The following is a 57671-nucleotide window of genomic DNA, read 5'->3' as shown; positions in this document are numbered from 1 at the left end:
ACCATATTCCTCGCTAGAAGCTTTTCTTGGCAGTGTGGAATCAGGAACTTCGGTACTATATTTCCCTCGCCATCACAGCTCAGCCTTTAGGATAAGCGGATTTGCCTACTTATCCAGCCTAACTGCTTGGACGCACATATCCAACAGTGCGCTTACCCTATCCTCCTGCGTCCCTCCATCGCTCAAACGGAATGAGGTGGTACAGGAATATCAACCTGTTATCCATCGCCTACGCCTTTCGGCCTCGGCTTAGGTCCCGACTAACCCTGAGCGGACGAGCCTTCCTCAGGAAACCTTAGGCATTCGGTGGAAGGGATTCTCACCCTTCTTTCGCTACTCATACCGGCATTCTCACTTCTAAGCGCTCCACCAGTCCTTACGGTCTAGCTTCAACGCCCTTAGAACGCTCTCCTACCACTGTTCGTAAGAACAGTCCGCAGCTTCGGTGATACGTTTAGCCCCGGTACATTTTCGGCGCAGAGTCACTCGACCAGTGAGCTATTACGCACTCTTTAAATGGTGGCTGCTTCTAAGCCAACATCCTGGTTGTCTAAGCAACTCCACATCCTTTTCCACTTAACGTATACTTTGGGACCTTAGCTGGCGGTCTGGGCTGTTTCCCTCTTGACTACGGATCTTATCACTCGCAGTCTGACTCCTGAGAAACAAGTCTTTGGCATTCGGAGTTTGACTGAATTCGGTAATCCGATGAGGACCCCTAGTCCAATCAGTGCTCTACCTCCAAGACTCTTTACTCAAGGCTAGCCCTAAAGCTATTTCGGAGAGAACCAGCTATCTCCAGGTTCGATTGGAATTTCTCCGCTACCCACACCTCATCCCCGCACTTTTCAACGTGCGTGGGTTCGGGCCTCCATTCAGTGTTACCTGAACTTCACCCTGGACATGGGTAGATCACCTGGTTTCGGGTCTACGACCACGTACTATGACGCCCTATTCAGACTCGCTTTCGCTACGGCTCCGTCTCATCAACTTAACCTTGCACGTAATCGTAACTCGCCGGTTCATTCTACAAAAGGCACGCTATCACCCATTAACGGGCTCTAACTACTTGTAGGCACACGGTTTCAGGATCTTTTCACTCCCCTTCCGGGGTGCTTTTCACCTTTCCCTCACGGTACTGGTTCACTATCGGTCACTAGGGAGTATTTAGCCTTGGGAGATGGTCCTCCCAGCTTCCGACGGGATTTCTCGTGTCCCGCCGTACTCAGGATCCACTCAAGAGAGAACGAGGTTTCAACTACAGGGTTTTTACCTTCTATGACAGACCTTTCCAGGTCGCTTCGTTTACCCCGTTCTTTTGTAACTCCGTATAGAGTGTCCTACAACCCCAAGAGGCAAGCCTCTTGGTTTGGGCTAATTCCGTTTCGCTCGCCGCTACTCAGGAAATCGCGTTTGCTTTCTCTTCCTCCGGGTACTTAGATGTTTCAGTTCCCCGGGTCTGCCTTCCATACCCTATGTATTCAGGTAAGGATACTACTCCATTACGAGTAGTGGGTTTCCCCATTCGGAAATCTCTGGATCAAAGCTTACTTACAGCTCCCCAAAGCATATCGGTGTTAGTCCCGTCCTTCATCGGCTCCTAGTGCCAAGGCATCCACCGTGCGCCCTTAATAACTTAACCATGTGCTAATTAAATTAGCGGTTTTCGATAACAGCGAATTGTTATCATTAGAAAATTACTAAGATGAACGATACTTGTGAATGTATCTTGATTACTTATATTATCTAGTTTTCAAAGAACATGGCTACTGACTTCAATCACATCGTGATTAGCTTCGTAGCTTACCTTCATGCTACTCTTGCTGCTTAAGGAATCCATCATCGTGGATTTCACTTGCAGACGCAAGCGCAATATTAATAGAGAGAATGATCTCTCAAAACTAAACAAAACAATGAGCGTGATTTTCCTTAGAAAGGAGGTGATCCAGCCGCACCTTCCGATACGGCTACCTTGTTACGACTTCACCCCAATCATCTGTCCCACCTTAGGCGGCTGGCTCCAAAAGGTTACCCCACCGACTTCGGGTGTTACAAACTCTCGTGGTGTGACGGGCGGTGTGTACAAGGCCCGGGAACGTATTCACCGCGGCATGCTGATCCGCGATTACTAGCGATTCCGGCTTCATGTAGGCGAGTTGCAGCCTACAATCCGAACTGAGAACGGTTTTATGGGATTGGCTCGACCTCGCGGTTTTGCTGCCCTTTGTACCGTCCATTGTAGCACGTGTGTAGCCCAGGTCATAAGGGGCATGATGATTTGACGTCATCCCCACCTTCCTCCGGTTTGTCACCGGCAGTCTCCTTAGAGTGCCCAACTAAATGCTGGCAACTAAGAACAAGGGTTGCGCTCGTTGCGGGACTTAACCCAACATCTCACGACACGAGCTGACGACAACCATGCACCACCTGTCACTCTGTCCCCCGAAGGGGAACGCTCTATCTCTAGAGGTGGCAGAGGATGTCAAGACCTGGTAAGGTTCTTCGCGTTGCTTCGAATTAAACCACATGCTCCACCGCTTGTGCGGGCCCCCGTCAATTCCTTTGAGTTTCAGTCTTGCGACCGTACTCCCCAGGCGGAGTGCTTAATGCGTTAGCTGCAGCACTAAAGGGCGGAAACCCTCTAACACTTAGCACTCATCGTTTACGGCGTGGACTACCAGGGTATCTAATCCTGTTTGCTCCCCACGCTTTCGCGCCTCAGCGTCAGTTACAGACCAGAGAGTCGCCTTCGCCACTGGTGTTCCTCCACATCTCTACGCATTTCACCGCTACACGTGGAATTCCACTCTCCTCTTCTGCACTCAAGTCTCCCAGTTTCCAATGACCCTCCACGGTTGAGCCGTGGGCTTTCACATCAGACTTAAGAAACCGCCTGCGCGCGCTTTACGCCCAATAATTCCGGACAACGCTTGCCACCTACGTATTACCGCGGCTGCTGGCACGTAGTTAGCCGTGGCTTTCTGGTTAGGTACCGTCAAGGTGCGAGCAGTTACTCTCGCACTTGTTCTTCCCTAACAACAGAGCTTTACGACCCGAAGGCCTTCATCGCTCACGCGGCGTTGCTCCATCAGACTTTCGTCCATTGTGGAAGATTCCCTACTGCTGCCTCCCGTAGGAGTCTGGGCCGTGTCTCAGTCCCAGTGTGGCCGATCACCCTCTCAGGTCGGCTACGCATCGTTGCCTTGGTGAGCCGTTACCTCACCAACTAGCTAATGCGCCGCGGGCCCATCTGTAAGTGATAGCCGAAACCATCTTTCAATATAGTACCAGGAGGTACTATATATTATCCGGTATTAGCTCCGGTTTCCCGAAGTTATCCCAGTCTTACAGGCAGGTTGCCCACGTGTTACTCACCCGTCCGCCGCTAACTTCTTTAAAGCAAGCTCTAAAGAAGTTCGCTCGACTTGCATGTATTAGGCACGCCGCCAGCGTTCGTCCTGAGCCAGGATCAAACTCTCCGTAGAGTATTTGATTGCTCAAAATGTTTGCTGACTTATCGTCAATTTATTGTTTTGTCGATTTTAAAAACCGACTTGCACGCTATTGTTTTGTTTAGTTTTCAAAGAACATTTTAACGCGTCGCTCAAAAGCAACTATACTAATATATCATTTCCCATCTCGGAAGTCAACAACTTTTTTTATAAAAGTCATTCACTAGTTTTAACATAGAAACGATAGATTCTTATCTTACCCTATTAAACCTTACGGTTCAAGTGTTAAAATCTGGTAACGTATTGGGATAAAAAAGGAATAGATCCAAAAATCTATTCCCTGCCTGGCGACGTCCTACTCTCACAGGGGGACAGCCCCCAACTACCATCGGCGCTGAAGAGCTTAACTTCCGTGTTCGGTATGGGAACGGGTGTGACCTCTTCGCCTTCATCACCAGACATATTTAGTTGAAAGAATTGTTCTTTCAAAACTAGATAATATATTTTCATCAAGATCATTCATATCGTTCATTTAAATTGGTTAAGTCCTCGATCGATTAGTATTCGTCAGCTACACGTGTCGCCACGCTTCCACCTCGAACCTATCAACCTGATCATCTTTCAGGGATCTTACTAGCTTGCGCTAAAGGAAATCTCATCTTGAGGGGGGCTTCATGCTTAGATGCTTTCAGCACTTATCCCGTCCGCACGTAGCTACCCAGCTATGCCTTTGGCAAGACAACTGGTACACCAGCGGTGCGTCCATCCCGGTCCTCTCGTACTAAGGACAGCTCCTCTCAAATTTCCTACGCCCACGACGGATAGGGACCGAACTGTCTCACGACGTTCTGAACCCAGCTCGCGTACCGCTTTAATGGGCGAACAGCCCAACCCTTGGGACCGACTACAGCCCCAGGATGCGATGAGCCGACATCGAGGTGCCAAACCTCCCCGTCGATGTGGACTCTTGGGGGAGATAAGCCTGTTATCCCCGGGGTAGCTTTTATCCGTTGAGCGATGGCCCTTCCATGCGGAACCACCGGATCACTAAGCCCGACTTTCGTCCCTGCTCGACTTGTAGGTCTCGCAGTCAAGCTCCCTTGTGCCTTTACACTCTACGAATGATTTCCAACCATTCTGAGGGAACCTTTGGGCGCCTCCGTTACTCTTTAGGAGGCGACCGCCCCAGTCAAACTGCCCACCTGACACTGTCTCCCGAGCCGATAAGGCTCGCGGGTTAGAATTTCAATACAGCCAGGGTAGTATCCCACCGACGCCTCCACCGAAGCTAGCGCTCCGGCTTCTCAGGCTCCTACCTATCCTGTACAAGCTGTACCAAAATTCAATATCAGGCTACAGTAAAGCTCCACGGGGTCTTTCCGTCCTGTCGCGGGTAACCTGCATCTTCACAGGTACTATAATTTCACCGAGTCTCTGGTTGAGACAGTGCCCAGATCGTTACGCCTTTCGTGCGGGTCGGAACTTACCCGACAAGGAATTTCGCTACCTTAGGACCGTTATAGTTACGGCCGCCGTTTACTGGGGCTTCGGTTCAAAGCTTCGCGCCGAGGCGCTAACCTTTCCCCTTAACCTTCCAGCACCGGGCAGGCGTCAGCCCCTATACTTCGCCTTACGGCTTCGCAGAGACCTGTGTTTTTGCTAAACAGTCGCCTGGGCCTATTCACTGCGGCTCTCTCGGGCTTTAACACCCTAACAGAGCACCCCTTCTCCCGAAGTTACGGGGTCATTTTGCCGAGTTCCTTAACCAGAGTTCTCTCGCTCACCTTAGGATTCTCTCCTCGCCTACCTGTGTCGGTTTGCGGTACGGGCACCATATTCCTCGCTAGAAGCTTTTCTTGGCAGTGTGGAATCAGGAACTTCGGTACTATATTTCCCTCGCCATCACAGCTCAGCCTTTAGGATAAGCGGATTTGCCTACTTATCCAGCCTAACTGCTTGGACGCACATATCCAACAGTGCGCTTACCCTATCCTCCTGCGTCCCTCCATCGCTCAAACGGAATGAGGTGGTACAGGAATATCAACCTGTTATCCATCGCCTACGCCTTTCGGCCTCGGCTTAGGTCCCGACTAACCCTGAGCGGACGAGCCTTCCTCAGGAAACCTTAGGCATTCGGTGGAAGGGATTCTCACCCTTCTTTCGCTACTCATACCGGCATTCTCACTTCTAAGCGCTCCACCAGTCCTTACGGTCTAGCTTCAACGCCCTTAGAACGCTCTCCTACCACTGTTCGTAAGAACAGTCCGCAGCTTCGGTGATACGTTTAGCCCCGGTACATTTTCGGCGCAGAGTCACTCGACCAGTGAGCTATTACGCACTCTTTAAATGGTGGCTGCTTCTAAGCCAACATCCTGGTTGTCTAAGCAACTCCACATCCTTTTCCACTTAACGTATACTTTGGGACCTTAGCTGGCGGTCTGGGCTGTTTCCCTCTTGACTACGGATCTTATCACTCGCAGTCTGACTCCTGAGAAACAAGTCTTTGGCATTCGGAGTTTGACTGAATTCGGTAATCCGATGAGGACCCCTAGTCCAATCAGTGCTCTACCTCCAAGACTCTTTACTCAAGGCTAGCCCTAAAGCTATTTCGGAGAGAACCAGCTATCTCCAGGTTCGATTGGAATTTCTCCGCTACCCACACCTCATCCCCGCACTTTTCAACGTGCGTGGGTTCGGGCCTCCATTCAGTGTTACCTGAACTTCACCCTGGACATGGGTAGATCACCTGGTTTCGGGTCTACGACCACGTACTATGACGCCCTATTCAGACTCGCTTTCGCTACGGCTCCGTCTCATCAACTTAACCTTGCACGTAATCGTAACTCGCCGGTTCATTCTACAAAAGGCACGCTATCACCCATTAACGGGCTCTAACTACTTGTAGGCACACGGTTTCAGGATCTTTTCACTCCCCTTCCGGGGTGCTTTTCACCTTTCCCTCACGGTACTGGTTCACTATCGGTCACTAGGGAGTATTTAGCCTTGGGAGATGGTCCTCCCAGCTTCCGACGGGATTTCTCGTGTCCCGCCGTACTCAGGATCCACTCAAGAGAGAACGAGGTTTCAACTACAGGGTTTTTACCTTCTATGACAGACCTTTCCAGGTCGCTTCGTTTACCCCGTTCTTTTGTAACTCCGTATAGAGTGTCCTACAACCCCAAGAGGCAAGCCTCTTGGTTTGGGCTAATTCCGTTTCGCTCGCCGCTACTCAGGAAATCGCGTTTGCTTTCTCTTCCTCCGGGTACTTAGATGTTTCAGTTCCCCGGGTCTGCCTTCCATACCCTATGTATTCAGGTAAGGATACTACTCCATTACGAGCAGTGGGTTTCCCCATTCGGAAATCTCTGGATCAAAGCTTACTTACAGCTCCCCAAAGCATATCGGTGTTAGTCCCGTCCTTCATCGGCTCCTAGTGCCAAGGCATCCACCGTGCGCCCTTAATAACTTAACCATGTGCTAATTAAATTAGCGGTTTTCGATAACAGCGAATTGTTATCATTAGAAAATTACTAAGATGAACGATACTTGTGAATGTATCTTGATTACTTATATTATCTAGTTTTCAAAGAACATGGCTACTGACTTCAATCACATCGTGATTAGCTTCGTAGCTTAACCTTCATGCTACTCTTGCTGCTTAAGGAATCCATCATCGTGGATTTCACTTGCAGACGCAAGCGCAATATTAATAGAGAGAATGATCTCTCAAAACTAAACAAAACAATGAGCGTGATTTTCCTTAGAAAGGAGGTGATCCAGCCGCACCTTCCGATACGGCTACCTTGTTACGACTTCACCCCAATCATCTGTCCCACCTTAGGCGGCTGGCTCCAAAAGGTTACCCCACCGACTTCGGGTGTTACAAACTCTCGTGGTGTGACGGGCGGTGTGTACAAGGCCCGGGAACGTATTCACCGCGGCATGCTGATCCGCGATTACTAGCGATTCCGGCTTCATGTAGGCGAGTTGCAGCCTACAATCCGAACTGAGAACGGTTTTATGGGATTGGCTCGACCTCGCGGTTTTGCTGCCCTTTGTACCGTCCATTGTAGCACGTGTGTAGCCCAGGTCATAAGGGGCATGATGATTTGACGTCATCCCCACCTTCCTCCGGTTTGTCACCGGCAGTCTCCTTAGAGTGCCCAACTGAATGCTGGCAACTAAGAACAAGGGTTGCGCTCGTTGCGGGACTTAACCCAACATCTCACGACACGAGCTGACGACAACCATGCACCACCTGTCACTCTGTCCCCCGAAGGGGAACGCTCTATCTCTAGAGGTGGCAGAGGATGTCAAGACCTGGTAAGGTTCTTCGCGTTGCTTCGAATTAAACCACATGCTCCACCGCTTGTGCGGGCCCCCGTCAATTCCTTTGAGTTTCAGTCTTGCGACCGTACTCCCCAGGCGGAGTGCTTAATGCGTTAGCTGCAGCACTAAAGGGCGGAAACCCTCTAACACTTAGCACTCATCGTTTACGGCGTGGACTACCAGGGTATCTAATCCTGTTTGCTCCCCACGCTTTCGCGCCTCAGCGTCAGTTACAGACCAGAGAGTCGCCTTCGCCACTGGTGTTCCTCCACATCTCTACGCATTTCACCGCTACACGTGGAATTCCACTCTCCTCTTCTGCACTCAAGTCTCCCAGTTTCCAATGACCCTCCACGGTTGAGCCGTGGGCTTTCACATCAGACTTAAGAAACCGCCTGCGCGCGCTTTACGCCCAATAATTCCGGACAACGCTTGCCACCTACGTATTACCGCGGCTGCTGGCACGTAGTTAGCCGTGGCTTTCTGGTTAGGTACCGTCAAGGTGCGAGCAGTTACTCTCGCACTTGTTCTTCCCTAACAACAGAGCTTTACGACCCGAAGGCCTTCATCGCTCACGCGGCGTTGCTCCATCAGACTTTCGTCCATTGTGGAAGATTCCCTACTGCTGCCTCCCGTAGGAGTCTGGGCCGTGTCTCAGTCCCAGTGTGGCCGATCACCCTCTCAGGTCGGCTACGCATCGTTGCCTTGGTGAGCCGTTACCTCACCAACTAGCTAATGCGCCGCGGGCCCATCTGTAAGTGATAGCCGAAACCATCTTTCAATATAGTACCAGGAGGTACTATATATTATCCGGTATTAGCTCCGGTTTCCCGAAGTTATCCCAGTCTTACAGGCAGGTTGCCCACGTGTTACTCACCCGTCCGCCGCTAACTTCTTTAAAGCAAGCTCTAAAGAAGTTCGCTCGACTTGCATGTATTAGGCACGCCGCCAGCGTTCGTCCTGAGCCAGGATCAAACTCTCCGTAGAGTATTTGATTGCTCAAAATGTTTGCTGACTTATCGTCAATTTATTGTTTTGTCGATTTTTAAAAACCGACTTGCACGCTATTGTTTTGTTTAGTTTTCAAAGAACATTTTAACGTGTCGCTCAAGAGCGACTTTATTATCTTACCAAATCAAAACTTCTAAGTCAATAACTTTTTCAAAATAATTTTCTCGAAGTAGTCATTGTCATTTGGTAGATTACTATCTTACAACGTTACCTTATTAATTTCAACTGGTAAATTTGTAGGTAATTTTTAATTGCTTAAGCACTGATTAGCACTTCAATCAGGCGGATACTTATCATAACACGGCATACAAATAACGTCAATTACTTTTTTAATATAATTTTACGGCGTTCGATTCCCTCTTCAATATAATAAGGAATCTACTAAAAATCCAACTAGGGCCCGTTGTTAAACCCCACATACAATCCCTAATAAATAAAAAAGCGGGACTCTACTAGAGAATCCCACCACTGTATTTATTATTATAGAAAGAACTCGAATTTATTCTGCCAAGAAAACAAAGTATAGAATAAAGATAATAAATAAACCATACATTATTGGATGTATTTCTTTCCCTCTTCCTTTAACAAGCATTGTAATAGGATAGAAAACGAATCCGATCGCAATACCTGTAGCAATACTATAAGTTAACGGCATCATAATAATTGTTAAAAAAGCTGGTACAGCTATTTCGAATTTACCCCAGTCAATCTTACCTAAAGCAGAAACCATTAATACCCCAACGATAATTAGCGCAGGCGCCGTAACTGGAGCTGTAACTACAGAAAGTAACGGCGAGAAGAATAACGCTAGCAGGAATAGTCCCGCAGTGACAACCGAAGCAAAACCAGTTCTTCCACCAGCTGCAACACCCGAAGTGGACTCTACATAAGAAGTAGTTGTTGATGTACCTAAAATAGATCCTACTACAGTAGCTGCCGAGTCAGATAATAAAGCTTTGTTTGCGCGTGGTAATTTTCCGTCTTTCAAAAAGCCTGCTTGGTTCGCAACCCCTACTAAAGTACCCGCTGTATCAAAAAAGTCAACAAACAAGAAAGTTAAAATAACTACTAACATTTGAACGGTGAATATTCCACCTAAGTTACTAATAGCCGCACCGAATGTTGTTTCCATACTCGGAATTGAACCTACAACTGCCTCTGGACGATCAATTAAACCGACGAACATTCCGACGATGGCTGTAATAACCATCCCGATGAAAATACCACCTTTAAGACCTCTTACCATTAAAATTACTGTAATTACTAGACCAAATACCGCGAGTAATACATTACCATCTCTTAAATTACCTAAACCAATTACCGTACCAGGATCCGCAACAATTAAACCTGCATTTTGTAACCCTATGAACGTAATAAATAGTCCGATACCCGCTCCAACAGCATATTTTAATTCTGCAGGAATTGCATTAATTATCTTCTCTCGAATTCCTACAGCTGTAATTGCAATAAAGATTAAACCGGATACTAACACACCCGCTAACGCTGTTTCCCACGGGATTCCCATTCCTATAACTACCGAGAAAGCAAAAAATGCATTTAATCCCATACCCGGTGCTAGTGCAATTGGATATTTTGCATAAAGCCCCATAATAAGCGTACCGATAGCAGCCGCAAGAGCTGTAGCTGTGAATACAGCACCGTAATCCATTCCTGCCTCTGTTAGGAACATCGGATTAACAACTAGAATATAAGCCATTGCTAAAAAGGTAGTTATACCAGCTACTGACTCTGTTTTATAATTTGTACCGAATTTCTCAAATTCGAAGTAACGTTTTAACATAGAATTATTCCTCCTCGTTTTTAAAAATAAAAAAAGCACTCCGGTTACCAGGAGCGCTTAACTTTGCGAGAATATAGAAAAATATAAACTCTCTTCTTATAATTAAGAAACGAGGCAATTTATATTTAACCATATCTCGTAGTCAAGCTATTAACGGTAGCCTGGTAGAAACTTTCGGGCCATATCCCCGAGATTATACGACATATGAAAAACTATTAATTAGTACATACTTATATTACTCCCAGATAAAATTTATGTCAATAAAAAATACGAACATTTTAATTAAAAATGTTCGTATTGTTCGTTTATAGTTATTATTCCCATTCAATTGTTGCTGGTGGCTTACTCGTAATATCGTATACTACACGATTGATGTGGTTTACTTCGTTAACTATTCTTGTCGAGATAGTTTCCAACACATCCCAAGGGATACGAGCCCAATCAGAAGTCATGCCGTCAATAGATGTTACTGCACGAAGACCAATTGTATAATCATACGTACGTTGGTCACCCATTACTCCTACACTACGGATGTCAGGTAATACCGTAAAGTATTGCCAAATATCACGATCCAGACCAGCTTTTATAATTTCTTCGCGTAAAATATAATCAGATTCGCGAACAATTTCTAACTTATCTTCCGTAATCTCACCCAATACACGAATACCAAGACCTGGACCTGGGAACGGTTGACGCCATACAATTTCATCAGGGATACCTAATTCTGTTCCTAAAGCACGTACTTCATCTTTAAATAATGTATTTAATGGTTCTATTAATTCAAATTGCATATCTTCTGGCAAGCCACCAACGTTATGATGAGACTTGATTGTTTGTGCTGTCGCTGTACCACTTTCAATTATATCTGTATAAAGAGTACCTTGAGCTAAGTAATCAATTCCTTCTAACTTAGCCGCTTCATCATCAAATACGTAAATGAACTCATTACCGATAATTTTACGTTTCTGCTCTGGATCTGATACACCTTTTAATTTATCCATAAAGCGATCCTTTGCATCGACCTTAATGACATTCATATTGAAACCTTCACTAAATGTCTTCATTACGCCTTCAGCTTCATTTTTACGTAATAGACCGTGGTCAACAAAGATACAAGTTAATTGGTCACCGATTGCTCTATGAATTAATACCGCTACTACAGAGGAATCCACGCCACCACTTAGTGCACAAAGAACTTTCTTATCCCCTACTTGTTGGCGAATTTTCTCCATCTCGATTTCAATAAAGTTTTCCATCGACCAACTGTCAGAGCATCCACAAACTTCAAATACAAAATTATTTAACAATTCGTTACCGTGTACAGAATGACGTACTTCTGGATGGAATTGCACTCCGTATAATTTGCGAGCTTCATCACTCATTCCTGCAATAGGGCAAGTTGGTGTTGTAACATCCGTCACAAAACCTGCTGGTGTTTCTACTACTAAGTCACCATGACTCATCCATACAACTTGCTCTTCAGGAAGATTTTCATATAAAGAGGACTTATTAGTTACCGTTACTTTTGCTTTACCGTATTCACGATGATTAGCTTTGTCTACTTTTCCACCGAAGTGTTTTGTCATTAACTGCATTCCATAACATATACCTAACACAGGAATACCTAAATCAAAAATCTTCTCATCACAACTTAAAGCCCCTTCACCATATACACTGTTAGGGCCACCAGAGAATATAATCCCTTTCGGATTCATTTTTTGAATCTCTTCAGCTGTAATTGTATGTGGATGCAACTCACTATAAACACCGAATTCACGGATACGACGAGTAATTAGCTGATTATATTGACTACCAAAATCAAGCACAACAATCATTTCTTGAACGCCTTCCATCCTATTCACCTCTTCTGCTAGATAAAAGAATACGCAGCCTATATACAGTTAGCCTCACCATTTGTTTAGAAAAGATGCTTACAATTGATATAAAAATTCCACAAACACTCATTATTGTAAACATTTTTTCTTAAAACAATAAAAAAAGACTAGATTTCTGCAAAATAAAAAGAAGGCAGAATTCTAGTCTAATAGTAAGACACTGCCTTCATAGTCAGATTGTTAACGGCAATCCGGTAGAGACTCTCGAACCATATTATCGAGGATATATGAAGTCATATACGTATTCGTATTAATTTGTCCTTATTCTATCAGTCTGTTTACATATGGTCAAGATGATGCTTTTTTAATTAAATTTTCCCACAATTCTTTTGAATGCTCCCATTCTTCACTTGAAGAGTCACCTCGATAGATAACACGTTCATAACGTTCTGTTAGTGTTTGCATCGCATCTGTGTATAAGTAGTTATCTACAAACTTGGCGTATTCACGTAAAGTTTGACCATCTTTTCGAGCAACTCCATTTTTATTTAAAATCTGCAACAAGACTTTATAAGCTTTCATGAATGCTTTATCGTCTTTGCTTCTTTTATATAAGAAAATAAAATAATATGGCAACCATTTATTCCTAGTGAAAAATAATAACCCTGCATAAAATGCTATTCCTACAAAAATGAAAAGTAGTGTTTTCCACGAAAGATTAATACCGAATTGGAAGGCAGTCCCTCCACTTCCGTTGTCAGTTTGTTCAGAGCCACCCTCTTCAAACATATCTTCAGCATTACGTGGATTTTCTTGTTCTGGTGTCTCATTATTTTCAGGTATAAGATCTTCACCATTTTCTGATTCTTCATTTTGCAGTGTACTTTCATAAACAAAGTTATAAGGATTATCAAAACCACTTGTCGGTTCAAACGTCACCCAACCAACTTCCGGAAAGTAGACTTCTACCCAAGAATGGGCGTTATTATTCGAAACTTCATACATTCTAGTTCCATCGTTTGTCAGCTCTAGCAAATCTCCATGTGTATAACCTTTCACCCAACGAGCCGGAATACCGACAGACCTTAACATAACGACCATCGATGTGGAAAAGTTATCACAATATCCTAACTGTGTTTCAAATAAAAATTGATCAACATAATCTTGATTACCAGTCGGTACAGCAACATTAGTAGTTTCATATTCAAAACCATTTCTCGCAAAATATCTTTCTACCGCTTTTGCTTTATCATAACGCGTTTCAAATGAAGACGTTATTTCTTCTGCCAAATCTTTAACACGGTCTGGTAAAGAAGAAGGTAACTGAGTATACATTTCAACAAACTCTTCATCACTTTCTAAACCAGCACCCGGCTCTGCACGATGTAATCTCTCGATATAATAACGCGGGTAGTCATATTGTAAGGAATAGGATTGCAACGAGACATCTGTTGAAATTTTTTCTGTTACCGAATTAACCTCAAACGTTACTTCCTCACTCTCTTCTTCACGCCATAATGGAATGACACTTTGTAAACCGATAGGATAATTAATATGAGGATACGTTAGTTCCATGTCAATTGTTGCTTGTAATGATTCTGTTTCAACTTTATCAGCTAACCAATTTACTTCTGTATTCTGGCCATTTATGAGTTCAATTGATTCACCGTCAGACACTTCCCATCCTTTACCAGTGTATATATCCTTCGTTTCCACTCGCCAATAATGACGTTTTTCCACTTCGGCGGTAAAGACGACAGAAGGGTCCCCGATAAACGGACCACCTAATCTACTATCATTATCTCCATAACCAAGTTTCCGAACTTGACCATTACCCGGCCCGAAACCTTCTCCTGTTCCTGTGAAAAAAGGGACCGGGTCCGGCCATTGTGGCGCAGCCTTTGGTGATAAGTAGCCAATCGTTGCGGCACCGAATACCATAATGATAAACGGAATCCCCCAGGCCATAATCATTTTATTATTTTTAAAAATTCCTTCTTGTTCACGAACTCTCTCTATATGAACAAAACCAACCAAAATTAATCCGACTACAATTAAACGAATTATCGCTCCATTCCCATTGTACGTCGTAAAAGTATCTAGAATCGCCACATACGTAATGGAAAGTGCTACAAATAAAAACATTTTCTTTCGATACAATATCCAATAAATTAATAGGTAGCTAATGAGCCATAGTAATATAAACAATAGTAAGGAACGAAAGAAACCACTCATCGCCGTCCAATCAGCAGCAAAGATAACACTCACATTATATTTAAGGTCTGCCCAAAAAATAGAGAACCAATCTTTCGATAAAAACTTTTCCTTCATATACAAAATATGAAGAAAGTAAAACATAAACCCTGTCTGTATAACAAAACCAATTAAAGGCATAATTTGTAGATAAGAAATCGTAAAGGCAACAGCTAAAAATACAACAAATACGTAAGCATTTGACGTATCCGTCACTTCCGATAACGGTCGCACCCATTCTAATAAAAGGAGAAAACCGAATAAGTGCATCATTAAAGCATACAAATTACGTTGGAAAGGAGTTGTTTTGGCCATTTAACTCACCTCACTATATAAGGATTTAAGTTCGCCTTGTTTCACAACCTTTACATATACATCCCGTTTTTGTAGTTGTTCGATATAGACGCTTTCTTCTTTTGACACTCTTTGTCCTTCATCTTTCGTAACATACACTTGCATATTCATTTGGCGATACGTTAATTTCCCAATCGAATCAACCATTCCTTTTGTTAATTTTCCAGTAACAAATAAAAACGTTACATTCGGTTGAGCTTTTCCCATTTCCATTTCCATCGTCTTCGCAAAGCTAATTTTACTGTTCGGTTGTACACGAGCAAGATGAAAATAAATTTGTGCGAATTGCTCTTCCCCACCGCGTAACGGAAAAATGGAGCGGTCTTTACCAATCGAGACAAGTCCAACTTGAGAGCCGAATCTTAATATAGCTTTCGTCAATGCTGCCGTATAACTAACAGCACTTTCAAAAGAGGAAGCTTGCGAACGATCTAAATAGATGAGAACATCATGACTTTGCTGTTGCTCAAATTCCTTTGTCATAATGTCATTCTTTTTAGCTGTTGCTTTCCAATCAATCCAAGAAAAACGATCCCCTGGCTGATATTCACGAACTCCTACCGTCATAGATGTATCACGAACAAGTTTTACATTGGAAGTTGTACTACCTTGGTCAAATTTGCTCTCTCGCTTACGATAAATTAAATCTACATAGTGCGGATATACGAGAAAATGATTTTCTAAATGGCATACCTTTTCTTTTTCCAAAAGTCCTAAAAAATCACCAGTCTTAAGGCGAATCGTTGACAATGTATGCTCTCCACGTGGCATTCTATCTAATGCGTATTGAAAAGTTATCGTCTTTTTAAACCATGGGAATAGTAATATTTTTACTTTTTTCGTTTGTACGCAAAATAATAGGTCCGATGGTAACACTTCCTCCATAACGAGGTATCCTAGTGGAAACGGAAACTTTCGAGTAACCGTTACTGTCCCAATTAGCCGGTCGCCCGATCGGTATTGTTCTTGATTCAATGTTCGCGTCACTTTAAAATCATTTAAAGGATAAAAGAGTATAAGCAGACCGTAAATTGAAAAAGGGAGAAAACTAAAAAATAAAAACCAACTAACAAATCCACCTTGAAACATCGCATACATAAACGTTACCACTAATAAAAACAGAAAAGCGACTAGCTTCGAAGTACGCTTAAATTTACGAAAATAAGCTTTCATCGTTAGCTCATTGACCTTTGAACAGGAATCGGTGTACGGTCTATTACTTTTTCAACTACATTTTCCGTTGTAACACCTTCAAATTTTGCTTCTGATTTTAAAATGATGCGGTGTGGTAACACATAGCGAGCTAAATATTGCACGTCATCTGGAATGACAAAATCTCTACCTTGAACATACGCATAACTTTGCGAAGCTTTCATTAGAGCGACGGACGCACGCGGGCTTGCTCCTAAGTAAACAGATTGATGCATTCGAGTACGATGTACCATATCGACAATATACTCTTTAACAGTTAGGTCAACATGCACACTTCTTACTTCCTGTTGCATTTGTCTTAACTCATCTAACGTAACGACTGGCTCTAGTTCCAAAATCGGTTGGCGATGTTCAATATTAATTAAAATTTCCACTTCCTCTTGTGGAGTTGGATAACCCATATTCATTTTTAAAAGAAATCGATCTAACTGTGCTTCTGGTAACGGATAGGTACCTTCATATTCAATTGGATTTTGCGTTGCCATAACGAAAAATGGTGTACCGAGCGATAACGTTGTCCCGTCTACCGTTACACTCCCTTCTTCCATTCCTTCTAAGAGCGCTGATTGTGTTTTAGGAGAAGTACGATTAATTTCATCTGCTAAAATAATATTTCCCATAAGTGGACCTGGGCGGAATTCAAATTTTAGTTCCTTCGGGTTATATATGGAGCTACCTGTCACATCAGAAGGTAGTAAATCTGGAGTAAACTGAATACGCTTAAAATCTGCCCCTACCGACTTAGCTAATGACCGAACCATCATCGTTTTTCCTACACCAGGTACATCTTCTAACAAAACGTGTCCACCAGCTAATAGAGACACCACACTTAATTCTGCCACATGTTTTTTTCCAATCATTACTTTCCCAATATTATCTAAAATACGTTGAACTTGCGCTTGCTTTGTTCCCATGACAATTTATCCCTCCAGCATCTATTTAAATCAAATATTATAAATCTCCTTATACATACAATAGCCAGACATTGGTTACCCTTAACAATATTTAACCGAATTATAAAAAACACTAACTTTCTCTATATTCTACAAATACCAATAAAACCCTTTTAATAAATGAGAAATTTGTCATAATTTAAGAGTGAAAGAATTACTGCTTTTTACACATTGCCATATGAAAAGTATAACAAAGAAATGTATTCCTTCCTTTGTGAAATTATTCCAAGCACATTCTAGTAGCTTTTCTCCATAAGGTTAGACGTTTCATAGAATAAAAGAGTTACCGAGAAAGGCATAAAAAAAACCGAAGTTCTATCACCTCGATTTTTACCTTCCATTATACCTGTTGACGTATTTGTTTTAGATGATTGTTTCTCATAAACGGCAAAGCAATCCCAACAAAGATCGGGATAAACGGAAAACTTTCACCAACAAAAAACAGAGATAGAGCAAGCGGAATTACTAATCCATAAATCATAATCATAACGAATAAATAAAACCTTCTCCATTTCCTCTCACGTGTAGACAGCTCGAATGTCGACATCCCCTAATCCTCCTTCTTCCTTCCACTCTTCTTTCCATTTCAAAAAATTTAACGTTAATAAAATAATTCCGAAAGGATAAATAGCCACCGATACTATTAATTTCGCAATTAACACACCGAAATAAATATCAATAAATAGAGAGGATAAATATATAGTTATTACCCCCAAACCCCAATCGAGCAATCCAATTAATAGTAAAATACCTAATAGCGAGAAAAATTTCTTTTTAGCCAAATTAGCTGATTTTTTCATCGCCCTCCCAATCTTCCATTCCTCAGAAGCAATAAAGTATGGGGTTAAATAATAAAATACCAATAAAATAATGCCCGGTATTAAAAGAAACAAACTTCCCACTACAACCATCCACGTTAATAGTGTTCCGAACAGGAAAAAAGTAAAAGCTTGATCCGCAAAAAAGACGAGGGATCGTTTTAATTTTCGTTCTTCTCCGTTCTCTTCTAGTAATACATATTTAATAAATGGGCCTTGTGCCATGACAACAATTAACAAAGTAAAAACGGCATTTGCCAAATCGCCATATAATGTAATTCCGTTAAAGGTAGAAATACTATAAATGTAGTTTACAATTATCGTTTGAAGTAACAATAACGGCAAAAGAATGATGAAAGATATTACTAATAGGCGATCAAAATGTTTCCCATAGAACATTAAACTATTTGCAATCACACTATTTCCCCTTTTCTCCCTTAATCTCCGTTCCTAATGATGGGAATAACTTTTCGTTCAAAATCCTTTTTCCCATTTCGTTCAACAAGCTCCTTCGCTAACTCCATACCTTTTTCATCAGCTGAAATAATTTGGTGATTTCCAACTTCATCCTCGCCTAATAACCGTACGGATTTTTCTAACTCTTTTAATGAGGATGGCGATAAAAAGTCATTAATACCAGCTACTAGCCGCTTTACTTCAGGATAGAAATCTTCCTGCTGATACAATTTCCTATCTTCTTTTATTTTTTTAGTAATTGGAACTGCTTCTGTTAGCCGCATCGCAGTTGAAAATACAATTTCATTGAATTCCTCACCGATATTCAGCGCACGATGGTATATTTCCAAGTCTAAATGATTGGTACGTAGCACCTCATCATGTAATTTAGTAAACTCTTCTACTATCTCAGGCAACCTTCTCCTCCGACACAATATTTCATCCAGTATAGAAAAATACTTATGAAAGGCCGAATCCTCTGTTTTGCTTGTAATCTTCATTAGCAACTCATATTTTTCTTCTATCGGTTTATAGGACTTTCGCATTTCCGGTATTATTACTCTCGTAACATCTAAAATAAAGTTATTATAGCTATTTATATAGTAAGCTACTTTTACAGCAGTAGATTTTGGTACTACCGCTCCTGTTTCGTCCAAAATGACAACACCTGTAGTTTTTTTAAAGCGTAAGTATATACACTGATAATATTTTTTACTATTGTAAAAAAAATAGTACGTATACAACTCAGACTTTTCTAGCATTTTTTTATGTTTTTGTATTACGCTTGATAAATCATTCGTAAATTTTACAGTCATTTAATAAATCCTTTCTCAGCGTTATTTTCCAAAACCGAAAAATCCTCCAATTTTTTTCGCTAAGTTTTTAGCACCTTTCACAATTTCTTTTCTTTTTCTAAACGTTTTATAACCAAGACTAATCAAACTAGCCGCTGTCCCGACCACTACCATTCCAGCAGCTACACCTTGTAACCCAGGAATCATCGCTACTGGAGCTGCCAGTCCCGTTATAACATCACCAACACTTCCGATGGTTGACATAATTGCATCTGTCCGATCTACTCCACTTGTTGATTGGATTTTTTGAACATTGTTAACGGTATCTATTATCGAAAAAGGTAAAAGAGCCGTTGAAACGATCGCATTAGCAGGAGTAAACGTCTTCGTTGCAGGAGTATTAACTAATTGAGATGCTGAAGATATAGAGCCCGCCTGACTAACGGCTTCCCTAGTTTTTCCTAAGGACCTTAGTTTATTAATCTCCTCATATAACTTTTTCCCTGTTCTTACGGTATCAACACCAGCAAATACCCCTTCGAGTGCTTCATTTCCTTTCGTGAACGTTTTAATGCCTGAATAAAAGATATTATTTTTATATTTATACAAATCAGAAGCCGACGCATCGTTTTGTCTTGCTAATTTATCAGCAAAATTGACTGTGTCGCCTACCATTTTTGAAGTGAATTTTATGATGTCATACTTATTAGGGCCACTGTTCGAAATCGCATCTTCAGGCGAGGCAGATGGGTCCGTTAGCGAAGGGCTCGAAGCTTCTGTTTCAGTAGACGGTGGAGAGTTAGCAGAATTGTTCCCTTCTAGTTCATTAATATCTTGCTGTAGCGCATCTTGTACAGTCGATGAAAAGTCCCTTAGTTCTGTAAGTTGCCACTCCATCACTGTTATTTCATCTACAGTCCAATCTGACAATTGCGATAATTCATCTAGTACAACATCATAGTTTTCTATGATCCATTCCCGATTTTCGAGATCTTCCATCACCCATTGCATTAATTCCGGGCTTTGCGTAAACCACTCATATTGGGTTAGCTCATATAAAACTATTGTTTGCTCCGTTAAATTTTCTGGCAACCACTCTTGGATTTCTAGCGGGTCTACTTTCCATTCATGCTGTTGAAGGTCTTCTAATTTCCATTCAGCAGGTTTCCATACTCCTGGATTCCACGCGTTAGCAACAGGTAAAAAAGCATTCCAAGCAACGAAAAACATCGCAAGGAATAATATACTTATTTTTCTCATATATCTTCCTCCATCCCCATACAATATATCCCTAAAAAAAGCTTGTAGAGAAAAGTACATAGAACGTTCTCAACAAGCTAGCTAATGACTATAATAGTTTGGAAGACTTAGTTTCTAACCTTCGTTATTCCGTTCTCTTCCATATCTAATCTTTCATTTTCTTGAATTAATGCCGTGTATTCCTCTAAGGTTAACGTACCACGTGTTTCTGTTATTACGTTATTGTCATAGTTCTTTTCCATCACTTCTAAACTTTCTAACAACATTTGTTTGCCTCTACCAGTATGCTTCAACGCGAGCTGCTTTTTTAAATTTCTAATTTCCAGCCATTTTGACATTGGAAATTTCCTTTTATCTATTTCACGTAAAACAACTTCATGATCATCCCAAAATTGAAGCTGTGTTTTTGCTTCATCGTACATCTTTTGATTAAACTTTAATACTAAACTTCTCATTTCGTTAACCATTTCATTTGTTACAAAACCAGTCTTTTTATTCACATGATCATCAATTACCTTCATTTCGTCATAAATAGAGTTGGCAAAGTCACGCGATTCTATAATTTTTTCAAACGCATGGATTACATTAGAGAAAGATTGCTTTACATCTATATCGGTCGCTTCCTCACGAATCCATTGTAGACTGGTAATCAGTGGTTTTAATTTTTGATAAGGTCTAGATTTCATATCTGTTATTGCATCGTTTCCATCTAAAATAGCTTTGTTGTAGAGCAACATATCTTTAGCAACTTCAATCGCTAACTCTCGGTCCTGAACCACTTCGCTATTATGCGTAAATACTAATCCACCTTGTGTTACTTTTTTTTCTTTCAATAATGCTAAATAATAAATAGTACTGTCATCATGATGAAATTTGTAACCGTAATGATAAAAGTCTACTGTTTCGTTACGATGCATATATTTTTCGAATAACCTTTTATCAAACTTACTAAAATCAACCTTCATTAATTCGTACCTCTTTTTAATGTGACTTTACTTTCCAAACAGCTTCTTTATCCCTCTACCAATTTTCTTTGCCGTATTCACTGTACCTGCAATAATCTTTCTTCCCGTTTCTGTTTTATTCGCCCATTGAAGTGCCATTCCTCCGATCGCTAATGCTCCACCAGTTACAATGAGTGCCCCTCCAACTACTTGTAGACCGGGGATAGGGACGGATGCTAGGGCCGCACCACCGGAAAGTAGCGTATTACCGATACTTGTTGCACTTTTTCCAGCCAAATCTGTTTTCTTTGTGAAATCCGTTTCATTATTCCATGCTTTTATGTTTTGATACGATTCATACCCAGAGAAACCAGCTCCAATTACACCTGTTGCGATATTAAACTTGGATAAGGTACTAACAGCTCCACCTGAAGTATTGCTAAACAACGTTTTAAACTTCGAATCACCTAAACTAGCTGAACCTTGCCATGATTGGTTAATGACGGAAAGTGCTGTTCTAACGTTATTTAATCCTTCAACAGATTGAGCAGTCTTTAACGCTCCATCTAGCACATCTCCAGTGCCTTGTACCCAAGGATTACCTGTACCAGAACCTACTGTTTTGACGGAATTAACTAATATACTATGAAGTCCTCCTGAAGTAACAAATCCTCTTCCAGGCGATACACCGTTCATTTCAGCTTCTAACATACCCGTCGTAAAGGAGACTAGCCCTAATGCTGTATCATTTAACGTAAACTTTAGTCCATCATAAGTAGTAAACTGTTGCCCATAAGGGTCATATCCTGTTAAAGAATCTAGCGGGGAACTTCTACCATCTGTTACTTGCGGAGAAGTTAATGAATTTTCTCCTAATGTTTGGTTTGTTGTATGCTCTCCTAAGTTTAAATGACTTAAGCTAGGATCTGTTAATTGATTCTCTAACCACCATTGAAATTGAAGTACCGGATAAGGGTTTGTCGGTGTCCCCATTTCCGCTTCCCATACTTGAACAGTTAGCGGATGAACTCCCCATTCGTTTAAAGAGGACTGGTCAGAAGGGTTCCATTCTGGCGGTGTAATATTATCTGGATTTAAAGGTCCCACTGCCCAAGGCGGTATACTCCACTCTTGTGTATTCCATAACGGTATTTGCCATTCAGGATTACTCAACTGAGGTGTATTTAATTCAGGTGTGTTCAACTCAGGTGTATTTAACGTCGGCGGAGTCCAATCGTCTACCTTCCACGGATCTACTTCCCAATTCCCTGGTGTTAACGGTGCAGGTGTCCAACTGTTGGCAAGCGCTACTAGAGGTACAGAATTAGACATGAAAAAGACAACCATCGCGGCCAGTAAAAAGAATATCCGTTTTAATTGTTTCATTTTTTATCCCCCTTTGCTTCGAAAAAATTTACTTATCTTATCTACGGAAACGTATAACTCCAACTATAAAAAGGCAGTTCCTTTAAAAATGAAAAACTTGGACTTTCTCCCGATTGTTTTACTTTCTGTTTATCATCACTCACGAAATTTTCCATCTTTATCATCGAGAATTCTACGTATGTTTCTACTTCTAACCGATAATCCGAATTAAAACGGATTCTTGTTCCCCCTACTTCCCCTTTGTTTGCTACGATATTCGATTGTACTAAGTGAGGAATTTCATTCGTTGCTCGGTTTAGAGCCGTTATAATATATCCTCTTAGCACAATATTGCCGTCTCTTAACTCTTTTTCTAACACATCGTTCATTGCTTTTAGTTCTAGCTCATGCGCTAGCCAGTTTGTTTCGTATTTAATTTCATTTTTTCGATTTTCAATTTTTTCAGTTATCGTTTCATCAACAACTTCTTCTATTAAACCTAATAGTGAATCTTCGTAATTCTCGATTTCTTCCTTTAGTTTTTCGACAACTAAGGAGGCTCCAACTAAACTTGCTTGTTCAGCGTTAGAAGAGGCAACTTCTTTTACAACAAACACATTTGCAAAATTAAGAATAACAACTAACATTAGAGCCATCACAAACACCATCCCTAATGTTAAGAGCATGGTGTTTCCACGTTCCTCTTTCAAAATTTTCTTCATTTAATCTAACACCCTTCCTTTTACTGACCGAGAAAAGGTAATAGAAGGTGGCGGGTTCATAATTTTTTTCGGAATAAACACTAAGTCTATTTTCGTATCAACAGTAACGGTAAAATTTTTCGAAGCACCGTGTGAAGGAATACTTGCACTAACATACTTCACGTTACCTGACGTCCCTAATATTTGCTTTGCTGCATCCTTTGCGTCCACTTCATTACCTGACAATGCATATGCTTTTGCAGCTTCGTTTGCAGCTGATTGTGCTACAATGACCCCATAGCCACTAACAAGCATTTGCCAAAAAATCATCATAATTAGCAGCATTAATGGTACAATTGCTAAAAACTCAATTGTCGCAGAGCCATCTTCTTTTTTTGAAATTTTTTTTATAAAAGACATCGGTTTTTCCTCCTGATTGCCTTTACTATTTTTATTTACTTTCTATTCCCACAAAGGCATTACTGTTTTGTATCCTCGTACTATATAAGTCTTTTGCCCATTTGTCATAACATAGACTAGTAAAGATGACGAATAAAGGCAGCAACATCATATTTAATAGTAGTTGTGGAAATAAAATGACGAAATAATTTAAAGAAAACAAAGATACTACTTGCATCAAAAGACTACTTAAGACTCCTTCTATTAATGCAATAACAAGCAATAAGCTTATTAATTTCATCATGTTTTTCTTTGCAACTTGGAAAGCTGTTTTCATAGATTTCCATACAGAACGTTCATTATAAACAGCTACATAAGGTGTAAAATAGAAAAACAATAAAATAATAATGCCTGGAATTACGAAGAGCACCATCCCTAACAATACCGAGGTAATAAACACTACTCCGAACAAAAACACACTGGAGCTATACTTCAGAAAGGATATGTACGACTTCTTTACTACTGCCTCTTCCCCTTCTTGGTCACTTTTCGTTAGCTGGATAAACGGTATTTGTACAAACAAATAAAAAATCATCATTAAATATAAATTGCTAAAATCGCCATAGAATTGTGCAGGTGTATCTGCCACTAAATAAAAAACATAGTTCGAAATCGCTCCATGAAACAATAAAAACGGCAAAAGGATCGTAAAAGCTAATAATAGTATCCTTTCGAAGTTTTCTATATAAATTGAAATTGCTTGTTTAAGTAGACTCATGCTCATTACCCCATTACTTTTTAGTGTAAAATCAACCGTTTAACTCGATTACAAGGAGTGTAATTAGGAAGGTTGTAGCCCAATTAAACAGTTGAGAGAAAAACAGGTTGGGGTAAACCAACCCGTTTTCTTAGTTTGTGTTTGAATTATAGATGTTTTCTATCTCTTCCCATTTTTGCGCGAAATCTTCCTCATTAACGGATAATAAAAACTCCATATATTCATCCATCATCGTTACTTCATTATCAATAACCTCTTTAATGATTTCATCTAAACGAATTCGTTGCTCTTCGCTTATGTAACTATGATTTTTTAAGTGCCATAAGCTTTCATTAAATCTATTAACCGTACCAGGGGTAGTCAAATAAAGTCTATTTCTCCAAGAGCGTATATCGATATCATTTCTATTTTTCTCGTAAAGTGTTTCGCCCTGACTTTTAATTTTCCAACTTTGCCATTCATATGCTTCTCGTAAAGCACGGTCAAACTCAGACTTTAATTGTTGCTGATTGCGAGCATCCGAATAGGTTCCCCCAGCAGCATCTGCAACTGTCTTCAAACTAGCACTCTCATCTTTTTCAACTGCAAAACCAATAATATTGACAACTGTTTCAACATTTAAGTTTTTTAATTGTTCTCCTACTTTAACAGCGTCCCCACCACATGTTTCTATCCCGTCACTGACGAAGTATATGATGTTGCGGCTATTTTCTTCCGCAAACGCTTCTAAATCCTTACCAGCTAGTTCTAAAGCATTCGCTAACGGTGTCCATCCTGCTGGATGAATCGGGTCTAGTACTGAATTTAACTCCGTTTCGTTATAAGGTGTAAAACCGTACAGAAGCTCGTTAGCGCTACAGGAAAGCTCTTTATCACTATTGGAACCCGTTCCTTCATGTCCATATACTCTTAATCCAACATTCGCATCTTCTGGTAAACTAGCTGCGAATTCTTTAATTGCTGCCTTTGCAATTTCCATTCTTGTCTCGTTGCCTAAGTAATGTCCCATACTTCCACTAGCATCTAACGCGATTAAAACGTTATATTGTTCCTTTTGAATGTCAGGAGATGCAATTTTGTCTGGACTATCGCTGTTTAACATAGCGATTGATTGCACAATTGGTCTCGGGTCCTCTTTTGATCCTTGAAGAAGACTATAAATATATTTTGCAAAATCATACAAATCCTTTTCAGTTGCATTTTCCTCTAGCTTCGGCATCTGAAGAACATGTTCTTTTAGTCCTTCTAAATCAAAATCTTCAGCAGTAGAAGGAAACAAACCGACTGGATAATGGACTAAATCCTCTATAGAGGAAGGGAAAGCTGGAGTCGCCCTAATTTCTTCCCATGTAATTTGACTCTCTTCATTTTCATCGACAGTTTCTTCTACTTCTTGGTCTTCTTCTATTGAATCCTGAGCTACTTCTTTTATTGGTTCTTCTTGTATTGGAGTATCGTTATCGTTGGTTTCTGCCTGTTCATTCGAACACCCAACAATGATGAAAACGGCAAGAAGAATAATGGAAAGATATTTCATAACGTCCTCCTTTTAGCTTATTACTGACCTACTTTATTAATTAACTCCGATATTTTACTTACAATAGACTGCGCAAGATTGCCTCCTTGCCCACTCATCGCTGTCGCTACCGCAGCCATTAAGAAAAGAATAACTACCGCTAATGCTACCCACTCAATTGTTTGAGCACCACGTTCATTTTTTACAACTGCTTTCCCTTCTTGGAATACACCTTGCATCTTTACCATCATTGTCATAAACATGTTTTTCATTTTGTTTTCCTCCTATTATTTAACATTTTTTCATCCCTAACAAAGTTACGTATGCTTGAAAAAGTTGTTCTATGGTTTCCCATATCACCCCTTTCAAATATCTGTTACGTTACAGAGCATCTAAAATGCTGTTATCGCCATAAACTAAATTCAACACAACTAACCCTAAAATTAACATCATTACGGTCGGTGCAATGATAAAGGATGTAATTAACGTTACTTTCGGCGAAGCTTTCGCTGCCTTTTCTTTTACTTGCTCAATACTTATTTTTCTAATTTCCTCTGCTTGTATATGAAACGTCGTCGATACCGGTACCCCTAATCTTGTTCCTTGTACTAGTGCTTTAATAAAGTTTTGAAATTCTGGATTGTCATTGCGCTTTAACATATTGCTATATGCTTGCTCTCGCGGCATTCCTAGTTCAATTTCACTCATTAGCCTAGAAAACTCTTCTCTAATAGGGCCTTGGAAATGCTTAATTGTTTCTTTAATCGCTTGATCTAGCCCTGCTCCGGCTTGTAAACTAATCGTTACTGTATCTAAAAAGTCCGGTAAGTCTTGCCTTAGCTTTAATTGACGTTCTTTCGCCTTTTGCTTTATCCAAATAATCGGTAAGAAAAAACCGATAAACGGAAAGGTAACAAATGCAATATTAGAAAAAGGTAAGCCTAAAATGACGGAAGATGCCCCCATTAAAAAACCGATAATAACAAAAACAATTTTTAAACCTTGTAATCTAGCAACTGTTAATTGGTGTGGGTATCCTGCTTTTTTTAACGTTTCCTCTAAATCTTGTGTTTCACTAAAAAAGTTTATTCTTTCCCCTAAATTCGAAAAATCGTCTGCATACTTGGAAAGCCTTGCAATAACTTTGCTCACCCTTGACGGTTTTTTCTCTTTACCAAAATAAAAAGCTTCGGTAGTAACTTCTTCGATATATTCCTTTAATTCTCTCTTTTCTATTGAATACTTATATATATTTACGATTCCTATTAAAATAAATAACCAGATTAAAATAACGCTAATTAAAATGAAAGAATCCATTGCTCTACACCCTTATATTTGTGACTGATCTTACTAAAAGGAATGCTATTAACATTCCGACCGCAAATAAAACAAACAAAATAGCCCCAGGAATCGTAAATAACGGCTCAATAAATCCTTCCATTACCATATTCATCATTAAAATCATCAGGATTGGCAATGCCGGCAGAATGTAAGAAACGAACCTTTGTTCAGCTGTCATCGTTTTAATTGTTTGCCTTATAATTTTCCGCTCGTCTAACGTTTTCGACATTTCATCTAACACAGCCGAAAGGTTTCCACCAGATTTTCTTTGAATTAAAATAGTCGCAATAAATAATTTGAATTCTTTCGTTGGTACATTTCTTTCTAATTGAATGAGCGCCCTCTCCATGTCTACCCCTAATCTTAAATTTTGGGCCATCTTTTTAAATTCATTTCCAGCAGGGTTAGGAGTTTCACTCGCCACTACTTCAATCGCTTGATTAACGGTTAATCCTGCTCTCGTACTATTTGCCATAAGTCTACAAACATCTGAGAGTTGGTCACTCATTCGATCTACATATTTATTTTTTCTAACTGTAAAGAACATCCAATAGCTTCCAGTAACAATGATGCTAGAGACCGCTAAACTAACGAGAAAACCTAAAGAGAAAACACTATACATAAAAATTCCTGATGCAAAACCGATTAAAAGTAATATCGCCATAAATTCTGAAGGTAATAGAGAAACATTAGATCTTAATAATTTATCTCTTAATTGCGTCCCAGTTTCTGTTTGATCAAAGCGGTCCCCTAATGCAGAAATAAAGCTACTTCTCGTTCCTTCCTCTTGAAACCATTCTGTATACTTCTTTTTAACTTCTTTTTTCTCTTTTCGATAACCGAGGAACAAATATGCTCCCCATATAAACAGCAACACCGATAACCCAAATAATGCAGCTTCCCAAATCAACGTCCTCTCACCTCCAATGGTTCAAATATGCTATCATCTAACGCAATTCCAAAGCTCTGCAATCTACTTAAGCAATGTGGTATTTTTCCAGTTGGAGCAAAGTATCCCGCTACTTTTCCATCCTCTGTCATGCCTGTTCGGTAAAACTTAAAAATTTCTTGTATGTCCATCGTTCCATCATCAGATCTGACAACTTCTGATACAGAAGTTAATTTCCTTGTACCATCTGTTAATCGTTCTCCTTGTACGATAAAGTCAATTGCACCGAGAATATATTCCCTAATGATATGCGTTGGCAAATCCATCCCTGCCATTACTACCATTCCTTCTACTCTTCTAAGAGCATCAAATGGGGAGTTCGCATGCACGGTTGTTAATGATCCTTCATGACCGGTGTTCATCGCTTGCAACATATCAAACGCCTCTGCTCCACGAACTTCTCCGACGATAATTCGATCAGGTCTCATCCGTAAGGAGTTTCTTACTAAGTGACGAATCGTTATTTCTCCTTTTCCTTCCACGTTTGCGGGACGGGCCTCCAGACCGATAACATTCGGTTTGTTTAATCGTAATTCTGCTGAATCCTCAATTGTAATTACCCGTTCTCCTTCTGGAATAGAGCTTCCTAATACATTCAACAACGTAGTTTTACCGCTACCTGTACCTCCAGAAATTAGTACACTAAGTTTCGCTCTTACTATCGCATCTAAAAATTGCGCCATTTCTTTATTTAAAGATTGAAATTGTAGTAAGTCTTGAATAGTAAAAGGATCGTTCCTAAACTTACGTATCGATATAAGTGGTCCGTTTAAACTTATTGGTGGAATTACTGCATTAACACGACTTCCGTCTGGCAATCGAGCATCAACCATTGGGGAGCTTTCATCAATTCTTCTTCCAATTGGTGCTACGATTCTATCGATAACATGCCGAACATGATTATCATCCCGAAATGTTATATCTGTTAACTGTAATTGACCTTTCTTTTCTACAAAAATCTCTTTCGGGCCATTAATGATAATTTCTGTAATACTATCATCCTGTAAAAGTGGTTCGAGTGGCCCATATCCAACCGATTCATCAATAATTCTCGTTAACATGAGCTCTTTATCATGTCTTGGAATAATTACCTTCTCTTCACTCATAAACTGCGTTACTAGCTGTTCAATTCGTATTCGCATTTCTACTTGTGAAAGATTCGTTAATAATTCTAAATTTGCTTCTCTAAGTATCCTAGTTTTGTAATGTTCGACTAGTTCATTAATATAAGGGTTCTCATAATTAGTATTGTTTCTTACCTTTTTAGTAGCTCCCCGTGTCTTTCTGTCAAATAAGGACATTGTTCAACACCTCTACTCGATCATTCCAAGCACCCATTTTCGAATATCTTTTGCAAATGGAATAATCTTTTTTTCATTCATTTCCTTACGAAGTGGTTCACTTTTATTAATGTGCATTTGCACCCCTTTAATGTCGCGCCTTAATTGAGCTTGAATTGGATACTTAATAATTTCTTTAATATCTCTAGGGTTTATCTCGTTGTCCCTACCTACTTCATTTAATATGATTTGCATACGCTCATTCATATCAATGCCCAATCTGGTAAACAAGTTTTCTACTTGTTTTAACATACTAATAGCTGGCGTATCTAAATTAAGCACGTAAAAGATTTTGTCACTCTCCTCTAAAGCTGTGTACGTATGTTCATTCATCGCTGTAGGCAAATCAACGATGACGAAATCGTAACTTCTTCTACAAGTTCTTAATAATTTAGAGAAAAATGCATCTGTAAACGATTCTGCAGTTTCAGCATCTCTTGGACTTAGTAAAATTTCGAGCTTTGAGTAAGGCTCCCTCTCCGTTACATTTCTTATATGCCCTTCGTTTAACTCTTCTATTACCGGTATTAAATGTGCGACAGAGCGGTTCGAATCAATCGATAGAAACGTTTCCACTCCTCCGTATTGAAGATTTAAGTCTAGAAGCAACACTTGCGCAGTAGATTCAAACTTTAATGTTTGCGCGAATGTAGTAGAAATTAACGTTCTTCCACTTCCACCTTTTCCGCTATAAAAGGAAAAGATTTGCCCTCTTCCCCGCTTAAAAGATTGGTTCGTTGCCGATGTTTCGATTAGTTGCTTTTTTCTTTCTCTTACCATGTGAAGGATACTATCGACCCTACCATTAAATAATGTCCATTCGTCAGGGAAGATAAAAAAATCCATCGCACCAGCTCTCGTTACAGTTCTTAACAAGTTAAAGTCTTGATATGTTGCGATAAACACAACAACAGAGGCTGGGTTTTCCCCGATACAATACTCAATTGCATCAACACAAGCACCTTCATCTTCTGTTTGAACAATAAAAACTAAATCTGGTTCTAAACGATCAAATTCTGTTCGTAATTCCCTGAATGTAACAGACTCCAAATCTGCCTCATCTGCAAAGACATTAGATAGTTGATTTATCATTAGCTCATCTTCACTTACTAGTAAGATGTTCATCTTTTCATTCATTACTTTTTTCCTCCATCACCTTTTGAATTAGGAGTTTTCCTCTTTATCTACACTTGAATCTTCTTCATTAGATTCTTTATCTTCCTCTTTTTCTTCAGCCTTATCTTCTTCCTTTTCTTTTTCTTCTATTTCTTCTTCCTCAGGTGGAGACTCAATTACGATCTCTTTTTCTGACTGTTCCTCCACTTCCCCTTTACCAACATTCGCTTTTAACACACGAATACTATCTGCGTAATTTTGCATATGTATTAATTCTGGTGCATCTTCTACTTGTACTTCTACCGCTACACCGACAAACTCTCCATCAGACGTAAGCTCTGCTGCGACTAACACATCTTTCATGAAAATAGTCGTTTTATTGTTTCCATCAAACTTATGCGAAACAATAATATCGATTCGATCCAGTGCTTCTAACCTCTCATCAAAGCGAATGCGTTCAGATTGAACGATTGTCACTAATCGATTGTTTTCTTCTCTTAACGAAGAGAATGGCTTCATCATATTTTTCGTGATAATATCTCCAGAAGAAAGTGGTACGACTGATACACGATTTGCTATATCTTGTAAACTAGTAATATGAGATTCATTGACGAATCGATTAGGTATCTCGGTTGTCGTTAACTGTTGTGGTTGAATAACTGATCTTGATGGAATATCTTCTGCTGCGATGTATATCTCCGTCATCCCCCCTAATTCGGAGTTAATTGCGCTCACCTTTTGCAAAAATAAAAACCCCGCTGCAATAGCTAATAAAAATGAAAGTGTAAAAAATATTATTGCTCTACGCTTCGATTCCAGCATTTCTCTCCCTGCCTTTACTTTTTGGATAATGTATTTCGTAATAAATTGAAAAGTCGAAGCTAAAGGAATGCTTATCAACCTTTCATTTCCAATTATTTTTCAAAATATGGTTCTTATATTAATTACCACTCGTTGTAAATTGCGTCAACGAATTGTCGAATCTTGTCAAATTTTAGGTAGGGCTTTATAACTATTCGACCCCTTCAATACGCAAGACTTATGAACTGATAACGTTTTCTTATATTAAACAAATAATTTAACAATAATAATAGAACATTATAAAGTACCCGTTAATTGTTACAACATCGTTACAATTTGTTACATTTGTAAAAAAATATAGGTATAAAGAATTGTTTTTCCATTTTATAAGCAGTGGCAAAACCTTGAATTCAGACATTTTTAAACCTAATTAATATTTACGGTAAATAGATACTCTGGACTAATTATTTAATAAAAGAATGTAGTTAGTAGCGACATTCGAATTATTATTCAAGAATAATGTTAACGTACTATCTAGTAACAATGTGCTAAGGGACTAGAGGAGATTGGCTTACTTTTCTTATCGAATACCGTCAGATTTTCTGTTAAAGCTACCTACTCCTGACTCCTTCTCTTCGGTTGTTTTCTTTCCATAAACAAGATATAGTAAAAATACAAATAATTTATAGCATCTGTAAAAGAAGGGTTAGCTTATGTACAATATTAAAGCTGTATCAAAAATATTAGATATGCCAACGGTTACGATTCGCGCTTGGGAAACACGTTACGAGGCTATTACCCCGGAACGTACAGATTCTGGGCATAGAGTCTACACAGAAGAAAACCTTAACGATTTAAAATGGTTAAAAAAGCAAGTTCATGATAATGGACTTAATGTAAGTCAGGCAGTTAAGCTCCTTAAAGCAAAAAAAGAGCAAAGTGAAGTAGTACCAATTGAGACACCGTTACGTCGAGAAGGCTTTGAAGCTCAAGTTCAAGAATTATATGAAGCTGTTTTAGACTTAAATGCCGACAAATGTAATTTTCTTTTAGATCTATATTTCACCCAATTCCCATACAAAACTGTGTTTTTCTCCATTATTGTACCGTTAATGTATAAGGTTGGAACTGCATGGGAAAGAGGCGAATTACATGTCGCAAAAGAGCATATGATTAGCAATATTGTGATGCAACGATCATTAAAGTTCTTCTCCATTTTTGAAACGTCACCAAGCTTGCCGAAAGTAATGGCGATTTGCCCTTCCGGAGAGCAACACCAACTAGGGTTAATTTTATTTACGTTATTTTTGAGAGAAAAGCATTACCCAGTTTACTATATAGGGGCAGATACACCACTTGAAGGTTTAGGGGAATTAATCAATGAAAAGGGAATCGAAATTGTTGCCTTATCAACATCTCGTATAGAAGACGAACCTTTAATTCAGTCTTATATTAACACCTTACAAATTAAAAACCCTAACTTGAAATTTATCGTAGGTGGGTTAGGAGTTAAGAAAAGTAAAGCCGATAGCCCTCGTTGGGACATCGCTCCTACAGATAAAGAATGGTTAAATAATCTTCCTGAATTAATTAAGTAACAATAAGAAGCTCTAGTCTCACTGACTAGAGCTTTTTATTGTTTAAGGTGGAACTTATTTGTTGCTTATTCCACATATTAATTATATATTAACTATACAATAGTTATACAAATTCAGCCGTCAGGGGGATAACAATACATGTTTTTAGCGTGGAATGAAATAAAAAACAATAAACTACGCTTCATCTTAATTGTAGGAGTTTTAACACTCGTTTCTTATTTAGTATTCTTTTTATCAGGGTTGGCTAATGGTCTTGAAAATATTAATAAAGAGGCAGTGGATAAGTGGAATGCAGATGGTATTATTTTGACTGAGGAATCCGATATTAACTTACCTCAATCGAGTTTACTAATAGAGGATTACGACGGAAATGGAGTAAGTGAGGTTGCTGTACTCGGTCAATTAAACTCAATTGCTACATCCGGAGTAAATAAAGCAAACGTATCTATATTCGGTATACGTGATAATGAATTTATTATGCCGGAAGTTACAGAAGGGGAAGCTTTTAGCGAGACAGGGGAAGTTATTGCTGATGAATCTTTAAAAAATGAAGGGTTTAACATAGGAGATACTCTTCAACTCTCTTCTGTTGATGCAACATTAATCATTACAGGTTTTACTGATAAGGCTAAGTTTAACGCGGCTCCTGTTCTTTACGGAGGTTTGGACACGTTTCAATACGTCCGATTCGGTACTTCTATGGATGAGGACTCAAACAAAATTAACGCCTTTGTTATTCGTACAGAAAATATAGAGGCAGTTACGGTTGACAACTCTCTACAAGTCATTCCGACGAAAACGTTTATTGAAAATATGCCTGGGTACTCGGAACAAAGCTTAACATTAACATTTATGATTTATTTTCTATTTATTATTTCCGCCGTTATTTTAGCCATTTTTCTTTACGTGTTAACAATTCAAAAGATTAGTATCTTTGGAGTGATGAAGGCTCAAGGAATTTCAAGCAAATATTTAGCAGTGTCTGTTATTGCGCAAACATTTTTATTAGCATTAGCAGGTGTTGTCATTGGGTTCATCCTAACGATTACAACCGGCTTCTTTCTACCTGCCGCAGTACCAGTAGCGTTTAATTACGTTGATATGCTCATTTACGGTACTATTCTCGTTTTTGTATCGGTGTTAGGCGCACTATTCTCTGTACAAACAATCGTAAAAATTGATCCATTAAAAGCAATAGGAGGGTAAATGATGGAGGTGTTACTCGAATTAAAAAATGTAAATAAGTTTTTTCAATCAGGACCATCCAAGATAGAAGCATTAAAAACAACTAATTTCAAAGCGAAAAGCGGAGAGCTTATTGCGATTATCGGCCCGTCAGGTTCAGGAAAAAGTACGTTCTTAACAATTGCTGGCGGACTTCAAACTCCTAGCAACGGCGATGTTATTGTTAACGGGAAAAACTTAAGTAGTTTGAAAGAAAAAAAACGTGCCACTCTACGATTAGAAGAAATTGGCTTTGTGTTACAGTCGTCCAACTTAGTTCCGTTTTTAAACGTGGAACAACAAATGCAACTGCTAGACAAAGTGAAAAAAAATAACCTTTCTACTGAAAGGTTAGAGCAACTTTACGAATCATTAGGGATTCACGAGCTATTAAAAAGCTTTCCTGCTGACTTATCTGGAGGTCAACGCCAACGAGTTGCTATAGCAAAAGCGATGTACACGGATCCTAGTATTATACTTGCAGACGAACCTACCGCTTCTTTAGATTCTGATCGCGCTTTTGAAGTAATGGAAATGTTAAAAAAAGCGACGAAAGATAACGGAAAAACAACAATCGTCGTTACACACGACACAAGACTAATTGATTATTGCGATAAAGTGTACAACATAACAGACGGGCGTTTATCGTTAGTTAATACTACAAAGCATACGGAAGTAGTTAATCATTAAAAAAGGGGCTGTCCTAAAGGTCAGTAGAAACTGACTTTTAGGACTTTTTTTGTTCGTTAACCTTTATCTGGATTAATAAAATCAACACAAAAAAACAGTAGAAAAACGATATGGTTTCTCCACTGTTTTGAGACATATTGGACAGTTCCTTTTTTATAAGCTTATCAAACAGCTATTTATCCTAGTTTATTACCGCAATTTGGACAAAACTTGGAACCAGTATTTTTTTGGCCACAGTTTGGGCAAAATTTCGGGGCGATACTCGTATCCTCGTCATTTTGGGGCGTGGATAATTGTTTTGAAGCTTGTGGTGCCGCTTTTTTATCGGAATCTTGATCATCCATGTTTTTCATCATCTCTTTTGCAATATTCATCCCCATCATCATTCCAGCCATATCGGAAGCTGCATTGCTACCACCACTCATTTTCCCAGACGACATTCCATCTATCATGGAAACTTGCTGATACTTTTTCATATCTCCTACCATTCCGTAAGAGGCATTTTTATTGATCATATCTTGAATTTCTTTCGGATAATTAAAGCTCATAATATTAAATCCGGTAACCGTTAAGCCGTCATTAATAATTTGCATATCTAAATCTTCTTTAATTCCTTTACCTATTTCAAACGAATTAGCCTGAAGATTAAACATATCTTTACCTTCTCGAGTAATCCATTTCATTAGAAGCTGGTCAAGGATTGCAGTAATCCGAATCTTTACATCTTCTACTAAATATTTATTTTTCACGCCTGCTATTTTATCAATAAGAGCCACATAGTCATTTACTTTGAATTGGAATGTGCCGTTTGCTCTAATTGGCATTCCACCTGGCATTCCGAGCGTAGGGATGTTAATGGCATTACGTGTTCCCCATTTTACGGTAAATTCTTTCGTATTTACGAATAGAACTTCTACCCTCATTCCGCTATTAAAGCCAAATTTAAATCCTTTTAAAGTGGAAAGGAACGGGATAATTTCTGACTCAATATTGTAATCCCCTTCATCTTTAAAAATCCCTTCAATTCTCCCATTGTTCAAAAAGATTGCATCTTGACCCGGACGGATAATAAGCTTACTTCCTTTTTTAATTTCTCGATTGCTCCATTTCCAAAAAATCATATCGTCGCGAAACTCTTCCCATTCCACAACGTTTGCAAATTGATTTCTAAAGAAAACCATACTACCAATCCTTTCTTTCTATTCTTATGTTGCGATCATTTTTTAAAAGCCACCTCTACTACCGCTATGGGAGTGTCCACCACGAGTGATGCCACCTCCACCACCGCCTCCCCCACTTTTCTGCTGAGGTTTTCTTCTTTTCGTAACAGTTGTTCGAATGTATTGATCTTTACGGTGAAGTACTCTTGATGTGTTAGCATCCATATAAGTACGAGCATTAACGGTTACTCGGCCACCCATGTTAAATGCCATAATACAAACAACAACACCACCGACAATTAAAGAAACAATGATTTGAAACCATGTGTTGAAAAGTATATTATCTCCATTTGAATAATTTGAATCGTAATACGTATTAGGACTAGGAGCAGAATTATGATTTTCATACCCATTTTCTGAATGCTGTTCAGGCTCCTGCCCCATAAACTCATGGGATAAAACAATAAAATCTTGAGCCGCCTGATAAAAGTTTCCACTTGATAAAGTAGGTGTAATTTGGTCACGGATTTGATCCAATCTAGCATCATCTAAATATGTTTCAGCCTTATAAAATCCAGCTAAATAGATTTCTCTTCCTTGCATATCTATTGTTAAGATTGCCGTGTTACCATGTGGCTTGTCATACCCTGGAGCGATTTCATCGTAAAAGTCTTGCGTGTATTCCATAACATCGATTCCTGACTCATTAGTCGTCACAATAATGAAGTCCGTTTCCCGCTCTGCACCTAGTTCATTAGCTAGAGCTTCTAATGAATCTATCTCCTGTTCTGTTAACAGCTCGGCGTAATCATATACTTTTCGTTCTATCGCATAGGCTGAGTGAGTAATACCCAGTAAACTAATTAGATAAATTATTATGATTGCCATTCCAGTATAAAGTGTTTTTTTCTTACTCACCAAAATCCGCCTCCCATCAACATAGAGACGACTTTCAGACTAACAAACGTTCCGGCTGCGACTCCACCAAACCAGCCTGCAACTTTCCCTTTACTAATTGGAGGCTTTCCAACGACTTTTCCCGTTTGTCCGTTCATCGCAAATATATGTTCCGTCTTGTTGTAATCGTAATAAACCATCCAAACAGGTAATAAAACATACGAACTGTGCACTTTTTTAACGTTTATATCTTTTCTTTTATAATTTACAGTCGCATATCCTGAAACAGAAGATTTAATATAAGACTCTATATATCCATCTATTTTATCTTTAGCTCGCGGTAAAAGCTCTTTATCATCATAGTTATATTTTTCTGCTATATAACCAGCTAAATATGGTGTTTTAAATTCTTTTAATTGATCGTACGGAAACGGTTCGAGTTTGTCCATCAATTCATCATTCATTTTAGTTGATGCATCTACTGGTATTTTTAAATAGTCTAAATTAATATCACGATACACATCATAAAATTTCGTTTCTGTATAAATATATTCACCTTTCGTATATGTGCGCACCTTTGTGCCGACAGCCGACACTTGTACTTTACTATTTAAATCATAAATCCAAAACGGAACGTACATCCCAGTTATATTTTTTATACGATTTGCAGTCATAAAATCTTTTGGTGTGAGCAAACCGTTTCTACACCATTTTTTAAAAGCTGCCCCTGCCTGTTCTTTACTTATTGAAAATGGAATAACCATAGCTGGCGCTAACGTCCCGGATACACGGTCTGCTAGTACTACACCTGCTCCACAAAAGCTACAAGTTGTTGCAGCTGTTTCTGCTTCGGTAATTAGAACAGCTCCACAGTTTTCACAATGATACTCTTTCGCTTCATCCTCTTCAAATGTTGTAATTATGTTCTCTTCCGAAAAATCTTCAATATTATCTTGTCTCCCACACGCACCACAAGATAATGTTCCTGTTTCACTATTAAATACCATATCATCGCCACAGTTCGGACATTTATAATGGATAACCAACTTTATTCACCTCTACTCCATTTAAAATTCAAATGCGTACGGATAAGTAAATGAACTGTATAAAAGCTGCAGCGACTTGCTACAGCTCTAAGTTCGAAAACCGTTCCTATCTATTCTTCAATTTTTCTTTTAAGGCCGCTAACTCGTCCTCTACCCCTACTTGTGTATCGTATTTGGCAGCTAAATCTTTTAAGTCATCCTTTGGTGCTGCATTTAGCTCGGCCACTGCATTTGCCTCATCTAATGCACGATTAATTTTATCTTCCATACGTCCAAAGGCAGATGCTGTATTGTTCGTGTCTGTCACAGATGCACCAATTTTGTTCATACGTTCTTGTGTTTTAGCTACAGACCATTTTGCTTTTAACATACTACGACGGGATTCTAACTCTTTAATATCGTTCATTAATTTATCATGCATTTGTCTCATTTGCGTTGCGTTAGATGCCGCTAAGTCATAGGCACTTTGTAGCCCCGCTTGCTTAGAGGCGATTTCTGTTTTTCTTTCGAGGAACTTTCTCGCATCGTCTTCATTTCCAGCTTCTAATGCTTTAATTGCGTATCTTTCCATTTTCTCTGCATCTGCAATACACTCATCAAGTAGTCTTTTAGAGCGTTGTTCTTCCGCCATAACTGATGCTGTTTCCGCTTTTACTTTTCCTAAATCTCGGTTTAAGTTTCTTAAATATTGATCAATCATCTTTTCAGGGTTTTCTGCCTTATCTAACAGTGCGTTAATATTGCTAGCCATAATGTCTTTAAAACGTGCTAAAATACTCATTTTCATTCCTCCCTATTTGTTTCCGATATTATATATACTGTTTCCATAGCCAAAAAGATTCATTTTTCTTAAAAATATTTATCTAATATCAACTATACACGTTTAAGTATGTACATTCCTATTATTTCTACAAATAAAAATAGAAAACCTATTGTTTAGAAAGGAGTTTAATCGCTCTCCGAAAAATGTACAAATAGAATATCGAAAATAGAGTTGGTTCACTCGTTTTATTAACCACAAAGTTTAACTTGAATTTTCTTGTACAAGGTATGATAGAATAAAGGATATTTTGTAATGGAAGTAAATATGTAGTCTGGGAGACTTAGGGAGTGTAGGTATAATCATGAACAAAAAAGACGTAGCAAACTTTCGAAAACAATTTAAAGCTGATAATGATTTACTAAACATTAAAGATATCTTTAATGTCTACATAATGAAAGAATCGAGCGACATTTATCATCACCAAAGTCAACCTTTTGAAATGTTAGATCCGGACCAACAAGAACTGTTTATGAATAACTTTAAAAAGATGCTAGGTGGTAATTTAGACGAAAAGTTATTTGAACTAAAATTTAGACGCGATGTCGAAAATAACAGTCAGCTTATCCTGCATCAAGGGTTGCTAAGCGTTGAGGTAGAAACATGGAAAGAGCAAATGCTTCCAATTGTCGGTAAAATGCTTCTAAACAGACAATATGAGAAGGATATTGTTGTTACTTTCATTCGTGGGGAATATCGAAAGCCAATGAAACGTACGAATGAGGAAACAGAGGAAAACTCTCGCGATGCAGTTTATTCCCACCCATTTATTTTGTGCAGTATAAACAATACACAAGAGCCAAAGAAAGAACTACTCTTTGACTATGTAGAAAAAGAGTTCAAATACAATTTTGTAGTAGACCCTATTATTAACTTAAACTCGCCAATTGGTGGATTTTTATTTCCTTGTTTCACAGAAAATGCTGCAGATGTTAACCATGTGCTATATTCAGCAGGAAAGGTTCATGAACCAGACCACCAATTTATTGAAGAAGTGCTAAATGGCGAAGAAACGATGACAGCCAAAGACGATAAAATCGTCTTTGAAGAAATAGTGAAAGAAGTAACTGGGGACAAAATTAATACTTCTACTCTCTCCAATGTGTATGAAGAAATTAATCGTATGATTGTTGAAAACGAAGAGGAAGAACAACCGAAATTAGACACAAAGGATGTAGAACGTGTTTTAAAGGTTAGTGGAGTGGAAGATGTAAATGTAGAAAAAGTGGAAACAGCTTTCAAGAAATTAATTGATGATGAGAGTTATGAAATAAAAGCTAGTAGCGCCTTACCAAAATTCAATTCAAAGTCCATTAAGATTAATACAAAAATAGCAAATATCTCGATTAGCCCACAAGATCTACGTTACGTAAAACAAGTACAAGTCGATGGAAAGCTATACTTAATGCTGGAAGTAGAAGAAGATACAATAATTGAAGGGTTTAAAATGATTCCGGAAGCGTTTGGTGAAAAATAATAATTTGTAAGGAACTCATGTAAGTGAGTTCCTTTAAATTTGATATTAAATTATCACACTCGTTGTCAGGAAGAATACAAGGTTAATACAAAAGTCATACTTTATGAAAGTACTGTTAAAATGACGGCTGTGCCATTAAATATTCCATGTATAATAATAGCCGGTAAAACTGACCCTGTTTTTTCGTATGTCCACGCAAACACGAGACCTGATACAAAATTTATCGGCAGCGTATTGTACGTAGGGATATGTACAATCATGAAAATAAAAGAACTAATAAACATTCCAGCAGCTACTCCCCATTTCCCTCGAAACCATTTATACAAAAATCCTCTATAAAAAATCTCCTCATATATTGGAGAAATGATTGCAGCAGATACAAAGCCAATAGTAAAAGTAAACCAATTTATATTCCTCTGTATGGACTCCGTTTTGTGATTCTCCCAAGTGAAATGTAAAAGTTCCATTAACAATAAAAGGACAACACTGACAACTATTAAACTAATCGTCCAAACTGCAATCCATTTCCAGTATCTAGTTGGAAAACGGTTAACTCCAACTGCATCCCATGAAAGATCATGTGGTTTTAAAGCAACGAAATATAAGGCTACTGTAAATACGATGGCCATGATAAGCCCCGTCAGCGTACCTGAGTATAAGCTTTCCTGAAAAAGGGTATATAAAAAGTCATGCAATAAGTATTCAATGAAAAACGGTACAAGAATAAGGATAAGGATAAGTAGTATAAAAACTTCTTTCCAAGACCATTTCATTGTGTTCGTCATCATTTTTTCCCTCCTAAATATGTTATGTTAGATTTAGTATAATTGGTTACGTTACGTCACCTGCAAACACTTTTTTAGGAGGGATACTATAAAATGACACTGTTTTCAACTGGTGAAGTTTCCAAAAAGCTCAATATTTCTTTGCGTACATTACGTTATTACGATCAAATTGGATTAGTTGTACCGACGATAAAGAAGGATAATGGAAAACGGTACTATTCTGAGGAGGACATGTTACTTTTAGAAAAAATTGTATTACTAAAGACAACATCGATGTCTCTAAAAGATATAAAGAAAATCATCCATTCCATTACGATTGAAAAGATTCTAACTGTACATAAAGAGCAACTGGAAATGAACATAGAACGCTTAACTCAATCCCTCTACCATACAACAACACTATTAAACATTTTAAAGTTAGAAGGCCAACTGAAATGGGACCATCTCTTACCACTACTTCCGGAAGAAGGTAATAACAATAAGGATAGAAAACAGAAGTTATGGAATGACCTATTTAGTACAGAGGAACAAACAATATTATCTGGGAATCTACCAAAAATGGAAGATCCACTCATCATTAAATGGATAAATATTGTTAAACGCGTGGAACTCTGTTTACAAAATGGTATACTCCCTAGTTCTGCGGAGGGGCAATTAATTGTAGTTGATGTAGATATTTTAACGAAAGAATCTTTTGGAGATCACCCTGAATTAATAGAAAAGTTTTGGGAAGCGAGAAAATCGGAAGAAACATCCGCTAAATTAGGCTTATATCCTATTCATAAAGAAGTATTAAATTTTTTAGAAGAGGCTATTGTTTACCAGGAAACTAGCAAGTCAACATAATAAAACTAGATTGATGGTAGTAATTTAAGGAAAATACTAGCTGATATTAATTCTATTTCTGCCCTTAATATTTATATTATATATATGTGTGGATTCCTTGGAGCCTTTCTTATTATAACTCCAAGAAATAATCCTGAATAAAGCAAGGCTCCTAAAACGGAACGCTTGCTACATTTAGACTCTTCTGCCTGTTAAAAGTTGAATTATAAAGACGATTAATGCAACAACTAGAAGTAAGTGGATTAGACCTCCTCCAACTTCAAACGAGAATCCAAGTAACCATAATACAAAAACTATAATTAATACCGTCCATAACATAACCGCTCACGCCTTTCTTCATCATTTTTTGCCGATGTTTGTCTGTCTGTGCTTATTTAATGCCCACAAAAGATCGACATGAAACCTATCTTTAGGAACTAATCTTAAAGTACTGTGCAAACAGAAGAACGATTCCCTCAAATGATACTTTCTAAATAGAACAAGGGAAGCGGATAATTGTTATGTGCCATTCTTACTAATGTTTTAAAAGCTCCTTTTAAGGATATATAGGTGATAAGAAAAAAAACACCACTGACAAGGAGGAAATGATTGTGAGAAAGGATGTAAATGTGGACAAGCGACACGTCGAGAAAAAGGAGGATACAAGTAGAGTAATCTCTACCTTCATTAAATATTTTGCATATGTGATTATCTTTTTTGGTTTTTTATGGTTTCTAGTTCGATACGTATTTCCAATGTTTCAATAATTAAATATCTACTTAATTGTGTTTTTGATCACTATATTAAGAACAACCCCTTCATATGCAATTTCAAGGAGGCGTGTTCATTAAGTACTACTTTTATCCCGTATATTTTTATCACCTAAGCCCTCCCCCAAGGACCAATAGGGGAGAAGTCCCTATTGGTTAATCATTTTTTTCTTGATATTTTTTAGAAAAGGCTATTGTTTACCAGTCCACTTAATAAAACTGGATTGATGGTAGTAAGTGAGGAAAAAAAGTCCCCTTCTAGTAGGAAGGGGATTTCGGTATATCGAAAGGAAATGAACAGCATAATAGCTAACTAACATTTATAAATGAGGTTCCTACTGCTCTAATAAATTTAGATATTACCTATTCGTCCATTCTACTAAGCTATCTTTTCGCTTCACGTGGCAACTCGAAAAAAGGTCGGATATCTTGAACGTATTCTAATATTCCCAAATATTCTCCATCCTCATCAAAAACACCTTTATACGTAATATGAATGTACTGATCCTTTTTTTTAAACCACATACTCTCACTAGATCGTTTCTTTGATTTAAGGTCTTGGACGAGCCTCATTACCTTTTTTAAACTTTTAGGAGGATGACAATTGGCAACATTACGACCAATCGAAATGGGTGTCCGTACAAACATCATGTCAGATGACGCTACTCTTTCATTAAAGTACTTAAAAATACCATTTTTATCGATAAACGTTATTTCTACTGGCAAGTTATTCAGAATGCTGTTAGCCTCTTGTACGGTTAAGTAGCCGCCGCCAATTTTTAAATGCTTTGTTGTTGAATTATCTATATCATTATTACACTCATCTTCAACTGATACGCTTCGTCCCCATTCTTTTTGTGGATTGATAAAACAATAGCCAAATGTATCGCTTTCCCTTGCTATCGCTAACCAATCATCTTCGTTAAAAATGTTCAGGACGATAGGTAGTAGAATAGATTCTTCATCAAACATCATGTCTTTTATTTTGCTTTGGAATATTTGATAAGATTGCTTAACGGATGCTATTTCTATAGCTTGTATATTCTCTATCTTTCTTTTTACATTTTTATATAAGATGCGGATTCGATCATCTCCCTCCCACATAATTCTTGTAGGAGTAATTTGCCCATAACGCTCTAATATAGGGAAAATGAGTTTTTCTTTTCGATTATAGTGCCTATTCAATTGTCCTAATTGAGACACGTCTTCCTTTAACTTCTCTATAACTTCTTCCTCTTGTACCCATTGTGAACTTTTCTCCAGTAATTCTATTTGGCCATTCATTTGATCTAAAATGGATTGAAATTCCTTATTTTCAGCTATTAAAATTTGAACCGGGTGACCCTCGTGATTGGAATCAGGAACATGCCATTCATTAATAGCTAGACCATATAGTTGTTTATAAATAGAAAATAGCTTTACAACATCATCCGACGTAATGCCATGGCCCCCATTTTTTAATTCCTGTACAATCAACAATATTTCAACAGCACTAACCTGGTTAAAATGTTTATCAAAATCCTCTTTCACGGTTTCTTGCGGTTTACCATCATGTAAACGAAGTAAAATATCTTTTAAAATATTGACTAGTTTGGGATTAAATTGTGCGTTAGCCATTTTTTCACCTCTTATCGTAAAAAGTTGCCTTTTATAAATGTTAATTAATAAAAAGCTTCTTAAAAGTTTACTACAACTCATAAGAAGCGGACTGTTACATTTATCACAGTTTATAATTGGGTAGCAAAAGGCTGGAAATGAATAATTTTAAAAATGATGGAAAGAAATTAAAATGTAGGGGGAAGTGTAATAAGAGAATTTTACAGAAGATTTGTTAATAGTGAATTTAACAGAATAGAACTTTGACAGTTCCTTCTTTTCTTGCAACGTCTAAACACCTTTCAATAAATTGTAATATTTGCTGTTTATCCCATATATCTGATTCACATAATGTGCGCTCGTTAGATAGATTTTGTTTATACATTCGTTTTGCTTTCTCTAATTGCTCCTGCGTGTATATGGCTGAATCAAAAATACCACTAACGCCTCCATTTTTGTCATTCGCATCAAGCAAATGATATAGATCTATAGCAAAATAATTAGACGAATGAAAATGGGCATAAACAATTTCTTTCCCTTCTTTATCAACACCTGAAAAATAATGCCCCACTAATCATTACCTCCTTTAAAATAATTCTTTTAATTTAAAAGCTTTGTAGGAACACCAATTTTATAGATGTATTTCCCTTTTCAAGTTAGTTGTCAATGTACATTTAAGATACCGATTAAAATTAGTTGGAGGGGTTAAATCTAGAAATTTTATTATCCTTTCTTATAAACTAAAAAGAGGCCTCTTATAAGTTTTTTGTAAACTCATGAGAAGCCTCCGTTAATTTACCTCAATGTTTGCAAAATGTTAGCATTACACTCTCATCTTACATAAAACCCTTATAAATCAAGGGGTGAAGCGGCTTATTACATCATGCCGCCCATTCCACCCATGCCGCCCATGTCAGGCATGCCGCCGCCAGCGTTTTCTTCTGGGATGTCTGCAACTACTGCTTCAGTAGTTAAGAACATAGCAGATACGCTTGCTGCGTTTTGAAGTGCAGAACGAGTAACTTTAGTTGGGTCTACGATACCAACTTCAAGCATGTTAACCCATTCGCCAGTTGCAGCGTTGAAACCAACTCCAACTTCTTCTTTCTTTAGGCGTTCTACAATAACAGATCCTTCTAGACCTGCGTTGTGAGCGATTTGACGAACTGGCTCTTCGATTGCACGTAATACAATTTTCACACCAGTAGCTTCGTCGCCTTCAGCTGTGATATTAGCAACTTTGTTGTAGATGTTTACAAGTGCAGTACCACCACCAGCTACGATACCTTCTTCTACTGCAGCACGAGTAGAATTTAATGCGTCTTCGATACGAAGTTTGCGCTCTTTTAATTCTGTTTCTGTTGCAGCACCAACTTTGATTACCGCTACACCACCAGCTAATTTAGCTAGGCGCTCTTGTAATTTTTCACGGTCGAACTCAGAAGTAGTTTCTTCTAATTGAGCACGGATTTGGCCAACACGAGCTTGGATATCGTCTGTGTTTCCATGACCGTTAACAACTGTTGTATTTTCTTTCGTTACAACAATCTTATCTGCACGTCCTAATTGACCGATGTTAGCAGATTTTAAGTCTAAACCTAATTCTTCTGTAATAACTTCTCCACCTGTAAGAATTGCGATGTCTTGAAGCATTGCTTTACGACGGTCACCGAAGCCAGGAGCTTTAACAGCTACTGCATTGAATGTACCACGTAATTTGTTTACTACTAATGTAGCTAACGCTTCACCTTCCACATCTTCAGCAATTAGTAATAATGGTTTACCTTGTTGTACTACTTGCTCTAATACAGGTAAGATTTCTTGAATGTTTGTAATCTTTTTGTCTGTAATTAAGACGTATGGATTGTCTAAAACTGCTTCCATTTTGTCAGAATCAGTTACCATGTATGGAGATGCATATCCACGGTCGAATTGCATACCTTCTACTACTTCTAGTTCAGTAGTGAATCCTTTAGACTCTTCTAACGTAATAACTCCGTCGTTACCTACGCGCTCCATTGCTTCTGCGATTAGTTGACCAACTTCTTCGTCAGCAGCAGAGATAGCAGCAACTTGTGCGATAGACTCTTTACCTTCAATTGGCTTAGAGATTGTTTTTAATTCTTCAACTGCTACAGCAACAGCCTTTTCAATCCCTTTACGGATACCCATTGGGTTCGCACCAGCAGTTACGTTCTTTAATCCTTCACGGATCATCGCTTGTGCTAGTACTGTTGCAGTAGTTGTACCGTCACCAGCGATTTCGTTCGTTTTGCTAGCAACTTCCGCTACTAATTTTGCACCCATATTTTCGAAAGCATCTTCTAATTCGATTTCTTTCGCAATTGTAACACCGTCATTTGTAATTAGTGGAGAACCAAATTTCTTTTCTAATACAACGTTACGTCCTTTTGGTCCTAATGTTACTTTAACAGCATCAGCTAATTTATCTACACCACGTAGCATAGAGCGACGTGCTTCTTCACTAAATTTAATTTCTTTTGCCATGACCTAGACCTCCTCAGAATAGTTCATATTTTTTATGAAATAGTTTTCTTATTTACCAACAACAGCTAAAACATCTGCTTCTTTTAAAATTAAATATTCTTTACCGTCATATTTCACTTCTGTACCAGCATATTTTGAAAAGATAACGCTATCGCCTGATGCAACTTCTAGTGCAACACGCTCTCCGCTTTCTAGTACACGACCTGAACCAACAGCTACTACTTTACCTTCTTGCGGTTTCTCTTTTGCAGAGTCTGGTAATACAATACCACTAGCAGTTTTTTCTTCTGACTGTACTAGTTCAATAATAATGCGATCACCGATTGGCTTTAACAAGTGAAACGACCTCCTCAAAATTATATGTAAGTATTTTTTTATTAGCACTCTAAACACTCGAGTGCTAACACAATTAATATATTAATGAATTAGTGATATTTTTGCAAGTATTTAGTTTATATTTTTTGCACATTTTTTACTTCTTTTTGTACAAAAATGATCTAACATTACGTAACACCTTTTCCATTATCTCACAATCATTTAATATTTAACCATTGTTTTTAATTATATGGATTAATTGATAAAATACAGCTGAGAATAAACTATATCTTTTTATTAGAAAACAGTTTATATGGTACAATACGTAGGAACAATTAGATAGAGGAGATTATGATGACATCAACCTATTGGAAAGTAATTATCGCCTATATTATTATGCAATTTTCTGCACTAGTTGGTATTCCACTTCTCGTTGAACTAGGAATCGGGAACGAGCTTGATTATGATGCACGAATGACATTACTTTTTAGTTATTGGACGACAATCAGCTTCACACTCGGCTTACTTATTATCCTCTGGCTGCTTCGAAAGGATTTCCAGGAAAAAGATCTACGCGGACCACAATCATCCATTTTCCAAACGATTATTTGGTCTATATTAGGTTTTTGGGTGGCTCTTTTCGGACAAGGAATAGCAGCGATGGTTCAACAGCAATTATTCGGAATAGAACCAGGCAGTGAGAATACTCAACAAATTATGGAGTTTATTAGTTCTTCTGCGGCAATTATTTTTGCGGTAGCTATTGCAGGGCCTATTTTAGAAGAAATTATCTTCCGAAAAATCATTTTCGGCGTACTATATAAGAAGTACAATTTTGCAGTAGGCTTAATTGTTAGTTCTTTATTATTTGCAGTTGTTCATCAAGAATTTGAACATCTACTTATATACTTTGTCATGGGAGCTATTTTTGCATTCCTATATGTAAAAACGAACCGAATAATTGTCCCAATTATCGCTCATGTTTCGATGAATTCCTTTGTCGTTCTAGTGCAACAAATTTTTCGTGAAGATATTGAGCGTCAACTTGAAAAACTAGAGCAAATGCAAAGCTTCATATACTTGTTTTTATAGAAGAGATAACGGAGGATATAATTTATGCGCATTACCCCATTAAGAATGGTTGTATTTTATTCCATTATGGGAATTTTATTTCTCTACCTTGCCGTCGTAACAAAAGGTGAAACGATTTGGCAATTTCACACCATTCTTTTTATGTTAATTGCAACTTTTGATTTTGGAGTGGCAATCCGGGCCTACCTTTTACACGGAAAAATTAAAGAGATGAAGAAGCAAAAATAATATTATTTTTCCTATTAGAAAAAGCAATCCCGAGGGATTGCTTTTTTAATCTTTATTCATATTTTCTAATTCCATTTTTGTTTCGGCTAATTTAGCTTTACGATACGCAATTCTAGAAATGATAATACTAATTTCGTATAAAATAAATAACGGCACAGTTACCATTAAATGTGACAACAATTCTGGTGGAGTGATAAAAGCCGCAACTACTAAAAGTATAAAATAGGCTATTTTACGGAACTTCACAAAAAATTGTGGTGTCACTATACCTAATCTAGTTAAAAACATAACGACTACAGGTAGCTGAAATAAAACTCCAAATGGAACCGTTAATTGAAATAGAAATTGAAAGTATTCATTAATGCCAATTACTTGATTAATTTCTAAGCGATTGGCAAGACCCATCATAAAAGAAACTACAAATGGAAACAAAACAAAGTAGGAAAATGCTAATCCACTTAAAAATAAAATTAAAGAAATTGGAATGTAGCTAAGTGTTACTCTACGTTCTTTCTCATATAAGCCTGGGCTAATAAAGGACCAAAGCTGATAAAAAGCAACAGGAAACGTAATAATGAACGCAATTAAAAAGGCAAACTGCATAAATACCTTAATAGGATCTGTTAAGCGAAAAGCGTTCATCGTTAAATCTCTTGCTTGCTCTGTATGTTGTAAATAGACAATAATCGGCTCTGCAAGAAAGAACCCACCAATAACGGAGGCCATAAAAAGGGAACCTACTATAATTAATCGCTTGCGCAGTTCTCCTATATGGTCATAGACCGACATTTCCTTATCTGTCATATATGTTCATCCTTACATTACTTCTTGTCTTCTTTTTTTATATCATCATCGTCATCGGCTAAACCTTTAGTAGCCTTTTTGAACTCACGTAGCGTATTTCCGGCTGCTTTCCCGAGTTCTGGCAACTTTTTCGGACCGAATATTAATAGTGCTGCAAATACAATTAATAGAATGCTTCCTGGACCTAATGGCATTCTTGTCACCTCCTCGAAATATACTTATTCTACTACTATTTTACTCAGTTGGATAGTGTTTTAGAAAATATACTAATGATTGTAATTCTACCGCTAAATCGATGTGATGAATACGTACAGTGTCTGGTACATTTATTCGCGCAGGTGTAAAGTTTAATATTCCCTTAATTCCCTTAGCGACTAGGCGATCTGTAATAGGTTGCGCAACATGAGCTGGTACTGTTAATATTGCAACTGTTACATCGTCAGGAAGCTCCATCTCTAAATCATCTAAATTGCGTACGGGAACACCTCCAATTTCTGTGCCAATCTTCGTTTCATCTACATCAAAAGCAACAGTTATCTTCGTGTTATTATTTTTTGAAAAATTGTAGTGAAGGAAAGCGGTTCCTAAATTCCCCACACCTATTAGACTAACATATGTTAATTCATCTTGGTCTAACGTTTTTCTAAAAAAAGTTAACAAATATTGAACATTATATCCGTACCCTTTTTTCCCTAACGCTCCAAAATAGCTAAAATCACGGCGAATCGTCGCTGAATCAACTTTTACCGCTTCACTTAACTCAGAAGAAGAAACTCTTTGTTTACCGGATGCATAAAGATTTTTTAAAAATCGATAATACAAAGGTAATCGTTTTGCAGTTGCTTGTGGTATTTTTAGTTGTTCGTTACTCATCCTATTCCCCCATTTACAATCCTACTTACTCTCTATTTTTTCCAATTACATTGAACGTAAACGATTTCATTCTTTTACCCTATCGCTTGCTTGAACAATTAGTAGAAGAGCGATAAACTAAGTTTAATATAGAGGTGAAAAAATGATTATTTTACAAGTAAATCAACTACATAAATATTTTGGTGCTGAACTTATTTTATCGAATATAAAGCTAGAAGTACAATCACGAGACAGAATCGCACTAGTTGGTAGAAACGGTGCTGGTAAATCAACACTTTTAAAAATAATTTCTAATCAACTCTCTTATGATAGCGGTGAAATTATTAAACCGAAGAATGTTACGATCGGTTACCTTGCACAGCATACCGGATTAGACTCAAGCCGCTCCATTTGGGAAGAATTTCTTTCTGTTTTTTCTCATCTCAAACAAATGGAAAGACAAATGAGAGACTTAGAAGAGAAAATGGCAGATCCTACACGTTTTTCTTCAGATGAAGAGTATGCCAAATTATTAAAAGAATATGATTCCCTACAAGAATCGTATAAACAACAAGGTGGCTTCCAATACGAAGCAGATATTCGGTCCATTCTTCACGGACTAAACTTTGCTACCTTTGATTATACCACACCAATTACCAGTTTGAGTGGTGGACAAAAAACAAGATTAGCTCTTGGTAAGTTACTATTAACGAAGCCAGATTTACTTATTTTAGACGAACCGACGAACCATTTAGATATAGAGACGTTAACGTGGCTAGAATCCTACTTACAAAGTTATCCTGGTGCCCTATTAATCGTTTCCCACGACCGTTATTTCCTAGACAAAGTAGTTTCTATCGTTTACGAAATATCTCGAAATGAATCCACTAAATTCATTGGAAACTACAGTAAATACTTACAACGAAAAGCAGAACAATACGAACGAGAAATGAAAATGTTTGAAAAGCAACAAGATGAAATTTCCAAGCTTAAAGATTTTGTTCAACGTAATATTGCAAGAGCGTCTACAACGAAACGGGCACAAAGTAGACAAAAGCAGTTAGATCGAATGCAGTTAATGCAGCGACCGAAAGGCGATGAAAAATCGGCCTCCTTCTCTTTTGAAATCGATAGGCAAAGCGGTAATGATGTGTTAAAAGTAGAAAACTTAACATTTTCATATGAAAATAAGCCTATCTTCGAAAATATAAACCTTTCGCTTCATCGTGGTGATAGTGTTGCGTTAGTTGGACCTAATGGCGTTGGGAAAACTACATTGTTAAAATTGCTTGTGGAGAAACTCCCTAAACAAATTGGAAAAATTCAATTTGGAGCGAATGTTTCTATTAGTTATTATGACCAACAACAAGCAGAATTACATTCCAACAAACGGGTTCTGGACGAGTTATGGGATGATTATCCTCATTTAGTAGAGAAAGAAATTCGAACTGTCTTAGGAAATTTCTTGTTTAGTGGTGATGATGTTTTAAAACCTGTTAACAGTTTAAGTGGGGGAGAAAAAGCACGTCTTGCATTATCAAAAATGATGTTGCAAAAGTCAAACGTACTTATTTTAGACGAACCGACGAACCATCTAGACCTTGATAGCAAACAAGTATTGGAAAATGCATTAATGGATTATCCAGGCACTATACTTTTCGTATCACATGACCGTTACTTTATTAACCGGATTGCCACAAAAGTAATCGAACTATCTTCTCAGAATGCTGTAGAGTTTTTAGGTGACTATGATTACTTCGTGCAAAAGAAGTTTGAGATAGAAGAACTTAATAAGTTATCCACAGACTCTTCTACTGAAAAACAGAAAGAAAAACCTCAAGAAAAATTAAGCTATGAACAGGAAAAAGAATTAAAAAGAAAAGAGCGACAGCGAAAACGTCGTATTGAAGAAATTGAGGAAGAAATAGAAGTACTGGAGTTACAACTAGAAGAAAATGAAAAGCTTTTATGCAAACCTGAAATTTACCAAAATCACGAAAAAGTACACCAATTAAATATAGAGAACGAAGAAGCTAACAATAAACTGCTTACTTTAATGGAAGAGTGGGAAGAACTGAACAGCTAAAGGATGCGAATTTTCGCATCCTTTCTATATTTTCTATCCACAAAAAGTAAACAATCCACATACTTATTAACAATTCTACTCTTATTTATTAAGGTATTCACAAACTTATCAACATTATCCACAAACATTAACACACTTATCCACATTATTTACTAACAAATGTTTTTTATTTATCCATAGATTATCTATACTTACTCACAGTTTTTAGTAACAACTGTGGATAACCATTTTTAGACTAATGCCTTTTCTAAATCTAGCCCTGGATTACCGTTTAAAGATAAAGGAGATCGTTTTCCTAATTGATAGAACACACTGCCTGCTGTTGCGATCATCGCTGCATTATCCGTACATAGTGATAATGGCGGAATTACTAGCTCCACATCTTTCAATTCACGAAAACTTTCCTCGAGTGCTGCACGCAAACCTTTATTCGCAGCAACCCCACCAGCTAAAACGACTTGGTTTACACCATATTCTTTTGTTGCTTTTATTGTTTTTGTTACTAGTACTTCTATCACACTTTCTTGAAAGCTTGCAGCTAAATTAGCAGGTTCAATTTTTTCACCCTTTTGAGAAGCGTTATGTAGGGTGTTAATAACCGCTGATTTTAAGCCTGAAAAACTAAAATCATAACTACCTTCTTCTAGCCAAGCCCTTGGCAGTGGAATATTTGCTTCTCCTTCTTGAGCTAGTCTGTCAATATGAGGGCCGCCCGGATACGGTAAATTTAATGTTCTTGCTACTTTATCATACGCTTCACCAACAGCGTCATCTCGCGTTTCACCGATTACTTTAAAAGAACCGTGCTTTTCCATATATACTAATTCCGTATGTCCACCCGAAACGACTAAAGCTAAGAGAGGAAATTGGAGGTCGGTTACTAGCTGATTCGCATATATGTGACCTGCAATGTGATGTACACCTACTAACGGCTTATTATGTGCAAAGGAAATAGCCTTGGCCGCATTAACACCAATTAATAATGCTCCTACTAATCCAGGTCCTTCCGTTACTGCAATCGCATCGATTTCTTCCATCGTTACCCCTGATTGCTCTAACGTCTCTTCTAAAACAACGGTTATTTGCTCCACATGATGTCTTGACGCAATTTCTGGTACAACTCCACCAAAACGTTTATGACTTTCAATTTGTGAAGCAACGACATTAGCTACAATTTCTTTTCCGTTTTTAATGATGGATGCTGCCGTTTCATCACAACTTGTTTCAATTCCTAATATATACTCGTCTTTTTTCATTTCACTCATAAATTCACCCACATTACTAATGCATCTTCATTATTATCTACATAATAGTTTTTACGAATTCCACCAGGTTGGAAGCCATGTTTTTTATATAGTGATTGTGCAATATAATTGGATACTCTTACTTCTAATGACATGACAGAACCACCCTTTTCTATTGCTACTTCTTTTGCTTTTACTAATAGTTGATCACCTAATTTTTTTCCACGATAATCAGGGTCAATTGCAATATTTGTTATTTGAGCATCTCCCATTACAATCCAAAGTCCACAATAACCGATTATTCTTTCTCTGTCTAATAACACGAGATAATAGGCATATGGATTATTCATTATTTCATGATGGAATGCTTCTTTTGTCCATGGAGAAGGGAAACTTTTCTTTTCTACTTCGTATACACCATTAATATGTTCTTCATTCATTTTTACAATTTCCACTGTTAACATCATCAAGATTCCCCTATTTAGTTTGGTTGTTTTCTAGCCATTTTGCCTCTGCCTCAGCTAATCTCGTATAGTTAGGAACAAACGTATGTAAATCTAATACTTCCTCGTTCATACCTAATATAGCTAAATCTCCAGGGCGGCTATTTAGTTGTGCACCAGTAGCAAAAATTGCCCTTTTAGCTAATTTTTCTATAATAACCTCTTTGTGAAGTTGGACATCATTTCCGATAAATAATATTTCACTGTTCAAGGCGGCTAATTGATCTAACCAATTTTGTAAATCGATGTTAACGTCCTCGAGTTTTTCAATTAGGTTCTCGTTCTCCCATTCATACAAACCTGTATATACTTGCCCTCTTCTCGCATCCATTAACGGGCAAATAAGACCCGAAAAGTAACGTCCGTTCGCAGCCATTAGCTTTAAGCTTGATACCCCTACAAGTGGAATGTTTAAACTCCAGGCTAACGTTTTCGCTATCGTAACACCAATTCGAACACCTGTGTAGGAACCTGGTCCATGAGCGACGACAATTCTATGTAAATCTTTAGGCTTCATTTGGCACTCTTCCATTACCTTTTCAATTGCTGGCATCGCTCGTAATGAATGATTTATTTTCGTATTTGTCATATGTTCCCCTATAACGAGGCCATCTTTTATTAACGCTACACTCAACACGTAAGTGGACGTATCAATTGCTAGTACGTTCATTTCTTTAACTCCTCACAAATCTTCTCATAACGTTTTCCATTTCCCTTAAAAACTACTTCTCTTTCGTCATCACCTTTATGGTATATATTAATTTCTAACCTTTCTGCTGGTAAGTAGTCTTTTATTAAGTGTGCCCATTCTACCACCGTTACACCATTCCCATAAAAATAGTCATCAAAACCTAAATCTTCATCACTTTCTGCTAACCGATACACATCCATATGGTATAGTGGTAATCTTCCTTCATATTCTTTAATAATTGTAAAAGTAGGGCTGTTCACATTTCTTGTAATATGTAATCCTTTAGCAAGGCCTTTCGTAAACGTCGTTTTACCTGCCCCTAAGTCGCCTTCTAACAATATAACATCACCTTCAACTAACTTTTCTGCTAACCTTTGAGCTAACCCCATTGTTTGTTCTGTTGAATGTGTTGTAAATGCAACCTGTACCATTCATTCATTCTCCTTAACTAAAAAAATGATTATAACCTGAATCCGATACTTCTTCTAATTCTCCGTTTTTATTTCTTATATACACTTTACCCTTACCACGTTGCACATAGCCAATATTTGATAATGGTATGTTTTCTTTTTCACAAATGGCAGAAAGTTGCTTCCAATTTTCTTTGCTTATAGTCCCAACTAGTTCAAAATCCTCTCCACCCGTTAATGCCCACTTTAGTGCTTTTTCGTTATTATATTCTAAAAGAGCACGACTATATGGGATTGTCTCACTATCTATAACCATATTTACGTTACTAGCATTTGAAATTTCCTTTAGTTCGCTTACAAGTCCGTCACTTACGTCATTTAATGATACACGAGTAAATTGTGATAGGATTCGACCAAGAGTCACCCTCGGTGTAGGTGTTTGATGTCTACGTATTAAATAGGAATTTTGTCCTTGTACTTCTTTATTTCCTTCCAATAGAACATCTAATCCTCCCTGAGCATCTCCTAATGTACCCGATACAAATACTACGTCTCCTTCTTCAGCATTAGATCGTAATAATCTTCGCCCAGCTTCTACCTTTCCAATTGCCGTTACACTAATAACTAATTTAGAATGCGTAGAAGTCGTATCTCCACCGATCAAATCCATTTTGTATTCATCTCCGGCTTTTTTCAGTCCATCATATATCTCCAATAACTCACTTTCTTTCCAATTAGAAGGAATACTGATAGAAACTAAATAATACTGTGGGATTCCGCCCATTGCTGCAATATCGCTAATATTAGCAGCTAATGCTTTATATCCAATATGATAGGGACTCATCGTAGTAGGTAAAAAGTGTTTGTCTTCTACCATTGTATCTACACAAACAATCTGCTCAAATCGCGCATCGACTGAAAAGATTGCTGCATCATCTCCTATCCCGATTAATCCTGAGTGATGCAGTGTAGCAGGTTGAACTTTTTTTATAAAATCAAATTCATCTCGGACAGACATTATGTCAACTCCTCATGTAAATCATGCTTTATCTATTATAACGAATGATGAGGTTGTTGGAAAACATGTTCACATATCTAACATACAAAATTTAATAGACATAGAGGATTTTTGTAAAATTTGTAGAATATTTAAATTTGTCTGTAAATAATTATCATTGATAGACAAAACTACAAAATCTTATTACTAGGGGGTAATGATTAACATGAAATGGAAAGGCTTATTGTTCTTATTTTTTCTATTATTTTTAACAGCTTGCGGAAATAACGGTAACGTGAACACTGGTGTGGACGAAATGGATGATACCGACTTTGAGTTTGAAAATGCTGAGACTGGCCAAACTTTCGAAGTTGTTCATGCGTATACATTGTATGATTCATATTTTGAAGAGATTAAAGACGTACCAAATGACGGTCATTTAGATGTTTATAAATCTACAGTTGTAGATCCAATCTATGATGCTTGTTTTGCGGATGGGGAATTCGTCCATTTAGCAGATGCTTATATTAACGACATTCCAAAAAACCGTATAGCATTACAAGATGTTATTAAACGGATTAATACAAAAAGCACAAACGAAGCTATACAAGACGCATTATTAAACTCCTCTAACCTTTTAGCTACTGAAGGAAATACGGTTGTATGTGTTTTCCCTTCAAGTGATACGAACACTAATGTATTAACAATTGGGTCCGGAAAAATACTAATTACCTATAACCGAAATTACACAAATGATATTTTAAAAAGCGCAACAGCTCACGGATACTTACAAAGTGTTTGGGCATCCGATTTTTATAACGGGGAATCACTTACAGTTTTAGATCACATCGTACTTGGTGGAAAAGCAGTAAAATTTGAAAAAGAAGTATTTCCAAATATTGAAGTTACAAAAGTAAATCCAGAATTTAGCTCTGCACATTGGAATACAATTAGCAAAGATTTCGATACGGTTGATGATGCTTTAGCTTTAAAATTATTAAATGGAGGAAGTGGGCTCCCTAGTAAATATGGTTACAGTGAAGGTTATAAAATAGTAGATGCATTCGTTGAGCAAAATGCCAACATGCCTGTAGCCGAATGGCTACAAGTTGCTGCAGCTGACATGTTAGAGCAAAGTAACTACGGAGAATAAGAAAAGGATGGTCCAAAAAGTCAGTAGAGACTGATTTTTGGACCTTTTTATTTTATAAAGATGTAAAGATTACTTTATTTACGTAGTAGATAATAAAAAGACCTCTAGGTATTTACCTAGAG

At 38.0% G+C, this 57671-nt stretch carries 48 protein-coding genes, 5 rRNA genes, 1 pseudogene and 2 riboswitches (1 of these 56 only partly in view); of the genes and pseudogenes, 10 read left to right on the top strand and 44 right to left on the bottom strand.

Translation table 11 applies throughout. The features are described from left to right. The 26 genes from O1A01_RS01700 to cpaB form a co-directional block, all read right to left on the bottom strand. Positions 1-1642 (bottom strand): 23S ribosomal RNA (locus tag O1A01_RS01700); it reaches 1293 nt to the left of the window's first position. A 291-nt stretch (positions 1643-1933) separates the two neighbouring features. Then, positions 1934-3485: ribosomal RNA gene (locus O1A01_RS01695) — 16S ribosomal RNA — on the bottom strand. Between the two features lie 309 nt (positions 3486-3794). Further along, a 5S ribosomal RNA gene (gene rrf / locus O1A01_RS01690) occupies positions 3795-3911 on the bottom strand. A gap of 78 nt (positions 3912-3989) precedes the next feature. Next, a 23S ribosomal RNA gene (locus tag O1A01_RS01685) occupies positions 3990-6924 on the bottom strand. 292 nt (positions 6925-7216) lie between these two features. Then, positions 7217-8768: ribosomal RNA gene (locus O1A01_RS01680) — 16S ribosomal RNA — on the bottom strand. Together the 16S, 23S and 5S rRNA genes form the textbook arrangement of a ribosomal RNA operon. Before the next feature lie 523 nt (positions 8769-9291). Beyond that, positions 9292-10593, bottom strand: a complete 1302-nt coding sequence (locus O1A01_RS01675) for an NCS2 family permease (protein ID WP_270065430.1) — start codon at positions 10591-10593, stop codon at positions 9292-9294. Positions 10594-10712: 119 nt separating this feature from the next. Beyond that, a riboswitch (purine riboswitch) is annotated at positions 10713-10814 on the bottom strand. Positions 10815-10907: 93 nt separating this feature from the next. Further along, entirely contained in the window at positions 10908-12446 is a 1539-nt protein-coding gene (gene guaA / locus O1A01_RS01670; protein ID WP_066415632.1) for a glutamine-hydrolyzing GMP synthase, read from the bottom strand. Between the two features lie 191 nt (positions 12447-12637). Beyond that, positions 12638-12739: riboswitch (purine riboswitch) on the bottom strand. A 37-nt stretch (positions 12740-12776) separates the two neighbouring features. Next, positions 12777-14996: a transglutaminase TgpA family protein gene (locus O1A01_RS01665; RefSeq protein WP_270065429.1), complete on the bottom strand. Its 2220-nt coding sequence runs from the start codon at positions 14994-14996 to the stop codon at positions 12777-12779. Beyond that, a complete protein-coding gene (locus O1A01_RS01660) occupies positions 14997-16208 on the bottom strand; it encodes a DUF58 domain-containing protein (RefSeq protein WP_270065428.1) in 1212 nt (403 codons plus the stop codon). A 2-nt stretch (positions 16209-16210) separates the two neighbouring features. Further along, the gene (locus O1A01_RS01655; RefSeq protein WP_270065427.1) at positions 16211-17161 is read right to left on the bottom strand and encodes an AAA family ATPase; all 951 of its coding nucleotides are present in this window, start codon (positions 17159-17161) and stop codon (positions 16211-16213) included. Between the two features lie 379 nt (positions 17162-17540). After that, positions 17541-17747: a hypothetical protein gene (locus O1A01_RS01650; RefSeq protein ID WP_270065426.1), complete on the bottom strand. Its 207-nt coding sequence runs from the start codon at positions 17745-17747 to the stop codon at positions 17541-17543. Further along, positions 17719-18435, bottom strand: a complete 717-nt coding sequence (locus tag O1A01_RS01645) for a hypothetical protein (protein ID WP_270065425.1) — start codon at positions 18433-18435, stop codon at positions 17719-17721. Before O1A01_RS01645 ends, O1A01_RS01650 begins: the two co-directional genes overlap by 29 nt. A gap of 20 nt (positions 18436-18455) precedes the next feature. Continuing rightward, positions 18456-19289 carry a hypothetical protein gene (locus O1A01_RS01640; RefSeq protein ID WP_066415645.1) on the bottom strand — a complete coding sequence of 278 codons (834 nt, stop codon included), beginning with the start codon at positions 19287-19289 and terminating at the stop codon, positions 18456-18458. A gap of 21 nt (positions 19290-19310) precedes the next feature. Further along, a complete protein-coding gene (locus O1A01_RS01635; RefSeq protein ID WP_066415647.1) occupies positions 19311-20528 on the bottom strand; it encodes a hypothetical protein in 1218 nt (405 codons plus the stop codon). Between the two features lie 107 nt (positions 20529-20635). Beyond that, on the bottom strand, positions 20636-21493 hold the full coding sequence (locus O1A01_RS01630) for a hypothetical protein (RefSeq protein ID WP_066415649.1): 858 nt from the start codon (positions 21491-21493) through the stop codon (positions 20636-20638). A gap of 27 nt (positions 21494-21520) precedes the next feature. After that, a complete protein-coding gene (locus O1A01_RS01625) occupies positions 21521-22858 on the bottom strand; it encodes a hypothetical protein (RefSeq protein ID WP_270065424.1) in 1338 nt (445 codons plus the stop codon). 41 nt (positions 22859-22899) lie between these two features. After that, positions 22900-23559 (bottom strand): pilus assembly protein TadG-related protein, encoded by a 660-nt coding sequence (locus O1A01_RS01620; RefSeq protein ID WP_066415654.1) that lies wholly within the window; start codon positions 23557-23559, stop codon positions 22900-22902. Continuing rightward, entirely contained in the window at positions 23560-23958 is a 399-nt protein-coding gene (locus tag O1A01_RS01615; RefSeq protein WP_066415656.1) for a TadE/TadG family type IV pilus assembly protein, read from the bottom strand. It lies immediately after the preceding gene. A 31-nt stretch (positions 23959-23989) separates the two neighbouring features. Then, a complete protein-coding gene (locus O1A01_RS01610; protein WP_066415659.1) occupies positions 23990-24715 on the bottom strand; it encodes a YciC family protein in 726 nt (241 codons plus the stop codon). Between the two features lie 130 nt (positions 24716-24845). Continuing rightward, a complete protein-coding gene (locus O1A01_RS01605) occupies positions 24846-26252 on the bottom strand; it encodes a vWA domain-containing protein (protein ID WP_270065423.1) in 1407 nt (468 codons plus the stop codon). Positions 26253-26272: 20 nt separating this feature from the next. After that, the gene (locus tag O1A01_RS01600) at positions 26273-26503 is read right to left on the bottom strand and encodes a hypothetical protein (RefSeq protein WP_270065422.1); all 231 of its coding nucleotides are present in this window, start codon (positions 26501-26503) and stop codon (positions 26273-26275) included. Positions 26504-26612: 109 nt separating this feature from the next. After that, a complete protein-coding gene (locus tag O1A01_RS01595; protein ID WP_270065421.1) occupies positions 26613-27548 on the bottom strand; it encodes a type II secretion system F family protein in 936 nt (311 codons plus the stop codon). 4 nt (positions 27549-27552) lie between these two features. After that, positions 27553-28482: a type II secretion system F family protein gene (locus O1A01_RS01590; RefSeq protein WP_270065420.1), complete on the bottom strand. Its 930-nt coding sequence runs from the start codon at positions 28480-28482 to the stop codon at positions 27553-27555. Next, a complete protein-coding gene (locus O1A01_RS01585; protein ID WP_066415669.1) occupies positions 28479-29822 on the bottom strand; it encodes a TadA family conjugal transfer-associated ATPase in 1344 nt (447 codons plus the stop codon). Before O1A01_RS01585 ends, O1A01_RS01590 begins: the two co-directional genes overlap by 4 nt. Before the next feature lie 12 nt (positions 29823-29834). Continuing rightward, a complete protein-coding gene (locus O1A01_RS01580; protein WP_066415672.1) occupies positions 29835-30998 on the bottom strand; it encodes a CpaE/TadZ family protein in 1164 nt (387 codons plus the stop codon). Positions 30999-31025: 27 nt separating this feature from the next. Then, positions 31026-31877, bottom strand: coding sequence for a Flp pilus assembly protein CpaB (gene cpaB / locus O1A01_RS01575; protein WP_235858112.1), 852 nt, complete (start codon positions 31875-31877; stop codon positions 31026-31028). A 614-nt stretch (positions 31878-32491) separates the two neighbouring features. On the opposite strand from cpaB, the gene O1A01_RS01570 reads away from it, so the two are divergent. From O1A01_RS01570 to O1A01_RS01560, 3 genes are all read left to right on the top strand, one after another. Beyond that, positions 32492-33376, top strand: coding sequence for a MerR family transcriptional regulator (locus O1A01_RS01570; RefSeq protein ID WP_066415686.1), 885 nt, complete (start codon positions 32492-32494; stop codon positions 33374-33376). A 138-nt stretch (positions 33377-33514) separates the two neighbouring features. Further along, positions 33515-34582, top strand: a complete 1068-nt coding sequence (locus O1A01_RS01565) for an ABC transporter permease (RefSeq protein ID WP_066415688.1) — start codon at positions 33515-33517, stop codon at positions 34580-34582. Beyond that, entirely contained in the window at positions 34583-35290 is a 708-nt protein-coding gene (locus tag O1A01_RS01560) for an ABC transporter ATP-binding protein (RefSeq protein WP_211290346.1), read from the top strand. A gap of 176 nt (positions 35291-35466) precedes the next feature. On the opposite strand, the gene O1A01_RS01555 is transcribed toward O1A01_RS01560, so the two are convergent. From O1A01_RS01555 to O1A01_RS01540, 4 genes are all read right to left on the bottom strand, one after another. Then, positions 35467-36471, bottom strand: coding sequence for an SPFH domain-containing protein (locus O1A01_RS01555; protein ID WP_066415699.1), 1005 nt, complete (start codon positions 36469-36471; stop codon positions 35467-35469). A 42-nt stretch (positions 36472-36513) separates the two neighbouring features. Then, on the bottom strand, positions 36514-37338 hold the full coding sequence (locus O1A01_RS01550) for a TPM domain-containing protein (protein WP_066415760.1): 825 nt from the start codon (positions 37336-37338) through the stop codon (positions 36514-36516). A gap of 26 nt (positions 37339-37364) precedes the next feature. Next, a complete protein-coding gene (locus O1A01_RS01545; protein WP_066415701.1) occupies positions 37365-38393 on the bottom strand; it encodes a TFIIB-type zinc ribbon-containing protein in 1029 nt (342 codons plus the stop codon). A gap of 106 nt (positions 38394-38499) precedes the next feature. Further along, entirely contained in the window at positions 38500-39174 is a 675-nt protein-coding gene (locus O1A01_RS01540) for a PspA/IM30 family protein (protein ID WP_066415703.1), read from the bottom strand. 343 nt (positions 39175-39517) lie between these two features. Here O1A01_RS01540 and O1A01_RS01535 point away from each other — a divergent pair, with 343 nt between their 5' ends. Continuing rightward, on the top strand, positions 39518-40690 hold the full coding sequence (locus tag O1A01_RS01535) for a DUF4317 domain-containing protein (protein WP_270065419.1): 1173 nt from the start codon (positions 39518-39520) through the stop codon (positions 40688-40690). 101 nt (positions 40691-40791) lie between these two features. Here O1A01_RS01535 and O1A01_RS01530 read toward each other — a convergent pair whose 3' ends face one another. Then, positions 40792-41478, bottom strand: a complete 687-nt coding sequence (locus O1A01_RS01530) for a CPBP family intramembrane glutamic endopeptidase (RefSeq protein WP_270065418.1) — start codon at positions 41476-41478, stop codon at positions 40792-40794. Positions 41479-41568: 90 nt separating this feature from the next. Between O1A01_RS01530 and O1A01_RS01525 the strand changes: the two genes are divergently transcribed. Beyond that, positions 41569-42321, top strand: coding sequence for a MerR family transcriptional regulator (locus O1A01_RS01525; protein ID WP_066415709.1), 753 nt, complete (start codon positions 41569-41571; stop codon positions 42319-42321). A gap of 174 nt (positions 42322-42495) precedes the next feature. On the opposite strand, the gene O1A01_RS01520 is transcribed toward O1A01_RS01525, so the two are convergent. Continuing rightward, positions 42496-42639, bottom strand: coding sequence for a lmo0937 family membrane protein (locus tag O1A01_RS01520; protein WP_157076643.1), 144 nt, complete (start codon positions 42637-42639; stop codon positions 42496-42498). A gap of 272 nt (positions 42640-42911) precedes the next feature. Between O1A01_RS01520 and O1A01_RS01515 the strand changes: the two genes are divergently transcribed. After that, positions 42912-43067 (top strand): hypothetical protein, encoded by a 156-nt coding sequence (locus O1A01_RS01515; protein ID WP_169714862.1) that lies wholly within the window; start codon positions 42912-42914, stop codon positions 43065-43067. A gap of 387 nt (positions 43068-43454) precedes the next feature. Here O1A01_RS01515 and O1A01_RS01510 read toward each other — a convergent pair whose 3' ends face one another. The 4 genes from O1A01_RS01510 to groES form a co-directional block, all read right to left on the bottom strand. After that, a complete protein-coding gene (locus O1A01_RS01510; protein ID WP_270065417.1) occupies positions 43455-44687 on the bottom strand; it encodes a DUF438 domain-containing protein in 1233 nt (410 codons plus the stop codon). A gap of 226 nt (positions 44688-44913) precedes the next feature. Then, entirely contained in the window at positions 44914-45237 is a 324-nt protein-coding gene (locus O1A01_RS01505; RefSeq protein ID WP_270065416.1) for a hypothetical protein, read from the bottom strand. Between the two features lie 305 nt (positions 45238-45542). Continuing rightward, positions 45543-47174 carry a chaperonin GroEL gene (gene groL / locus O1A01_RS01500; protein ID WP_066415716.1) on the bottom strand — a complete coding sequence of 544 codons (1632 nt, stop codon included), beginning with the start codon at positions 47172-47174 and terminating at the stop codon, positions 45543-45545. A 48-nt stretch (positions 47175-47222) separates the two neighbouring features. Then, the gene (gene groES / locus O1A01_RS01495) at positions 47223-47510 is read right to left on the bottom strand and encodes a co-chaperone GroES (protein ID WP_066415718.1); all 288 of its coding nucleotides are present in this window, start codon (positions 47508-47510) and stop codon (positions 47223-47225) included. A gap of 330 nt (positions 47511-47840) precedes the next feature. Here groES and O1A01_RS01490 point away from each other — a divergent pair, with 330 nt between their 5' ends. Both O1A01_RS01490 and O1A01_RS01485 read left to right on the top strand, forming a co-directional pair. Beyond that, positions 47841-48581 carry a CPBP family intramembrane glutamic endopeptidase gene (locus O1A01_RS01490; protein WP_333482920.1) on the top strand — a complete coding sequence of 247 codons (741 nt, stop codon included), beginning with the start codon at positions 47841-47843 and terminating at the stop codon, positions 48579-48581. A 24-nt stretch (positions 48582-48605) separates the two neighbouring features. Continuing rightward, on the top strand, positions 48606-48809 hold the full coding sequence (locus tag O1A01_RS01485; protein WP_066415730.1) for a YdiK family protein: 204 nt from the start codon (positions 48606-48608) through the stop codon (positions 48807-48809). Positions 48810-48854: 45 nt separating this feature from the next. Here the strand turns inward: O1A01_RS01485 and tatC are convergent, their stop codons facing one another. The 3 genes from tatC to O1A01_RS01470 are packed head-to-tail and all read right to left on the bottom strand — an operon-like array spanning position 48855 to position 50486. Further along, entirely contained in the window at positions 48855-49613 is a 759-nt protein-coding gene (gene tatC / locus O1A01_RS01480) for a twin-arginine translocase subunit TatC (RefSeq protein ID WP_066415732.1), read from the bottom strand. A 17-nt stretch (positions 49614-49630) separates the two neighbouring features. Continuing rightward, positions 49631-49807, bottom strand: coding sequence for a twin-arginine translocase TatA/TatE family subunit (locus O1A01_RS01475; protein WP_066415735.1), 177 nt, complete (start codon positions 49805-49807; stop codon positions 49631-49633). 40 nt (positions 49808-49847) lie between these two features. Then, on the bottom strand, positions 49848-50486 hold the full coding sequence (locus tag O1A01_RS01470) for a redox-sensing transcriptional repressor Rex (RefSeq protein WP_066415738.1): 639 nt from the start codon (positions 50484-50486) through the stop codon (positions 49848-49850). A 142-nt stretch (positions 50487-50628) separates the two neighbouring features. Here O1A01_RS01470 and O1A01_RS01465 point away from each other — a divergent pair, with 142 nt between their 5' ends. Further along, positions 50629-52551, top strand: a complete 1923-nt coding sequence (locus tag O1A01_RS01465) for an ABC-F family ATP-binding cassette domain-containing protein (protein ID WP_066415740.1) — start codon at positions 50629-50631, stop codon at positions 52549-52551. A 230-nt stretch (positions 52552-52781) separates the two neighbouring features. Here O1A01_RS01465 and tsaD read toward each other — a convergent pair whose 3' ends face one another. From tsaD to thiL, 5 genes and pseudogenes are all read right to left on the bottom strand, one after another. Further along, positions 52782-53807, bottom strand: a complete 1026-nt coding sequence (tsaD, locus tag O1A01_RS01460) for a tRNA (adenosine(37)-N6)-threonylcarbamoyltransferase complex transferase subunit TsaD (RefSeq protein WP_213083731.1) — start codon at positions 53805-53807, stop codon at positions 52782-52784. Between the two features lie 5 nt (positions 53808-53812). Further along, on the bottom strand, positions 53813-54262 hold the full coding sequence (gene rimI / locus O1A01_RS01455; RefSeq protein ID WP_270065415.1) for a ribosomal protein S18-alanine N-acetyltransferase: 450 nt from the start codon (positions 54260-54262) through the stop codon (positions 53813-53815). 10 nt (positions 54263-54272) lie between these two features. After that, entirely contained in the window at positions 54273-54968 is a 696-nt protein-coding gene (gene tsaB / locus O1A01_RS01450) for a tRNA (adenosine(37)-N6)-threonylcarbamoyltransferase complex dimerization subunit type 1 TsaB (protein ID WP_066415747.1), read from the bottom strand. Further along, a pseudogene (gene tsaE / locus O1A01_RS01445) lies at positions 54949-55420 on the bottom strand (tRNA (adenosine(37)-N6)-threonylcarbamoyltransferase complex ATPase subunit type 1 TsaE). The gene tsaB and the pseudogene tsaE overlap by 20 nt, the downstream one beginning before the upstream one ends. Before the next feature lie 13 nt (positions 55421-55433). After that, on the bottom strand, positions 55434-56417 hold the full coding sequence (thiL, locus tag O1A01_RS01440) for a thiamine-phosphate kinase (protein ID WP_066415751.1): 984 nt from the start codon (positions 56415-56417) through the stop codon (positions 55434-55436). A gap of 205 nt (positions 56418-56622) precedes the next feature. Here thiL and O1A01_RS01435 point away from each other — a divergent pair, with 205 nt between their 5' ends. Then, positions 56623-57549: a DUF2268 domain-containing putative Zn-dependent protease gene (locus O1A01_RS01435; RefSeq protein WP_066415754.1), complete on the top strand. Its 927-nt coding sequence runs from the start codon at positions 56623-56625 to the stop codon at positions 57547-57549. Positions 57550-57671 lie beyond the last annotated feature (122 nt).

It is taken from the genome of Sutcliffiella sp. NC1 (assembly GCF_027594365.1).
Lineage (GTDB): Bacteria > Bacillota > Bacilli > Bacillales > Bacillaceae_I > Sutcliffiella > Sutcliffiella cohnii.
This window is presented reverse-complemented; position numbering and strand designations above follow the sequence as displayed.

What these genes read in the sequence shown, in the direction of transcription:
- O1A01_RS01490 (WP_333482920.1), top strand. Translation starts at nt 47,841, where the DNA reads ATGATGACATCAACCTATTGGAAAGTAATTATCGCCTATATTATTATG.
- O1A01_RS01565 (WP_066415688.1), top strand. Translation starts at nt 33,515, where the DNA reads ATGTTTTTAGCGTGGAATGAAATAAAAAACAATAAACTACGCTTCATC.
- O1A01_RS01625 (WP_270065424.1), bottom strand. Translation starts at nt 22,858, where the DNA reads ATGAAACAATTAAAACGGATATTCTTTTTACTGGCCGCGATGGTTGTC.
- O1A01_RS01535 (WP_270065419.1), top strand. Translation starts at nt 39,518, where the DNA reads ATGAACAAAAAAGACGTAGCAAACTTTCGAAAACAATTTAAAGCTGAT.
- O1A01_RS01665 (WP_270065429.1), bottom strand. Translation starts at nt 14,996, where the DNA reads ATGGCCAAAACAACTCCTTTCCAACGTAATTTGTATGCTTTAATGATG.
- O1A01_RS01635 (WP_066415647.1), bottom strand. Translation starts at nt 20,528, where the DNA reads ATGAGAAAAATAAGTATATTATTCCTTGCGATGTTTTTCGTTGCTTGG.
- O1A01_RS01630 (WP_066415649.1), bottom strand. Translation starts at nt 21,493, where the DNA reads ATGAAGGTTGATTTTAGTAAGTTTGATAAAAGGTTATTCGAAAAATAT.
- tsaD (WP_213083731.1), bottom strand. Translation starts at nt 53,807, where the DNA reads ATGAAAAAAGACGAGTATATATTAGGAATTGAAACAAGTTGTGATGAA.
- O1A01_RS01470 (WP_066415738.1), bottom strand. Translation starts at nt 50,486, where the DNA reads ATGAGTAACGAACAACTAAAAATACCACAAGCAACTGCAAAACGATTA.
- O1A01_RS01650 (WP_270065426.1), bottom strand. Translation starts at nt 17,747, where the DNA reads ATGTCGACATTCGAGCTGTCTACACGTGAGAGGAAATGGAGAAGGTTT.
- thiL (WP_066415751.1), bottom strand. Translation starts at nt 56,417, where the DNA reads ATGTCTGTCCGAGATGAATTTGATTTTATAAAAAAAGTTCAACCTGCT.
- O1A01_RS01530 (WP_270065418.1), bottom strand. Translation starts at nt 41,478, where the DNA reads ATGATGACGAACACAATGAAATGGTCTTGGAAAGAAGTTTTTATACTA.
- O1A01_RS01620 (WP_066415654.1), bottom strand. Translation starts at nt 23,559, where the DNA reads ATGAAGAAAATTTTGAAAGAGGAACGTGGAAACACCATGCTCTTAACA.
- O1A01_RS01660 (WP_270065428.1), bottom strand. Translation starts at nt 16,208, where the DNA reads ATGAAAGCTTATTTTCGTAAATTTAAGCGTACTTCGAAGCTAGTCGCT.
- O1A01_RS01525 (WP_066415709.1), top strand. Translation starts at nt 41,569, where the DNA reads ATGACACTGTTTTCAACTGGTGAAGTTTCCAAAAAGCTCAATATTTCT.
- O1A01_RS01540 (WP_066415703.1), bottom strand. Translation starts at nt 39,174, where the DNA reads ATGAGTATTTTAGCACGTTTTAAAGACATTATGGCTAGCAATATTAAC.
- guaA (WP_066415632.1), bottom strand. Translation starts at nt 12,446, where the DNA reads ATGGAAGGCGTTCAAGAAATGATTGTTGTGCTTGATTTTGGTAGTCAA.
- O1A01_RS01570 (WP_066415686.1), top strand. Translation starts at nt 32,492, where the DNA reads ATGTACAATATTAAAGCTGTATCAAAAATATTAGATATGCCAACGGTT.
- O1A01_RS01560 (WP_211290346.1), top strand. Translation starts at nt 34,583, where the DNA reads ATGATGGAGGTGTTACTCGAATTAAAAAATGTAAATAAGTTTTTTCAA.
- O1A01_RS01510 (WP_270065417.1), bottom strand. Translation starts at nt 44,687, where the DNA reads ATGGCTAACGCACAATTTAATCCCAAACTAGTCAATATTTTAAAAGAT.
- O1A01_RS01475 (WP_066415735.1), bottom strand. Translation starts at nt 49,807, where the DNA reads ATGCCATTAGGTCCAGGAAGCATTCTATTAATTGTATTTGCAGCACTA.
- groL (WP_066415716.1), bottom strand. Translation starts at nt 47,174, where the DNA reads ATGGCAAAAGAAATTAAATTTAGTGAAGAAGCACGTCGCTCTATGCTA.
- O1A01_RS01435 (WP_066415754.1), top strand. Translation starts at nt 56,623, where the DNA reads ATGAAATGGAAAGGCTTATTGTTCTTATTTTTTCTATTATTTTTAACA.
- O1A01_RS01555 (WP_066415699.1), bottom strand. Translation starts at nt 36,471, where the DNA reads ATGGTTTTCTTTAGAAATCAATTTGCAAACGTTGTGGAATGGGAAGAG.
- O1A01_RS01605 (WP_270065423.1), bottom strand. Translation starts at nt 26,252, where the DNA reads ATGAAATATCTTTCCATTATTCTTCTTGCCGTTTTCATCATTGTTGGG.
- O1A01_RS01485 (WP_066415730.1), top strand. Translation starts at nt 48,606, where the DNA reads ATGCGCATTACCCCATTAAGAATGGTTGTATTTTATTCCATTATGGGA.
- rimI (WP_270065415.1), bottom strand. Translation starts at nt 54,262, where the DNA reads ATGATGTTAACAGTGGAAATTGTAAAAATGAATGAAGAACATATTAAT.
- O1A01_RS01550 (WP_066415760.1), bottom strand. Translation starts at nt 37,338, where the DNA reads ATGGCAATCATAATAATTTATCTAATTAGTTTACTGGGTATTACTCAC.
- O1A01_RS01655 (WP_270065427.1), bottom strand. Translation starts at nt 17,161, where the DNA reads ATGGGAACAAAGCAAGCGCAAGTTCAACGTATTTTAGATAATATTGGG.
- O1A01_RS01465 (WP_066415740.1), top strand. Translation starts at nt 50,629, where the DNA reads ATGATTATTTTACAAGTAAATCAACTACATAAATATTTTGGTGCTGAA.
- O1A01_RS01595 (WP_270065421.1), bottom strand. Translation starts at nt 27,548, where the DNA reads ATGGATTCTTTCATTTTAATTAGCGTTATTTTAATCTGGTTATTTATT.
- O1A01_RS01585 (WP_066415669.1), bottom strand. Translation starts at nt 29,822, where the DNA reads ATGTCCTTATTTGACAGAAAGACACGGGGAGCTACTAAAAAGGTAAGA.
- O1A01_RS01640 (WP_066415645.1), bottom strand. Translation starts at nt 19,289, where the DNA reads ATGACTGTAAAATTTACGAATGATTTATCAAGCGTAATACAAAAACAT.
- O1A01_RS01615 (WP_066415656.1), bottom strand. Translation starts at nt 23,958, where the DNA reads ATGTCTTTTATAAAAAAAATTTCAAAAAAAGAAGATGGCTCTGCGACA.
- O1A01_RS01675 (WP_270065430.1), bottom strand. Translation starts at nt 10,593, where the DNA reads ATGTTAAAACGTTACTTCGAATTTGAGAAATTCGGTACAAATTATAAA.
- O1A01_RS01580 (WP_066415672.1), bottom strand. Translation starts at nt 30,998, where the DNA reads ATGAATGAAAAGATGAACATCTTACTAGTAAGTGAAGATGAGCTAATG.
- O1A01_RS01610 (WP_066415659.1), bottom strand. Translation starts at nt 24,715, where the DNA reads ATGAGTCTACTTAAACAAGCAATTTCAATTTATATAGAAAACTTCGAA.
- O1A01_RS01600 (WP_270065422.1), bottom strand. Translation starts at nt 26,503, where the DNA reads ATGAAAAACATGTTTATGACAATGATGGTAAAGATGCAAGGTGTATTC.
- tsaB (WP_066415747.1), bottom strand. Translation starts at nt 54,968, where the DNA reads ATGAACGTACTAGCAATTGATACGTCCACTTACGTGTTGAGTGTAGCG.
- tatC (WP_066415732.1), bottom strand. Translation starts at nt 49,613, where the DNA reads ATGACAGATAAGGAAATGTCGGTCTATGACCATATAGGAGAACTGCGC.
- O1A01_RS01520 (WP_157076643.1), bottom strand. Translation starts at nt 42,639, where the DNA reads ATGTTATGGACGGTATTAATTATAGTTTTTGTATTATGGTTACTTGGA.